39 protein-coding genes (2 of these 39 cut by a window edge) are annotated in these 57,671 nt (G+C 37.4%); 9 read left to right on the plus strand and 30 right to left on the minus strand.

Annotated features, from left to right (window positions below):
* Window positions 1-1,385, minus strand: the 5' portion of a protein-coding gene (locus G8761_RS17675; RefSeq protein ID WP_166029062.1) for a methyl-accepting chemotaxis protein. 94 nt of this gene lie to the left of the window's left edge; the window shows 1,385 of its 1,479 coding nt (coding positions 1-1,385); it begins with the start codon at window positions 1,383-1,385; the stop codon falls past the left edge of the window.
* Window positions 1,386-1,509: 124 nt separating this feature from the next.
* Window positions 1,510-2,763: a methyl-accepting chemotaxis protein gene (locus G8761_RS17680; RefSeq protein ID WP_166029064.1), complete on the minus strand. Its 1,254-nt coding sequence runs from the start codon at window positions 2,761-2,763 to the stop codon at window positions 1,510-1,512.
* A gap of 264 nt (window positions 2,764-3,027) precedes the next feature.
* Here G8761_RS17680 and G8761_RS17685 point away from each other — a divergent pair, with 264 nt between their 5' ends.
* A complete protein-coding gene (locus G8761_RS17685) occupies window positions 3,028-3,570 on the plus strand; it encodes a TVP38/TMEM64 family protein (RefSeq protein WP_166029066.1) in 543 nt (180 codons plus the stop codon).
* Window positions 3,571-4,121: 551 nt separating this feature from the next.
* Here the strand turns inward: G8761_RS17685 and G8761_RS17690 are convergent.
* The 3 genes from G8761_RS17690 to G8761_RS17700 form a co-directional block, all read right to left on the minus strand.
* On the minus strand, window positions 4,122-6,260 hold the full coding sequence (locus G8761_RS17690; RefSeq protein WP_166029068.1) for a sensor domain-containing protein: 2,139 nt from the start codon (window positions 6,258-6,260) through the stop codon (window positions 4,122-4,124).
* 81 nt (window positions 6,261-6,341) lie between these two features.
* A complete protein-coding gene (locus G8761_RS17695; protein WP_166029070.1) occupies window positions 6,342-7,433 on the minus strand; it encodes a diguanylate cyclase in 1,092 nt (363 codons plus the stop codon).
* Window positions 7,434-7,981: 548 nt separating this feature from the next.
* Window positions 7,982-8,773, minus strand: a complete 792-nt coding sequence (locus G8761_RS17700) for a PAS domain-containing transcriptional regulator (protein ID WP_166029073.1) — start codon at window positions 8,771-8,773, stop codon at window positions 7,982-7,984.
* Window positions 8,774-9,317: 544 nt separating this feature from the next.
* Between G8761_RS17700 and G8761_RS17705 the strand changes: the two genes are divergently transcribed.
* Complete coding sequence (locus G8761_RS17705) at window positions 9,318-10,673, plus strand: helix-turn-helix domain-containing protein (protein WP_166029075.1); 1,356 nt, start codon at window positions 9,318-9,320, stop codon at window positions 10,671-10,673.
* Window positions 10,674-10,925: 252 nt separating this feature from the next.
* On the opposite strand, the gene G8761_RS17710 is transcribed toward G8761_RS17705, so the two are convergent.
* From G8761_RS17710 to G8761_RS17765, 12 genes are all read right to left on the minus strand, one after another.
* Window positions 10,926-11,663: an urease accessory protein UreH domain-containing protein gene (locus tag G8761_RS17710; protein WP_166029077.1), complete on the minus strand. Its 738-nt coding sequence runs from the start codon at window positions 11,661-11,663 to the stop codon at window positions 10,926-10,928.
* A 427-nt stretch (window positions 11,664-12,090) separates the two neighbouring features.
* Window positions 12,091-12,510 carry a VOC family protein gene (locus tag G8761_RS17715; protein WP_166029079.1) on the minus strand — a complete coding sequence of 140 codons (420 nt, stop codon included), beginning with the start codon at window positions 12,508-12,510 and terminating at the stop codon, window positions 12,091-12,093.
* A 105-nt stretch (window positions 12,511-12,615) separates the two neighbouring features.
* Window positions 12,616-12,831 carry a phosphorylase family protein gene (locus G8761_RS17720; RefSeq protein WP_338000988.1) on the minus strand — a complete coding sequence of 72 codons (216 nt, stop codon included), beginning with the start codon at window positions 12,829-12,831 and terminating at the stop codon, window positions 12,616-12,618.
* Window positions 12,832-12,941: 110 nt separating this feature from the next.
* Window positions 12,942-13,610, minus strand: a complete 669-nt coding sequence (pgmB, locus tag G8761_RS17725; protein ID WP_166029081.1) for a beta-phosphoglucomutase — start codon at window positions 13,608-13,610, stop codon at window positions 12,942-12,944.
* A 34-nt stretch (window positions 13,611-13,644) separates the two neighbouring features.
* On the minus strand, window positions 13,645-15,864 hold the full coding sequence (locus tag G8761_RS17730; protein WP_166029083.1) for a glycoside hydrolase family 65 protein: 2,220 nt from the start codon (window positions 15,862-15,864) through the stop codon (window positions 13,645-13,647).
* Window positions 15,861-16,904, minus strand: coding sequence for a Gfo/Idh/MocA family oxidoreductase (locus G8761_RS17735; protein ID WP_166029085.1), 1,044 nt, complete (start codon window positions 16,902-16,904; stop codon window positions 15,861-15,863). Before G8761_RS17735 ends, G8761_RS17730 begins: the two co-directional genes overlap by 4 nt.
* A 13-nt stretch (window positions 16,905-16,917) precedes the next feature.
* A complete protein-coding gene (locus G8761_RS17740) occupies window positions 16,918-17,712 on the minus strand; it encodes a sugar phosphate isomerase/epimerase family protein (RefSeq protein WP_166029087.1) in 795 nt (264 codons plus the stop codon).
* An 80-nt stretch (window positions 17,713-17,792) separates the two neighbouring features.
* Window positions 17,793-18,848, minus strand: a complete 1,056-nt coding sequence (locus tag G8761_RS17745; protein WP_166029089.1) for a zinc-dependent alcohol dehydrogenase — start codon at window positions 18,846-18,848, stop codon at window positions 17,793-17,795.
* A 60-nt stretch (window positions 18,849-18,908) separates the two neighbouring features.
* Window positions 18,909-19,757, minus strand: coding sequence for a carbohydrate ABC transporter permease (locus G8761_RS17750; protein WP_420800264.1), 849 nt, complete (start codon window positions 19,755-19,757; stop codon window positions 18,909-18,911).
* Window positions 19,750-20,631 (minus strand): carbohydrate ABC transporter permease, encoded by an 882-nt coding sequence (locus G8761_RS17755; RefSeq protein ID WP_166029093.1) that lies wholly within the window; start codon window positions 20,629-20,631, stop codon window positions 19,750-19,752. Before G8761_RS17755 ends, G8761_RS17750 begins: the two co-directional genes overlap by 8 nt.
* Window positions 20,632-20,819: 188 nt before the next feature.
* On the minus strand, window positions 20,820-22,121 hold the full coding sequence (locus G8761_RS17760) for an ABC transporter substrate-binding protein (protein WP_166029094.1): 1,302 nt from the start codon (window positions 22,119-22,121) through the stop codon (window positions 20,820-20,822).
* Window positions 22,122-22,133: 12 nt separating this feature from the next.
* Window positions 22,134-23,810 (minus strand): alpha-amylase family glycosyl hydrolase, encoded by a 1,677-nt coding sequence (locus G8761_RS17765; protein WP_166029096.1) that lies wholly within the window; start codon window positions 23,808-23,810, stop codon window positions 22,134-22,136.
* A 545-nt stretch (window positions 23,811-24,355) separates the two neighbouring features.
* On the opposite strand from G8761_RS17765, the gene G8761_RS17770 reads away from it, so the two are divergent.
* From G8761_RS17770 to G8761_RS17780, 3 genes are all read left to right on the plus strand, one after another.
* On the plus strand, window positions 24,356-25,375 hold the full coding sequence (locus tag G8761_RS17770) for a LacI family DNA-binding transcriptional regulator (protein ID WP_166029098.1): 1,020 nt from the start codon (window positions 24,356-24,358) through the stop codon (window positions 25,373-25,375).
* A 167-nt stretch (window positions 25,376-25,542) separates the two neighbouring features.
* Window positions 25,543-26,415, plus strand: coding sequence for a LysM peptidoglycan-binding domain-containing protein (locus tag G8761_RS27885; RefSeq protein ID WP_166029100.1), 873 nt, complete (start codon window positions 25,543-25,545; stop codon window positions 26,413-26,415).
* A 75-nt stretch (window positions 26,416-26,490) separates the two neighbouring features.
* Window positions 26,491-27,081: a hypothetical protein gene (locus tag G8761_RS17780; protein ID WP_166029103.1), complete on the plus strand. Its 591-nt coding sequence runs from the start codon at window positions 26,491-26,493 to the stop codon at window positions 27,079-27,081.
* Window positions 27,082-27,190: 109 nt separating this feature from the next.
* On the opposite strand, the gene G8761_RS17785 is transcribed toward G8761_RS17780, so the two are convergent.
* The 7 genes from G8761_RS17785 to bglX form a co-directional block, all read right to left on the minus strand.
* Window positions 27,191-29,542: a carboxypeptidase-like regulatory domain-containing protein gene (locus G8761_RS17785; protein WP_166029105.1), complete on the minus strand. Its 2,352-nt coding sequence runs from the start codon at window positions 29,540-29,542 to the stop codon at window positions 27,191-27,193.
* A gap of 273 nt (window positions 29,543-29,815) precedes the next feature.
* Window positions 29,816-31,465, minus strand: coding sequence for a methyl-accepting chemotaxis protein (locus tag G8761_RS17790; protein ID WP_166029107.1), 1,650 nt, complete (start codon window positions 31,463-31,465; stop codon window positions 29,816-29,818).
* A gap of 20 nt (window positions 31,466-31,485) precedes the next feature.
* Window positions 31,486-32,463, minus strand: coding sequence for a BMP family lipoprotein (locus G8761_RS17795; RefSeq protein ID WP_166029109.1), 978 nt, complete (start codon window positions 32,461-32,463; stop codon window positions 31,486-31,488).
* Between the two features lie 532 nt (window positions 32,464-32,995).
* On the minus strand, window positions 32,996-33,961 hold the full coding sequence (locus tag G8761_RS17800) for a substrate-binding domain-containing protein (protein WP_166029112.1): 966 nt from the start codon (window positions 33,959-33,961) through the stop codon (window positions 32,996-32,998).
* Between the two features lie 64 nt (window positions 33,962-34,025).
* Window positions 34,026-35,651, minus strand: coding sequence for an alpha-glucosidase (locus tag G8761_RS17805; RefSeq protein WP_166029114.1), 1,626 nt, complete (start codon window positions 35,649-35,651; stop codon window positions 34,026-34,028).
* A 60-nt stretch (window positions 35,652-35,711) separates the two neighbouring features.
* A complete protein-coding gene (locus G8761_RS17810) occupies window positions 35,712-39,026 on the minus strand; it encodes a GH36-type glycosyl hydrolase domain-containing protein (RefSeq protein WP_166029116.1) in 3,315 nt (1,104 codons plus the stop codon).
* Between the two features lie 18 nt (window positions 39,027-39,044).
* Window positions 39,045-41,204 (minus strand): beta-glucosidase BglX, encoded by a 2,160-nt coding sequence (gene bglX, locus G8761_RS17815; RefSeq protein ID WP_166029118.1) that lies wholly within the window; start codon window positions 41,202-41,204, stop codon window positions 39,045-39,047.
* Between the two features lie 506 nt (window positions 41,205-41,710).
* Here bglX and G8761_RS17820 point away from each other — a divergent pair.
* The 3 genes from G8761_RS17820 to G8761_RS17830 all read left to right on the plus strand — a co-directional run bounded on the left by G8761_RS17820 (window position 41,711) and on the right by G8761_RS17830 (window position 44,790).
* Window positions 41,711-42,970: a sugar ABC transporter substrate-binding protein gene (locus G8761_RS17820; protein WP_166029120.1), complete on the plus strand. Its 1,260-nt coding sequence runs from the start codon at window positions 41,711-41,713 to the stop codon at window positions 42,968-42,970.
* Window positions 42,971-43,066: 96 nt separating this feature from the next.
* Entirely contained in the window at window positions 43,067-43,945 is an 879-nt protein-coding gene (locus tag G8761_RS17825; RefSeq protein WP_166029122.1) for a carbohydrate ABC transporter permease, read from the plus strand.
* 11 nt (window positions 43,946-43,956) lie between these two features.
* A complete protein-coding gene (locus G8761_RS17830; RefSeq protein ID WP_420800265.1) occupies window positions 43,957-44,790 on the plus strand; it encodes a carbohydrate ABC transporter permease in 834 nt (277 codons plus the stop codon).
* 289 nt (window positions 44,791-45,079) lie between these two features.
* On the opposite strand, the gene G8761_RS17835 is transcribed toward G8761_RS17830, so the two are convergent.
* From G8761_RS17835 to G8761_RS17850, 4 genes are all read right to left on the minus strand, one after another.
* Complete coding sequence (locus G8761_RS17835) at window positions 45,080-46,429, minus strand: glucoamylase family protein (RefSeq protein WP_166029124.1); 1,350 nt, start codon at window positions 46,427-46,429, stop codon at window positions 45,080-45,082.
* Window positions 46,430-47,176: 747 nt separating this feature from the next.
* The gene (locus tag G8761_RS17840) at window positions 47,177-48,181 is read right to left on the minus strand and encodes a TniB family NTP-binding protein (RefSeq protein WP_243450072.1); all 1,005 of its coding nucleotides are present in this window, start codon (window positions 48,179-48,181) and stop codon (window positions 47,177-47,179) included.
* Window positions 48,182-48,183: 2 nt separating this feature from the next.
* Window positions 48,184-50,247, minus strand: coding sequence for a Mu transposase C-terminal domain-containing protein (locus G8761_RS17845; RefSeq protein WP_166029126.1), 2,064 nt, complete (start codon window positions 50,245-50,247; stop codon window positions 48,184-48,186).
* A 45-nt stretch (window positions 50,248-50,292) separates the two neighbouring features.
* A complete protein-coding gene (locus G8761_RS17850) occupies window positions 50,293-50,931 on the minus strand; it encodes a TnsA endonuclease N-terminal domain-containing protein (RefSeq protein WP_166029129.1) in 639 nt (212 codons plus the stop codon).
* Between the two features lie 115 nt (window positions 50,932-51,046).
* Between G8761_RS17850 and G8761_RS17855 the strand changes: the two genes are divergently transcribed.
* Window positions 51,047-52,885: a TniQ family protein gene (locus G8761_RS17855; RefSeq protein ID WP_166029130.1), complete on the plus strand. Its 1,839-nt coding sequence runs from the start codon at window positions 51,047-51,049 to the stop codon at window positions 52,883-52,885.
* Between the two features lie 1,234 nt (window positions 52,886-54,119).
* Here G8761_RS17855 and G8761_RS17860 read toward each other — a convergent pair.
* Both G8761_RS17860 and G8761_RS17865 read right to left on the minus strand, forming a co-directional pair.
* Window positions 54,120-57,566, minus strand: a complete 3,447-nt coding sequence (locus G8761_RS17860; protein ID WP_166029132.1) for a DEAD/DEAH box helicase — start codon at window positions 57,564-57,566, stop codon at window positions 54,120-54,122.
* A protein-coding gene (locus G8761_RS17865; RefSeq protein WP_166029134.1) for a Hachiman antiphage defense system protein HamA crosses the window boundary here: on the minus strand, window positions 57,553-57,671 show its 3' end. The gene runs 694 nt beyond the window's last position; 119 of the gene's 813 nt are visible here — the last part of the coding sequence; the start codon falls outside the window, past its right edge; its stop codon occupies window positions 57,553-57,555. Before G8761_RS17865 ends, G8761_RS17860 begins: the two co-directional genes overlap by 14 nt.

A 57,671-nucleotide genomic window follows, 5' to 3' on the forward strand; every position in this document is an offset into this window, starting at 1 on the left:
TCAATAGTAGCACTCATTTCCTCAAGACCTGCAGAGGATTGTTCAACAATCGCAGCCAATTCATTAGTGGAAATTTCAACATCGGAAGCTTTTGTTTTTACATCCTTAACAAGACTTTCGAAGCTTTGGAACTTGCTGTTCAGCTCGAGAACTGTCTCATTTAGCTGGTCAAAAAATGCCGCCACATCATTGGTGGTGCCAAGGCTTTCATTAAACTTCTTCTCACTCTGGGACATTTTTTCAAGTGCAGTGATATTTGTCTGATTGACCTCCGCTAAATTGCGGGTGATATTTTCTGTAGTTAAATTAGTTGTTTCAGCTAGTTTACGGATTTCCTCCGCCACTACCGAGAACCCTCTTCCCGCCTCGCCTGCTCTTGCAGCCTCTATACTTGCATTTAAGGCAAGGAGATTAGTTTGGGACGTAATATCTTTAATCGTATCGGCAAATCCGTTTGTCTCCTGGATCTTGCTTGTCAAGCTTTCAAATGTAGCATTAAGCTCTGTAATGATTTGCTTTAAATCATCCATTACAGTCTGAAGTACATTCATTTTCTCTTCGCCATTTTGAGCAATAGCACGGGCAGTCGCCGTTTCCTGGAAAAGCTGGTCTGTAACGATTTCCATTTCGTTCATGGCAACTACAGCCGAACGGGAATTTCCTGCGATTGCCGAAACCTGTTCACTTTGGGACATGCTTCCAGAGGCTACTTCATTTACAGCCGTTTTCATTTCAAGCTGTGCCCCGGTATTATGCTGGATTTGCTTATTAATACTGTCAATTCGCTCAGCCATTTGAGCAACTTCCTGCTCGAGCAGTACCTTTTGGGCCTGCTTCTCATCTCTGCTTTTTTCTGATTCTATTAGGAGGCCGCCAACCTGGACATTCTGCTCCTTATTAAATTTCACCAGCATAAACAAAGAGAGTCCGGTTAGAAGGTAAGTCAGCAGACCGCTTGGAAAAGCCAATCTAGTGGCCTCGTCAATAGCAAATATAAAGTTCACAATTAAAGTGACCAGTCCAAGGCTGGAACCCAGAACAAAAGTGGATGTGGTCAGCTGAATAACGGAATAAACCTGCAGGAACGCAATAATCTGGTAGTTGGGTACGTTTCCTCCTCCCACAACAATTGTCAATATTGTACAGATATAAATGACGATGATGCTCAAATGTGGAAAGAGCTGATCTTTTTTCAAAATCTTTCCAAGGATAAAATAAAGACCTGCAAAGACAGCCATTTCTACACCATAAACCACTAGTTGAAAGGTTAAATGATTCATAATGTTATATCCCTCTCCAACAGCAAGGGATATTAAAAAGGTAACTAGCATTACCAGATTCCGAGCCTTAAGGCTCTTAAATTTCATTTGTTTAATTTCATCCATTGACAGCAGCCCCTTATATTTCTTTAACTAAATATCTCAATATATATATCGGCAGAAAATGTCGAAATTTTATTTGAAAATAAATATATTAAAAAGGGCCCTCACACTGAAGGACCCTTTTTTGCTAGAGTTTGAATGTATTGATTAATTTTTGCATGCTTTCAGCTCGTTCAGCCATCGAGGCGGCAGATGACGATATTTCCTGCATGGAAGCAACCTGCTCCTCTGTTGCTGCAAGCACACTTTGAGTTGCGTTACTAGAATCTGCTGCAACCTGGGAAATGCCGCTTATAGATTCCACTACTTGTGCTGTACCCTGGGAAATCTGCTGAAGTGCTGATGAAACCTGGCTGATCTGTTCATTTACTCCATTCACTGATTCCTGAATCTCCGCAAAGGATTCACCAGCTTCACTCATTACACCCATACCTTCAGCTACTTCATGCTGTACAGCACCCATATTTTGGACAACAGCTTCCGTTTCATTTTGAATTTGAGTCACAAGTTCGCTAATTTGCAGGGTTGCTTTCGCAGATTGCTCGGCGAGAGTACGAACTTCATTAGCAACTACCGCAAAACCTTTGCCCTGTTCTCCCGCTCTGGCAGCTTCAATCGCGGCATTCAAAGCAAGGAGATTTGTCTGGGCAGCGATTCCAGTAATGACTTCAATAATTTTTCCGATCTCCAGGGAACGCTGTCCAAGACCCTTAACAACATCGGATAATTGGTTAACATTTTGATGAATGGAACTCATTTGCTGACCGGCAGTCTGGATGGAAGACGAACCATAATTTGCTTTTTCAAGAGAGCTTCCAATACTGTCGGTTACCTGCTCGGCACTTGCCGCAGCCTGTTTGAGCATGACGGACATTTCTGAAATAACATCAGATGTTCTGTAAACCCCGTTTACCTGGTTTTCTGTACCTGCTGCCACTTCTTCAACCGTATTGGAAATATACTCAGTTGCTTTAGTAGTTTGCTGTGCACCCTCTGATAGCTGCTGTGAGTGAAGGGTCATCTCGACTGATGCATCCTGGATTTCCTTTAAAACATTCGTCCAGGCCGAAGTTGCATTACTAAGGCTTTCAGCTACAGGCTTTAGCTCGCCAACCTTTTTACCTGCCAGGGATTGAGTCAGGTCTCCCTGCTCGAGGCTCTTGATAAAAGAACTAATGGTACTTATTGGCGCCACAAACCTTTTGTAGTTCATAACAGAAGACAGTACACCTACCAATGCACCCAGCACCAATGTACTAGAAATGGTGTACCAAAAGGCAGCTCCCTCAAGTCCATTTCCGTAGGAGATTCCCAGGCCAATCAACAAAACAGCTGGTACGACTACTAATAGCGTTCGGACCATATAGCTCATTAAGGTCATATTTTTCCCCTCTTATTCTGTCGGTTCTTCCCGATATATGTAAGAAAATTGTAACCAAAATATACCTAATTTTCAATATATTTTTATTTGAGATATAATTTTTATTGGACTGTTTATCCAGGACTATTTTGTTATAACACCTGAAAATAGAACGAGTACATCGACAAGGTCTAGCGTTTATATAATTCACCCTTTACATTCAAAGTGTAGGAAAAAACGTTAGTGAAAGTTAAAATGGTATAAATAAATCAAATTGAGGTTAATATGGAACAACATTTGCTCTCGTGGTTTGAGGCCAGCGGTCCATGGGCTTTTTTCACTAGTCTTTTATTTAATACAGTATTTAGTATTTTTGCATTTATCCCGAGTGTTTTTCTTACGGCAGCAAATATGGCCTTTTTTGGATTTTCAAAGGGACTGCTGATTTCTTTTCTTGGGGAGATTAGCGGTGCGATGACAAGCTTTCTTCTGTACAGATGGGGAATAAACTCGCTTGGAGAACGGGAACTCTTCAAAAATAAATACATTAAAAAATTATCGAACACTAGTCGCGGTGAGGCATTTATTTTAATTGTCATGCTAAGGACATTTCCGTTTGTTCCGTCCGGCGCAGTAAATATTGCTGCTGCATTTAGTAAAACAGGGTTTTTTACCTTTGCTCTGGCTAGTTCAGTGGGAAAAATCCCATCCATCCTTATTGAAGGATACTCTGTGAAACAGGTAATGGATTGGTCCTGGGAAGGAAAATTAATACTCGGTTTTTTTTCTTTCTGTATCTTGATATTTTATTTAAAAAGAAAAAAATAGAGTAAAAGGTTGCCGCTTAAAAAAAATGCCTGAATTAATTCTATTCATCACCTAAGCAGCTTTTGGACAAAAATATATCTGAAATTGTCACATTGTGTTTAGTTGATTTTATAGTTTTCAGGAGATCATATCCCATTGAAACCCTCGTAAATAACTGAATTGTTATACTTGCTGAACCTAATTTTATGCCCTTAAGTTCATATAATCGAGACAATTTTTACAAATGTTGGTTGATAGTATCTAAATCATCCTATTTTTAAATTCATGAGTGTTGCCGTTACGAACAAAAGGCGCAAGCGCCCTGGTCAGATGATGAAAGGCTAAAATCGCCACGTCCTGTGGCAACGCCTTCCTGACCCACATCCTGTGGGCCCCCAACAGGCATAAGACGAATCACGTAGGAAATCCTGATTTCTGAAGTGATTTGGCTTATGACCCCGAGGGGCTGGGTGCTGGAGCTGGATTACAATAATCTAGTTCGAAGTTATCCACAAGGTGAAAATCTATAATTTCCTAAACGACAAGAAAAAGAAGCCGCATTCAGCAGCTTCTTATTTTTTCGATAAATTAAGCTTAAGTGAATGAACCGGCATTGGTCTGCTGAAGAAATAGCCTTGCCCTCCATCACATTTTTCTTCCTTTAGATATACAAGTTGGGTTTCATTTTCAATTCCTTCCGCTACTACGTCCATATTAAGACTATGGGCCAGGGATATAATAGCGGACGTGATTCGTTTCCCATTTAGGTTCCGACTAATGTCATCAATAAAGATTTTATCAATTTTCACCTTATCAAACGGGTATTGGCGGAGATAGCTCAATGATGTATAACCTGTACCAAAATCATCAATAGATATCGATACTCCTATTTCTTTCAGTTTTGTTAAGCTGTCTTTTATAAGTTCAACATCATCCAAAAGAATGCTTTCCGTAACCTCCAATTCCAGCCATCTCGGGTCTAGCTTTGTGTCTTCCAATATTTGGACTACTGTATCGATAAAGTTATACTGCTGAAGCTGTTTAGTGGACATATTTACAGCTATTTTAAAGGAAGGGATTCCTGCGTCCTGCCATGATTTATTTTGGCGGCATGCTGTTTCAAGGACCCATGTACCAATCGCTATGATCTGCCCGCTTTCTTCCGCAATAGGTATAAAATCGTTTGGTGGAACTAGGCCTATTTCAGGATGATGCCAACGAATCAGGGCCTCCATCGCGGAAATCCTTTCACTTTTTAAATCCATAATAGGCTGATAATATAGTTCGAATTCATTATTTTGAACAGCAAACGCTAAATCGCGTTCAAGAGTTAATTTATAAGATGCGTTTAAGTCCAATTCTTCCGAATAAATTGTAAAATGATTGCGTTTAAATTTCTTCGTATGATACATGGCAGTGTCCGCATGACGAATTAGTTCGTGCACATCATCATTAACCCCTGTGCTGAATGCAACACCTATGCTTGCTGTGACGGTCACCGAGTTTCCTGACACATGGAAGGGGTCAGACAGTATTTTATGGATGCTTTCTGCCAAACGGCTGACTTCTTCCTGAGTGGTATCAGTTACCAGAATCGTGAACTCATCTCCGGCCAGCCTGCTCAGTGTATCTGTTTTACGGATGGTTTGCTTCAGCCTCTCGGCTACCAGTTTTAAAAATTCATCCCCGACCTGATGCCCTAGAGAATCGTTTATAAACTTAAACCGGTCCAGATCAAGAAAAAGAATAGCTAAAGGATTCTGGTCTCTTCTTGAAAGATTAATCATCTGCCCCAGGCGGTCTTCAAATAACTTCCGATTCGGCAATCTGGTTAGCGGATCATAAAAAGCAAGTTCCTTCATTTGCTGATCATAAAGGATTTTTTGTGTAATGTCCCTAGCCGTCCCATACGTCCCAACAATTTTTCCGTTTACCCGCATAGGAAAATGGGTTGCGTTTATAAAAATTCTTTTTCCATCCTTTTGTAAAAGCTGAAGCTCAGCACTACTCGGTATTCCTGCTTTCGCATCATCAAAATGCTTGATCGCCTCCGGCAGATCTTCAGAAGCAATAAGAGGCATGAAAGGCATTCCGATGACTTCCTGAACGGAATAACCTGTAAGCAATTCACTCGATGGATTGGCATTAATGAAATTTCCATCATTATCGATAGAGTAAATCGCATCTGGACTGCTGTCAAAAAGAGACTTATATTGTGCATTACTTTCTTCCAGCTGCTGTTCTGCGGCTACTTGTTCTGTGATATCAATAACACTTCCGAATAAAACCTTTTTCCCGTATATGACCGCCATCGACGTGCAGATTTCAGTATAAATCAGGTTCCCGTCTTTATTAAGCTTTCGCACACGATACCGGTCATCTTTTATATCTCCTTGCTGTCTTTTCTCAATATTTCGCTGAAGGATTGGATAATCATCAGGATGGATGGTTTCAAAAATAGATACATGTCCTTTTGTTAATTCCTCTTTCGTATACCCAAGAAGAGCAGCGAAATAATGATTTACATAGGAGTAGCTGCCTTCTTCAATGATGTAAATGCCGATTGGGGCCTTTTCAATCAGGTTATGGAATATTGTCCGGTAAAATGGCAATTCAGCTTCACTGCTAACATTCCCGGTTGTTAATCGGCTGATTATTTGATGTAAAATGCGGTTATTTTCCCTCGAAGTGTCATCTTTAGGGGATTTCATTGACATATCTCCTCATTACTCTTTATTCTGTGATGAAAACTTTCGTAAAAATCATAGACCACCAATGGCCCGTCTGGTTGTTTAGCGTGATACACTCATATATTGATAATTTTCAAAATAACAAACCCGGTTTCTTCCAGTTCTCTTAGCCAAATAAAGACCTTCATCCGCTTCCTTTATAAGCTGGGTACTAACCTGACTGTTCACCTGCTTTGCTGTAGCGTGTCCAATGGAAACGGTAATTCTTAATTCTGCTTCCTTATTTATCACAAATACGGTTTGTTCAATAGACTGCCGAATCCTTTCCGCTACAATTCTGGCAGATTCGAAGCCGCAAGCAGGCATAATAACGCTAAATTCCTCCCCGCCATTACGGGAAACAATATCAACAGAGCGGCAGGACCTAGTTAGAATTTTGGAAACCTGCTGAAGCACTTTGTCGCCAGCAGGATGTCCATACGTATCATTTATTTTCTTGAAGTAGTCAATATCTATATAAAGCAAAGATAAATCCTCCTGGCGCTCGTGTGCATGTAAAAACGCAGAATCAAGAGAGTGGGTGAAGGAACGAACATTATTCAGACCGGTAAGATGGTCTTTTTGAGCAATCTGTTTTAGCCGCTCATTTTCCTGATCATTGCGCCAAAGATAAGATCCAAGCATGTATGTACCATAGGTAGCAGATAAAATAGAAAAAGAATATTGAATGAAAATAAGGAATGCCTGTCTTATATCAGGTATGACAATGTGAATTGTAACGCTGAGTACAATCACATATGATACCGCCATAAAAGACCATTTTTTCCCGACCCCCATGTTCGTTTGTGTAATGATAGAAAACGTGATGGTCGATGCTGTCAATACAAGTACATTTATGAGAGCTGAAAAGGAGACTGGATACAAAGTCAACCTGCAAATGATCAGTATAAATGCCGCCACCAGAGCGGATACCCACCCGCCAAGATATGCAGCTATCATGATAGCAACTGTTCTCAAGTCAATAAGTACATCGCCATCCACGTGTATTCCGAATTGCATTAAAACGACACCAAATCCCCCCAGAAAACTCCCAGCAAGAAGTCTCCATTTAAATAGAGATAATGATAAGAATTTTTCTCTGTTAAGATTTTGATGGATGATGAATATCCCAGTAGACAAAATACAAAAATTCACAAAAAAATCTTTTAAAACAATCAATTTTTAATATATTCCTCTCTAAAACACTTGTTAAGGATTTGTCTAAAGTCAGTGTGATCCGCCTATCCAGGGCAAATAAGGAAAGAATGCCCTTTTCATACTAATATAAAATCACAAAGAGAGATAAGTGTCCAATCCCGATTAAACATGAAATCCTTCCTTTAATGTTCCTTTTTTATGTTGTGAAGCAGATTTTTCATTCTTTCAAACAATAATTCGCAATTTTAAAAATTACTGTGTAAATAACAGCTAGAGTCTATCGAAAATTACTTCGCAATGTGTGTCCTAATTACCAAGCTGCATAACAATCCATTTTTGTATAAAGTTTTTTCACCATAAGTTTTCACTTTTAATAAGGGTTTCTTCCAAAAAGAAAAACACCTCGCTTTTCTATTAGAAAAACTTGGCATCCGCCAAGTCCATTTTTGGCGGTTGCTCTAGTTTTTCTTATGCTTTCAGAATTTATGGATATAAATTCTGATTAACTAAAAAAGGGGCGTTTTAGTGTTTTATTCCATTCAATTTTAAGATATATACTTTAGTAAGCCTCCTATTTTGTTTTTAGATATTTTGGCTGTCTTTGTATAATTCTTAAAATGCATCGTATAACTCTGATTACTGGGCTCGATAACTTCTAAATAATCCAAATTTATAATGTAGGATCTGTGGCATCCAACAAACCTTTCATCAAGCTGCTGAATCAAACTGTTAAGAGCTTCAGAGGTTTCAATCTGTTTATTAATTGTATGTATAACAGATTTTCGGCCTATTCTCTCAATAAAGATGACATCCTTAAGCGGGATAAAAATAATTTTATTATACTGTTTAATTATTAAACTCGATTTAAAAGGAGCATCAGCTTTATCTCTATCTTGACTCTTGATTCGGGCCTCTCTTTGTAACTCGCATGCCTCAGAAATTATAGTCTGGCGTAAGCTATCTTTTTGGCTGACTTCACTTGACTTTATTCTTTTTTCCGTTACGTCAATACTGATCCCTGCAACTTCAACAACCTGTCCATCTTTTATAACGGGCCTTAAAGATGCAACCATTAGAATCCCCTGAATTTCAGTTTCATATTGAATAGCATTTCCAGACCAAGCTTCAAGGTAACATTGGTTTTTAATATCCGCATAATCCTTTGGGAAAAAATCATGCAGTGTTTTTCCATTAATATCCTCAGATGAAAATCCTAAATCTTTAAGCAATTCTCCTTCACATGTTGTGTGAATAAAGACATCACCTTTTTTTACAAATCTGAAAACCATACCAGTTTGTTTAGCGTTTATTTGTTTAACATATCCAAAATAACTCATAGCATCGCTCCACTGATGATCTTAAAGGGGATCATAAAAGTCATATTTTAAAGATTCAAAACAAAACATTACAAATATTAAAAAACTATTACAAATTATATCACTGACCATATTAAAAATTATATATACAAAATCTGGAAAATCCGCTTACTATTTGCTTTTTCGAAAAAGGCACCGTTAAACCAGGTGGTTTTCCCCGCAATTTCCTTCTTGCAGTGTTTTTTCGAACATAAAGATTGATTTCTCTATTTGAAAGATTGCGAAATTTTCTCACCTGTCTTTGCTCTCCTTCATTTAAGGCCTTGACCTGAGCAAAAACTTTGCTCTAAAGTTTTATGATTCTTTTTACCCACGAAAAGCCCGTGCCTTTCGAACCGTTTTCAGTAACATAACACTGATTATAAAAAACCATAGTGAAATTTTCAATATTTTTTTTAAAATTATTGGAAAAAATTTCATTATCTTTAAAAATACCATAGTTTTTTGTTCTATTTTTATAGTAAAATATACCTACAAATTCTTTATAAATAGGTGATGTGAGGATATGAAAACCAAAATACCCAGGCATAATTCGATCGGACTAAAAATAAGACAGGCAAGAAAGTTAAGAGGTTTCACGTTAGAAGAATTAGCCGAAGGCATTTGTTCTCTTGGCAAAATGAGTAATATAGAAAATGGGCATACCACAGCATCAGACGAAGAGTTAAAGAAATTTAGTCAAAAACTAAATTTTCCGGTAAGCTATTTTGCCGATCCGGATATAAATGAGAAGATAAAAGAACTTGATTATATAAAACACAAAATTGCAGATTTAATAGGATTGCAGCATTGGAAATATATAAAAGAGGAATTAAAGGTATTTAAAAACAAACTAGAGGCTTATCAAATTCCAAGAATGAAGGTTGATTACGATTTCCTTTCGGGTATTTTTTACTTAAGAACAGAACAGTACCAAATAGCACAGGAGTTCTTAACGTGCGTGACTGAGACAGAAGATAGCAGTAAATATATTGCCAGATTAAAAATCAAAGCCTATAACGCTCTTTCAAGCATCCTGTTTATACAAAAGAAAACTTCAATGGCAATTGAAATGTTGAATACAGCTTTAGAAATATCTAAAGAAAACCCAACTGTCTTCAAAGAAGAAATAGACAATATCTATTATAATCTTTCTATCTTATACCTATATATAGGCTCGACATACCAGTCTTTAAATTTCATTAACAAAGTACATCAACATACTATTAATAATATAGGAACGGATTATATAAAACTCCTAATTAGGTATTTAGAAGATGATGTTCCACAGAATATAAAAGACAGCTTATTATCATTAAGACATAAATTTCAAGAAACAAATGACCAGGAAGGTATTCTGCATGGATGGGCCCTGGCAGTCTACACAATCGCAATCTCCCAGCCTAATAGAACTATTCGGAAAGAATTGCAAGAAATCTTTTTAACGGATATTGGCAGACTTTCGGAAATCGAACGGTTCAGAGGTAAAGCTTTGGCTATCTATCAATTGGGAATCTATGTTCTTTTATCCCGCTTTGAAGAACAAGCATTTGTCCAAAAATTATTCAACGAAACTAAACGACTTTTATCAAAAGTGACTGACCCGATTCTCCTGGCAAGAAATCATTATTTAGAGGGTAGATTCCATAGGGAATTTCTTAAAGATACTTCTTCTTCATTAATCCTCTTTGAAAAAGCTCTTGAAGCATTGGATATTCATTATGAAGGATTATTAAAAGCAGAAATCCTTTATGAAATAAGCCAAATTAAAGACCCTATGAACAGTGCAAAACAATCAAATGAAATTTATCATATCCACTTAAAAAGAAAGATTCTTTTTACACATTTTCATGAATTGATTTTACCTAACTTTAAATACTAAAAGAAATGAGTCTGCCAATTTTTTTGCCTGCCAATTTTATTTAGTGGCTCCGGAAAAACGCTAAAAGGATATTAAAGCTCAGCTGCTGCGCCCATCCATATAGGCAATGGAAAACAATAATTTTTCATATATCTTATTTAGCGACCTAAGATGTGACTGTGATGCCATGTGTAATTTTGGAGAGGATGGAAGTGTGTTAAAAAAGATTTCTAAAACCGTTTAAAAGCGCCCTTTTGTTGGCGCCTTTATTTTCTATAAACTCCAATATGTAATTGTGTCCAGGATACCTAGGATCAGGATAAACACACCTGCTATTCTCTGGATTTTGGCCCCCAGCTTCCGGCCCTTCTTTTTCATTAATTTCCCGCTCAGTTCAAAATAACCGATTAAAAAAACTGCAATGATCACGGGTAATGAGGTACCAAGAGCGAAAATAGCAGGAAGAACCGACCCATAGGGAACGGATAAAGCCATTGGCATTAATGTAAGGAAAAACAGGACAAACATGGTTGGACAGAATCCAAGTGTAAAACTGACACCCATTAAAAAAGCCCCCAGATTTCCTTTCTTTGTAAACCGCTCAGATATATGACCAAGTGTAATCGTTTTATGGAATTTTAGAAGACCAACCATGAACAACCCGATAATAATCAATAAAGGACCTACCATTTTTCTCATCCATGGAAACAGTAAGATAAGCTGATCCTTTACCTCACTTCCAATAATCCAGAAAAGGAGCCCAATACCGCTAAACACTACGATTTTTCCAAGAACAAAATAAACAACCTCGAGCCAGGCGAGCTTTGTTTGAACAGACTTATTTACATAAATCGTAATGGCACCTAGATTGCCTGTAAATTGGCATGGTGCTATCGCCCCGACGATTCCCAGAATAAAAGCAGATAACAGAGGAATGCTCTCAGTGCTTTGGCCCATTGATAAAAAAGGGTGACTCAAAAAATTGCTTGTTTGGCTGAAAATCTCATACATGCCAGAATCAACTCCTTAAATCTCTTACAATATAAAAATCATACTAAGGCATGCCTATTTCTGAATGTTAAATATACAACAAATTTAAGGAGAAAATGTGCAGATTAGTAACAAAAGCTTAAGTTCTGGATTAACGTTGAAGTTAGCAGCGTGATTTGGCTGAATTCCGCAGTAGTTTCGCGGAATTATTGTTCAGCTTGGCGGAATAGCAGCGAGGTTTGGCGGAATCCCAAAGCAGTTTCGTGGATTTATGGTTGTGAATATAGGCTAGTTCGACAAGATCCCATATAGACGATGGTGTTGCAAGCATGGATATGAACTACCAAACTCCCCTTTTGTAGAAAAAAGGCGTTCATCACATTTCACTGGTCGCTTGAGCAATGGTAAAGAAAAAACACCACTTTTTAAAATGGTGTTTAAACAATTCTTATTTAGCTGTGTCTGTTGAAAGCTGCCAGGTGACCCCGAATTTGTCGGTTAGCTGACCATAGGATGGGCTCCAAAAAGTTGGCTGGAGTTCCATTATTACCTTTCCGCCCTCTTTCAACTTCTCATAAACTTCCTTTGTCGTTTCCGGATTATCAAACAAAACAGCTATTGATACTTGGTCACCAACCTGATAAGGATTGCCAGGGAAGGTATCTGAAAGCATGAGGTTAAAATCCCCAGCCTTCAATTGAGCATTTAATACAAGATTTTTTACACTTTCCGGCTTGTCACTATTGCCTGGCATATCACCAAAGGTTTGGAGACTAACAACATTAGCTCCTAGCGCATTTTCATAAAATTTAACCGCTTCTTGTCCATTTCCGTTCATAACCAGGTAAGGATAAATATTAGTAATCATTAAGAAACACCTCTCCATTCAAATTCCACTATATAGTTTCTATTATTGTTAAGCATATTCCTTCATAAACTTAAAAAAGAAAAAACCTGCAGAACTTCTGCAGGCTTACTTTAAGGAAGCAAGTGCGTTTAAAGCAATGATCGTTTCCGCTTTAATTGCTTTTTGAACCTTGTCGGTGTGAGGATTATAGTTTTCTAGCAAATCTGAATCGGCAAAGCCATCTATCGCCAAAATAGAACCTGCCCTGACTCCCCGCAGCGAGGCAATGATAAATAGAGCAGATTTCTCCATCTCCACAGCCTTTACCCCGGCAATTGCGATTCTCGCCTAACCGAACAGGAGCACAAAACAGGTAAGCTATTTCTCCGGTGGATGTCCACACACAATAACCCGCTTCGGCAATTGATCAGAATTTACTACTAAATTACTAATTATCTTTCAGTGGTAAAAGCTGCTTTTATCTCATCCCAGAGGAGTTCCTTTGTAGCAGTTACCTGCAAATCACTTCCTTCAAGGTTTCCTACTCCTACCGCAAACATCCCGCTGGCTTTAATGGCCTTTATTCCGGCTGCGGCATCCTCGACGCCGATTGAATATAAAGGATTTGCACCAAGCCCAGCACAAGCAGTAAGAAAGATCTCCGGATCTGGCTTTGATTTTTTAATTTTTGCCGCATCAGCAATATAGTCAAATTCATTTTGGAGCTGTAATGCATTTAAAACAGTTTCTGCATTTTTAGAAACAGACGCCAGTCCAATCGGAATTCCATCAGCTTTAATATCCGCAATTAATTCCAAAATTCCTGGCAGTACATCAGAGGGTGTTAATTCCTTTAAAAAATCACAGTAATGAAGGTTCTTCCTGCCAGCCATTTCCTCTTTTTCTGCAAGTGTGAAATCATCCTGACGGTTTCCCTCTTGTAAAATCAGTTCCAAGGAATCCATCCGGCTGACTCCTTTTAACCGTTCATTAAACTTTTCATCTATTTTTATGCCAAGTTCTTCAGCAAGCTGTTTCCAGGCCAAATAATGATAATGGGCTGTATCTGTGATGACACCATCAAGGTCAAATACGACTGCCTCTATCCCATTTTTATTCATTTCCCATTCCCCCTTGATTAAACACTGATTCTTTTTATAGATTCACTTCTATTTCCTCATTAACCAAATATTCATTTCCATTGATTTCAACTGTTAGGGCTGGACCGGAAATTAAAGTTACTGCCACTTGATTAGGAGTAAGCAAAATTTCTAGACGTGATCCCCTGCAATAGAATGGAAATGACATTTTTGACCAATCAGCTGGCAGTTTTGGATTAATTGATAGAGTATTATTTTTTAAGATAACGTTTGCAAACCCAAATACACCTGCAAGCCAGACGGAACCCAGAGATGCTGCATGGATTCCTTCATCTGAGGAATGCGGATTTGGACCTAAATCTATTAAACAGGCTTCCTGGAAGAAGCGGTAGGCTGCTTCCATATCTCCACAGCGTGCTGCAACAATCGCATGTATGGCCTTGCTGAGTGATGAATCGTGAATAGTATGCTTTTCATAATAATGAAGGTTCTTTGCCACAATATCAGCAGGGAACAGATCAGGGAATAAATACAGAAGCATAACGGTATCCGCTTGCTTTAATATTTGCATTTCATTTACTTCCTGGCGGGAATAGTCCAATAGAATAGCCTGGCTTCCCTGTTTTTCTTTATATTTTGCTAGATCAATTTCCGGTTTATTTAAAAACGTATCATCCTGAGGAATAATTCCCTCTTTATTTGGAACCGGCAAATATAAACGGTTTAAAAAGTCATTGCCCCGTTCGATGAGTTCTCCGTCTTGATCCCCGTATTTCCCCATAAAGAAAAGAGTCTGTTTGACATTAAAATAAGCCATATAGTTGGTATAGGCATTGTTGTCAATATGCTCGGTGTATTCATCCGGACCAATAACATCTTTAATCGAGAACTGTCCGTCTTCTTCAACAGCACGGCTAAGCCAAAAACGGCTTGTCTCTTTTAAAAGGGAAAGTCCTTCTTTTTTCATAAAATCTTCATCTTTTGTATTTTCAAAGTACTGAACAACTGCAAAAGCAATATCAGCGACAATATGATGTTCCGCTATAGCTGATGCTACCTTTTGGCGTATACCTGTCCTAATGTTAATCGCGGCAAATTCAGGTGTCTCTTCTTCTCCGGAAAATGCACTTTCCCATGGAAACAGGGCCCCTTCATATCCATTCAGCTGTGCCTTTTCCTTTGCCTGCTGCAGATGCAAATATCTATAGGTTAATAGCTTCTTAGCTGTTTTTGGTTCAGTAAAAAGGTGAAAGGGTGCAATAAAGATTTCCGTGTCCCAAAAAACATGCCCTTTATAGCCTTCACCGGTCAATCCTTTCGCTCCCACACTAAAGCGTTGATCATGGGCAGGAGTCATAATCTCCATGTGATAAAGGGCAAAATCCATGGCTGTCTGATCAAATTCATTTTCGGATACAATAGATACCCGCTTCTTATGCCAAAACTCCTGCCATTTGAAGGCTGACTTTTCAAGCAGTGTATCATAACCATCCAGTAAGGTCTCTTCTATTAATTGGAACGCATCCTTCTCCGGATCGTTTACACCTTGATCAAGCGAAGTGAACAATGCACCTGCTTTTTCTATGATAAATGGTTGGTTTTTTTTGATTTCGTGTTTAATCGATGTTAAAAGCTGACGATTTTTTGCAGAGAAATTGACATCAGTCTCACCCTGAAAAGTACAAGCCGCTGCCAGTGAAATCCTATGGGAAGACTCAGTTGTCTGATAAACCCCCTGCATGATTTTCTCATTATAAATACGGACTTTCTCCTCAATAAGATGCTGCTTTCCAAAGTTAGTCTGCTGTGCGTCGATACCTGTGACAATTTTTAAGACAGCGTCATTATCCAGGCTGGTAATCGTCACTTTGGAGGCCAACAAGTGCAGATTTTCCTTCGATACGAATCGCTGAAAAACAATCTGAAAACGCAATCCTTTAATTTCCCATAAAATTTCTCTCTTTACTTCTCCAGTTGCGAGAATTAATTCACGTGTGTAAGAATGGATCTTACCGTTTAACAAGGAAAAAGTGTCTCCGTTTATTTCGATTTTAAAGCCTGATATATCAGGAAGATTCACTAACTCCGAGGTCTCATTTACGGTTGCTTTATTATAAATTCCTGCAATATAAAGACCGCGGGTTTGCCCCGCGTAATCTTCTTCATGGGCAGCCCGGAGCCCAAGATATCCATTTCCCATTGCCATTAAGCTTGCAAACTTATTAAGTGAATGTAAATCAAATTTATCTTCCACTATTTTTCGGCCTTTTTTCATAAGGATATACTCACACCCTTCTCTGCAGATAGATAGAGTGCTTCGACTAGCTGCTGGATGATGTACCCCTGTTTCCCGTCTGCTACCATGACGTTCTTGCCTAAACATTTATCCACAAAGGCTGCCATACTTTTCTGATGGCGGTTTGAACTCGGGTCTGCCTCCGGCCTATTTTCAAGAAGGACCAATTCGCCTTCGTGATCTGTATAAATTTGCGCCGGGAAAAGCGAGGCGCCTGCCCGTTCTCCGCAGAACTCTACATTCATGATGGAGGATTCCTTTATATTTAAAGCAAATGAAGTTTCGATTTGTAATAGTCCGCCATCTTTAAACTCAATGAACCCAAAAAAGGAGTCCTCAACCTCGTATTTTGATGGATCCCATTCCCCAAATGTTCCCTTCGACTTTTTGTTCCCTATTTTTTGAAACATTTTTGCTGTGACCTTCTCTACTTCAGGGTAACCAAGAACATATAAAGCAGCATCCAGCATGTGAACTCCTATATCAATTAAAGGGCCGCCGCCTTGCGCTTCTTTATTGGTAAAGCTGCCCCAGCCTGGAACTCCGCTGCGTCGCAATGCCTGTGCTTTTACCACATAAATATCCCCAAACACACCCTCGTTTACTTTTTCTCTTAAAAGTGTCGCATCATCTGAAAACCGATGATGAAAATTATAGGCAAGTACCCGATTATTCTTTTCAGCCGTCTCCATCATCATTCTTGCTTCTTCTGATTTAATGGCAGGAGGTTTCTCACACATTACATCACAGCCAGCCTCTAATGCCTGCATAACATGTTCGAAATGAAAACGGTTTGGCGAGCAGATACTCACGATATCCGGATTTTCCCTGGCATACATTTCAGCAGCATCGGTATAGTATCGAGGGATTCCATTTCTTTCAGCGAAATTTCTCGCACTATCGGCATGGCGGCTTACAACGGCTACAATCTCAACTTCTTCCCGCGTTTTATAGTAGGCTGCATGAACATTTTCAGCGATCTGCCCACCGCCAATTATGGCAACTTTCTTTTTAACCACGACGAAACTCCTCTCAAGTTAATGAAGCTCTAAGATGGTGCAATGCAGCAAGATATTCGGATTCAGGATCATTACCGCGAATACGGCATTCAAGAGTTAAGAAACCATCATAACCGTCTTCCTTTAATTGATTAAAGTGCTTTCTGAAATCCAATGATCCGCTTCCAGGCTGAAAGCGATGATTATCGGCAAGGTGAATGTGTCCAATTAAATCACGATTCTTGTGTAATGCCTCTGAAATATCGTCCTCTTCAATGTTCATATGATAAAAATCAGCAATAATTTTTACATTTTTAAAATTGTTTTCTTCTATATAACGGCGTGCATCTGCTAAAGTATTAATCATATGATCCTGATAACGGTTTAGCGGTTCAAGGAAAATGGTTGTACCTGTTTCCTCCGCCACTTTATCAAGATATACAAGTGATTGCATTACCGCTTTTCGGTCTCCTGCAAGGCTTCTAGGTGAAACCATAGGAGGAAGACGGAAGGTAAACATTCCCCATGCTGCAGGTACCACGATCCCTTTTCCGCCTACTTCTTTTAATGCTTCAAGGATTTTTTTGATTTCTGCCAATCCATTAAGCCTGCGTTCTTCAATAAAGTCTCCGATCCAGCCATTATAGCCGCCGCAAGCGGTTGTAACTGGCAAACCTGTTTCCTGAATCGCTTCTTTTACCTCTTCTATATGGTCCACTAGTAGTTTTCCATCAATTTCAAAGCCTTCAAAGCCAGCTTCCTTTAAATATATAAATTTTTCTTTGATGTTTTCCGGAAAAAATGCCTGGTTCTGTGTACCAATTCTCATTGATTTTTCCTCCTTTTTCCCTAAAGCAGTCTTAATTAGCCTACAATAAACAAGGGGCCGGACAATGCCGGCCAGTTGTTTTACTTTTTATATTCAATACCCATCTTAATGCTCAGCTCTGGATGCTGGTCTACATATTCCATATAAGCCTCGGCACTTTCCTTGAATGGTACAACTGGATCAATAATATCCTCGCAATCAAGGTAACCATTCATAAGCAATTCCCAGCAGGTATCTTCAATACGCTTACGGTTCCAGCGCGGATAGTCCGGATTTGGCTCACTTGCAGCACGTGAGAAGACAATTTTAGCATTATTAAAATGAGCTTCCCGCCCAAAGTTTATTTCTGTTAATGGTTTTGCGAAAGCAACATATGAAATCGTACCGCCATAAGCGATTCCTCTTAATGCATCCTGAAGAGCCGCTGCGTTTCCACTCGTTTCTATAATTGAATCTGCTCCCAATTTATTGGTCAGCTTTTTCACTTCATAACCTACGTCACAGGATGTTGGATCGAAACAAACATCTGCTCCGTGCCGAAGCGCGATATCACGACGGTGGCTAAGAGGATCTACACCTACAACAATACTTGCACCCGCTTTTTTAGCCAGCTGAATAGCAATCTGCCCAATTGCTCCAAGTCCCACAACAACAACGTAATCACCAGCACGAACATGCGCATCACGAACGCCGCTCATAGCAAACTGTGCAGGGTCATAGCAAACTGCGTTTTGCCATTTAGCACCTTCAGGCATTTTACGAAGTCTGTGATTATCAACAGCATTAACAATAACGGTTTCCATGATAGGACCATATGTGCAGACTGTTTCGCCAATCTGATAATCCTTTACCTCACTGCCTGCTTCCACAATTTTGCCGACTACCATATTACCAAGCTGAAACTCCCCGAAGACAATCCCTGGTGCAGAACCTTCTTCACGGGGAAGGAACATGCGCCATTCTTCATCAAAATTTTCATTCATAAAAGGAGTCAGGCCGCGGAAGTCCACTACCTCAGTACCGTGTTTAGGAGAGGCAAATTCCACCTCTATTTTTACTTCGTTCGGCTGCACCTGACGATCTTCATATTCTAAAAATCCAGCTTCTCTTGGTGCTACAGCAACTAACTTTTTCATGACTTCATTACTTCCTCTCAAATTATATAATGTTGACATTTTTATTTATGGAAGATTCTATTAACCTTTTACCCCGCCCTCGGTGAGGTTGCCTTTAATAAAGTGCTCAGAAATGGCATACATAATAACAACCGGTAATGCTGTTACAAGTGATGCCGCCATCATTCTGCCCCATACATAATCTGGTGTACTGAATAATGAATTTAGACCGATTGGCAATGTAAAGTTTGCTGAGTCCGATAAAAAAATGGATGCAAACAAGTAATCGTTCCAAGCAATCATAAAGGAATAGACAAACACTGATATGATTCCTGAAATAGATAAAGGAATGATGATATAGAAAATAATCTGGATCCGGTTAAGCCCGTCAATCATCGCCGCTTCTTCTAAATCATCCGGAATCGTGTCAAAGTAGCTTTTCAGCATAAAAATCGCTGTTGGCAATGTTTGAACAATCATCGTGATAATGAGGGATGTTTTTGTATCGTACAATCCCAAACCGGAAATGATTTTAAATAATGGAACGACAAGCAGGATTCCTGAGAACATATAAACTGTATAAAAGCTTGCATTAATGGTAACGCGGCCTTTAAATTTTAATTTTGATAAGGCATAGGCACCAAATATCCCAATTGCCACGGATAAGATAGATGCCGTAAGTGATACGAACAAGCTGTTTTTAAAATAAGCAAGATATGGGAAGATATCCGGATTGAAAATATCTATATAATGCTGGAATGTCCACTTCTCCGGAAAGAACGTCGGAGTTGTCGATACGGCCTCCCTGGACGTTTTAAAGGAAGTCATCAGCATGATAAAAAACGGGAATAACGAAACAGCCAATAGGGCGATAAGTCCAATATAGAAGGATACTTTTTTTACAGCTCTATTCTTTTTCGTACTAGCCATTGCCATTTAAATTCACCCGCTTTCTGGAAAGCATAATTACAATAAAGAGAATGATGAAGAGAATCACAGATATAGATGATGCCTTGCCTAAATCGTTGAAAGCAAAAGCAGTTTTGTATAGATAAATACCTAAAATATCAACTTTATTTGTTAGCAGATATACATCTGTAAACATGTAGAACATCCAGATGGCCCTTAGTGTTATAACCGTTAATAATACAGGCATAATAGCCGGCAATGTTACAATTTTAAACTTTTCCCAGGCACTCGCTCCATCGATCTCCGCTGCTTCATATAATGTGTTATCAATGGTCTGAAGGATTGCCAGGAACGAAATAAACGCGTAAGGAAAATACCTCCAGATTGCAAATAATACAACTAAAAGAAAACTGCTTACTGGGTTATCAAACCAAAGAGGTGCTTCTTTAAATAGGTGAAGAACGTCTCCGCCCAAATAATTGATTACACCATAACCATTATTAAACATGTACTTCCATGCGAAAATAAGGGAAATAGATGGCGTTACATAAGACAAAATGATAATCGAACGTGCTGTCTTTCTAAATTTGAAGGGACGGTTAAAGAAGATGGCCACTGCTAAACCAAAAATCGTACTCCCCGCCACAGTAAGAACCGTATACAAAAGGGTAATCCCTAAGGATTTAAAAAACTCAGCGTCTGTCAGAATATCAATAAAATTTTTCAATCCTACAAATTTAGCACTTAATCGAGGATTTATTGGCTGGTCAAAGAAACTTATCTGTATGTTTGAAATCATTGGATACGCTACAAGTAAAAGCAGCAGGGCGAAACTTGGAAAAAGCAAAGCTAATGCCAATTTCGCATCCGATTTCTGTTTCAATTTTGTTTTCATGGTAACCTCCCGTGAAGTCTAATATGGCTCCATTTCAAGGATCTGCTCCCTAAAAATAATAAAGTTGTTTAAAAGGAACCATTGTATTTAAAAAGTTTTAAACAACTTTACGCCTTTAGGGAACTGGCTGCTTTTTGCTCTATAAGTTACAGCGGGGGAACGGCGATAAGGCATTCCCCCGAATTGGCTTACTTCTTCAATACATCTTCCAGCGATTTTTCAGCTGTCTTTAATTCACTCTTAACATCTTTTCCGCCAACAGTGATTCCATTAACTAATTTAGGAATGGCACCTGAGCTTGTCACATCACCCATTTTCAAGAAGTTCTTACCGTCTACCAGACCGAACACCTGAATGTCATTGTAGGATGCAGCAATCTCATTGGAAAGATTACCAAATGCTTTTACTACTTTGTTTGCCTGATAGTCCGGATTTTCGGTAACCTTCTTGTTAACAGGCTGCGCTCCGCCTGGAGACATTAGTACCCAAGCTGTCATGTTTTCAGGTTTCGAAAGAAATTCAACAAATTCCTGTGCAGCTTTCTTTTGATTATCCTCAAGACCAGAGGAAATGGTTAGTGCAGATACAGTTCCAAATACTGCTTTTGACTTTTGTTTCGGAATAGCAAAACCAATATTGCTGGCTTTTCCTTCTTCAAATACAGAAGGAAGGATATAAGTTGAATAAAGTGCCATTGGTACTGTTCCGTTCATAAATGCATCTTTTACTTCTGTAGTATCATTGGAGCCTGGCATTGTGTATTTAGCTAGATTTTGATAATAAGTTAAAGCTTCTTTCATTTCTGGTGTATCGATGTTTAATTTGCCTTTGCTGTTCAGTATATTGGCATTGTTTGAGAGGGCAAATTGCGAGAATGCCTGTTCAGAGAAGCCGCCTTCTACTGTAGGTAAAGCGATACCGTATTTCTTGTTTCCTTTATCTGTAAAAACTTTAGCAATCGCTAAAATATCATCCCAGCTTTTTGGCTCTTTTAACCCTTTAGATGCAAGCATTTCTTTGTTGTACCAAATCCCTTGCACCCAGCCGCTTATTGGTGCGCCGGTGAAGCTTTTACCGTCTTCAGTCTTCATTAGTTTTAATGCGCCTTCGTAATAGTTGTCCTTGCCGACTTTATCAATAATCTTGCTTACAGCGGATTTGTCTATCAATTCATCCTTATCCATTACTTTCGCATAATCCTGACCTACTTCAAGGACAGCTGGCAATTTGCCTGAGTTTGCAAGAGTTACAATTTTGGTGTTATAAGAATCTTCTTCTACTGGCACTTGTTTAATTTTTATATCCTTGTGCTCTTTTTCAAATTGTGCCACCAATTTGTTGATTACAGCTAAACGTTCTTGTTCTACTGAAGAGTGCATAAATTCAATTGTTGTTTTTCCGTCGCTGCTGCTTTGTTTGCTGCCGTTACAAGCGGTTAATGCCACAGCCAGAACTAAAATTAATACTAAACTTAATCCTTTTTTTATCATTCTCTTATCCTCCTAATTTGTTGGTTTTAGCCAAAGGAATTGATATGGATTTAATTCAATTTCACCATTAAAAACTTCGCCTGTCAGAACATCCTGGAACCTGCCATTTAATTCACAACCAGCTTGTCCATTTGTAAGATTGTGAAGTACATATAAACTTTCATTTTGACTAATTCTTTTAAAAGCAAAGATGCTTTTGCCAAAATCAAGGACTTCCATTGCAGCATTTGGATGGAATGCTTCCTGTGCTTTCCTGGCTGATATGATCTTACTAATCCCGGAAAACACCTTGAAACGTAATGACTCTTCATTCGCTAATTCCTGTTCAATTCCCAGCAGTGTGTATTTTTGCCTGTTTATCGATCTGTTCATTCCGGTTTTCTTTACACCTTCGTAATCATTTCGGGAACCAAGCATGCTTTGGATATAAATAGCAGGCACTCCCGGAAGGGTTAATAGAATGGAATGTGCTGCCATAAATCTCTTCACCCGAACTTCATCAGTGTCTGCTTGCTTATTTAAAGCATCAAGGAAAGTTACATTGATTTCATAAGGGCTTTCTGAACCATCAGGGTTTTTCTTGTAATTAACAAGGGCCCCCTCCTGCTTTAACTCCTCTACCATTGACAGGATTTCTTCCTCAGGTATGATGCCGCGAATAGGATTCAAGCCAATTCCATCGTGAGACGCAAGAAAATTAAAGAAGGTTGTATCCTTTCCTGTTGGAGACAGCTGACTTGCCCAGTTCGTTAATGCGCTTCCATTTCCGTTGTGAATGGCATTCAGAACGAGCGGCGGCAGCGGGAACTGATAGACCATATGAGCCTCGTCGTGCCCATTCCCAAAGTAAGCCACATTATCTTTATGAGGGACATTTGTTTCAGTAATAATGACAGTCCCTTTCGCCGCTTCATCAACTACATCTCGGAAAAGCTTTACAATTTCATGTGTCTTTTCATGATGGATACAGGTAGTGCCAACTTCCTTCCATGCAAATCCAATTGCATCAAGCCTGATGTATTCGGCTCCTTGCTCCAGATAAAACAGCAATACGTCAATCATCTTTAACAGGGCCTGAGGATTTCTAAAATTTAAATCAATCTGGTCGTCACTAAATGTTGTCCATATATGCTTTTCTTCACCATTGGCCAGAGTAAACTTTGTGAGCAGCGGATGTGCTCTTGGCCTTGTTACCATACTCAAATCGACGGCAGGATTCATTTCAATAAAAAAATTATCGTATTCCAGATTTCCTTTTAAGTATTCCTGGAACCACTCGCTTTTGGAGGAGATATGATTACAAACATCATCGAACATAATTCTCGCCGAGTTTGTTAACCTCTCAACATCCTCCCAATCTCCTAATAGCGGGTTAATTTTCTTGTAATCCACTACTGAAAACCCGTCATCTGATGTATATGGAAAAAAAGGAAGAAAGTGGACAATTGGAAACTTATCTGCCAGGTATCGATCAAACATTTTCTTAAAGGTTTCCAAAGTTGGACGGTCATTTTCCTGAAATTGATCTCCATAAGTTATCAAGACAAGATCTTTTTCGTCCCAGCTTTGTTTTCTTGGCTTTAAAAGCTTATCCTTTGTTTCACTAATTCGTTTACAAATGCTTTTTTCGATTTCTTCTATACTTTGGTCTTCATAAATAAAAGCTAGTCTTTCTTTTATGTTTTTCATAGTTTCCTCCTATGTGGTACCGCTCCCATAAACACATAAAAAAATTTACTTCTTCTTTGGCACCGCTTCCATAACACATAAAAAAAAAGTTAATAATTTATTTTTGGTACCGCTCCCATAAAAGTCTAAAAAAACGACTTTTAGATGACAACCAATCTATCAATCTTGTGGTACCGCTCCCATACGTGTAATATAATATAGAAAAAGCTTACTGTCAATGAAAGCCGTTTCATTTTTTTCATTAGATTTATGCCGGCTTGGAAGTACGATTTATCTCTTCCACAAATTTGAAAAAACAATAATTTTTATTGCTACTTTTGTTTTCCCTACCTATAATAAATACGTATATCGCTCCTACCTCCTATAACTTAGTGGATTCCAAATTATAGGCATATTAAATGACAGCATGCCAGTTTTAATAGATAGTGTGCTACAGTCAATAAATGAAAACGCATCCAACTCCCTATTGGTAACTAAACCGCTTTTATAAAATGCATGACGGATGAGCTGCCTTCTTAAAGCAGCAAGATGAAGGGGGAAGTCTTTTGGTCCACACGATTTACGATATTGCTCGTGTTGCCAATGTTTCAAAGTCTACTGTTTCACGAGTATTAAATAATCAAACTAATATATCAGAAGAGGCCAGAAATCGTGTATTAAAAGCCATTGAAGAGCTGAACTATCAGCCAAGCAAGCTTGCAAGAGGTCTTTCTGCCGGTTTTGATGCCATTATGGTTGTTTCACGTTCAGCAAAGACAACCGCGAATAATCCATTTTTCTCGGAGATTATTCATACCATCTCAACTAAAGCTGAGGAAGAAAATTTTGATGTCATCCTACAGACTTCGAAAAACAGTGATGATGAAAGAAATAAATGTATCGCAAAAATAAAAGATAAAATGGTAAAAGGAATTATTATGCTGAGCTCCCCGGCAAATGAATCCTTTTTTGAGGAATTAGATGTCTATAATATCCCTATCGTCGTTATTGGAAAGGTTGATGGAAACTATAAAAATATCTATTCTGTGGATACAAATAACTATCAGGATACCTATGATCTAACGAATTTATTAATTGAATATGGCCACCGGAATATTGCTTGTATGCATTCACCGCTGGAATATCACGTTTCCGTTGACCGTTTAGAAGGCTATAAGGCATGTTTATCGGAACACAGCTTTCCAATTAGACAGGAATGGGTAATAGACAGCGGGTACACAGTGGAAAGTTCTTATGAAGCTGCAAAAAGATTCTTTCTTTCCGGTAAATGGCCAACTGCAGTTTTGGCAACGGATGACCTAAAAGTTATGGGTTTATATAAAGCCGCTGCTGAATTGGGAATTTCAATACCAGGAGAGATTTCCATTGCGGGCTATAGCAACACCAGCTTTACTCCATTTTTGTCTCCATCCTTAACGAGCATAGAAATTCCGGTTACAAATTTAGGGGAAGCAGGAACCAATATTCTTTTTAGAAAAATAAAAGAGAACGTCGCATCCGAATCAAAGATCCTCATTCCAACTGCAAAAATCATCCAAAATTCGGTCCTAAAGATTCCTTCTTGACCTGCATGAAAGACTGCAGGTCTTTTTTATATTTCTAACTTTGCATACTGCCTTTTTTTGGAAATTAATGTTTTGAGTATAAAAGTCCTATTTTTCCACCTTTCCTGCCATGTTAATATGTCATTGGAAGAAGATTTCCAAATAATAAAATGACAAGGGGACTTTACGTGATCACAAAAAAATCCATAGCTGCATCTGTTCTTGCCACTTCCTTCATTTTTTCAGGCGGTTTACTATCTGTACCTTCTATTACACATGTTTCCGCTGCCCAGACAACAAATTATCAAACACAATTGAATACGTTCTCATCTTATTATGCAGGAATTTTACGAACTCTGGACAACTATTCAAATAAACTGGACAAGGCAAAAACCGAAAAAGAAGCCATGGATATTTATGACCAGTACCTCACATACTTTGAAAAAGTATTAGATACAGAAGCCCCAATCAAAGGTTATACCTCCGAAATCCAGCAGATGGATGAATATATTTATAACAGTTTAATAGAAATGTATAATTTTGAGGTTGACACAATCGATTATGAAAATGGCGACCTTTCTGCAGCAGATTATAAAAAAGCTTATCAAAATATGACCAGCTATGTGGCTACACAGGACACCCTTTTCAAAAAGGCCGCTGCATCCTATAAAGCCAAGTACAAAGTTACTTTTGGCAAAGACATGCTCTATCTCCTTGACCAAAGTGCAGATTCAGAAGTACCACCGATCCAAGGGAACACATATACAGTGAAAAAAGGCGATACACTTTACAGCATTTCCAAAAGAAATAAAACCACTGTCAGCACGTTGAAAAAGCTAAACAATCTTAAGAGCGATTTTATAAGAGTGGGACAGGTAATCAAACTGCCTTCAGCGCCTGTTAACACTCCAGCTCCTTCTGCTGCTTATACTGTTAAGAAAGGCGATACACTTTACAGCATTGGCAAAAAGGTAAAGTTATCTGTTGCTGAACTTAAGAAATTTAACAACCTGAAAAGTGACCGGATTTATCCTGGGCAAGTGCTTAAACTGAAAAAGTAAACTATTAAAAACTGCCGAATCTAATCGGCTGTTTTTTTTGTATAATCTAGTTACATTAAACAAAGGTCGTGTGGTATGAAATCACGTAAACTGCTTATCTTATCAATCATCAGCAGTATTTTTACTATTCTATATGAGGTTTACCAATGGAAACTCGTAGATCTTTTATCTCCGTTCATCGCACCCTTTCTGTGGCTTTTTCTATTCGGCTTTTTTGCTTTTGTTACTTTTAAATCCTTTAAACATCTTTTTAAACGCAAAGATTGGATACCATCTATAATCCAGACTGTCACCCTCCTTGTCATTATTTTCTTTCCATTTACTAAGATGACTCTTGATATGGATTTTAAAATGAATAAGCATGAGAGGGAGAAAGTAGTTGAGATGGTCCAAAATAACAAACTTAAGCAGGAGGACCCCGAATCAACTCTTATCCAATTGCCACGGCAATATAAACATCTTTCTAAAGGGGAAGGAGAAATAGTAGTTGAAAAAGCAAAGAACGCTAACTACATACTATTCTTTACATACAGAGGAATTCTGGATAATTTTTCTGGCTTTGTCTACTCATCAACAGGACAAAAACCCTCCCGTAATGCTTTTAATGGTGATTTTAAAGAGGTTGAAAAGCTAGATAAGCATTGGTACTTTGTTGGCTCATATTAGCAAGGGGGCACACTATAAACTCTGGGCGGAGGATTTAGCTGCTGGCTGACCAAAATCCGGCATATTAAAAAGGGCTTGGAAAATTCCGAGCCCTTTCTAATTCTATTTTCTATTGCCATCCATCCTGCAGGTTAAGGTCGAGGGTACTAACTTCCTCGCCGCTTACAAAAAGCTTACCGCCTTCAATGGTAAATTCTTTATCAAAATTATATATAGCGTCATTTTTATACTCTTGAACAAATGCAATTTTATATTGTCCATCCGCGAGGCGTCCTTGATAGAAGCCGTTTTGTATCCAACTAGAAGCAATCGGCGTTCCGTCGTAGGAACTAATAGATATATAGCCCTCTGTTACAAGTTCTTGACCATTTTTAACAGTACCCGAAACCGTTACAGCGGGTACCTGAATATCAAGCTTCTCTGTCTGCACACCATTAACATATAACTGGCCTGACTTTATACTAAATTCAGTACCCGAATTAAATGTTGTATCATCATAGAGATATACGTCGTTTACCTTGTAAGCCCCATCTGGCAAACGAAATTGGAATCTGCCTTCCTCATTTGACTGGCCCCACAGCCAAATAGGATTATCAGCATCATTCATTTCCGAAATAGAAAGCCCACCCATTACAGGACTTCCCGATTCTGTAAGTGTCCCCGTCAATGTGATCGGAGGAACTGAAATTTCCAGTTCACTTTGCAATTGGCCATTTTCATAGGTTTTTCCATCAACAATAGAGAATGATTGATTTATATAGCCCATAGTTCCATCCTCAAGGTCAACCTCATTTACTGTATAATCCCCGTCACCCAGGCGCATAGTAAAGGTGCCGTCACTATTAATACTCTTATAGGAGTAAAAACTGTTGTCAGCAGTACTAACAGCGATAAAGCCACCCGTTACAATTGCGTCTCCATCTTTAACTAAAGCATGTAAACTAACAGGCGGAATCTGAAGCTCCAAAAGGGACTGCTCTTTTCCGTTAACAATCAATTTGCCATTGATAATATCAAAAGTGGCTGAGAATGCAACTTCCTGGTCTTCCTCAAATAAATAAGCACCTGTAACTTTATAGTTTCCGTCTGTTAAACGTAAGGAGTAAATCCCTTGCTCATTTGTTTGAGCAGAATACCATTCATAATTTCCATCCTCAGAAGACTTTTCAATATCCACAGCACCCTGAAAGGAAGTCCCCGAGTCTACCAGTTTTCCGCTAAAGGTAACAGGTGGCAGCTTAATGGTTAATGCTGATACCACATGCCCATTCTGCACAAGTTTTCCATTATGAACTTCAAAAGAAATATTTACAGGCGTACCGCGATATTGTTCATCAACATAGGTGGCAGCATAAAAGCCATCCTGAAATCTATATTGAAATGCTCCCTTGGAGTCAACAGGCGTTCCTATCCAAATATCCTCACCAGCGGCTGTCCTACCCTCAAAATTTACATAAGCATTCGTTACTGGTCTCTTCCCATCAGAAAGAGTACCTTTGACGTTTAGATCTGGAACCTTTATTTGAAGCGAGGAAACCTTTACTCCATTAATATAGACCTTGCCTTCTTTTACTTCAAAGGTTGTAGCTGGCCATGCCGAATAGGTTTGGTGATCAATACCTATGGTATATTTCCCGTCAGGGAGCTTTCTTAAAGCAAATTCTCCTTGATTGTTACTTACAACATACTGAATGAACTCTGTATCATATTCATTTTCGGAAAGAAGCCTTTCTAAAACTATACCTGCTTCCGTTAATGGTTTGGAGGAATCTCCGACCATTCCTTTAATTGAATTAACAGGAATGTTAATAGATAGGCTTGTTTGTGGCTCGCCGTCTACTAACACTTTTCCAGCTTCCACTGTGAATCCCAACTGATAACGATAGAATCCATTATCAATCTGAATTCCAAACAAATAGTAATTTCCGTCCGGAAGGGAAGCAGAAAAACTTCCATTGCTTTTTGAAGATACAGTATAAATTTCTTCCTCTTCTTCACTATATTTTGAAATAATTAAATCTGCTTTTAAACCATTGCTGCCTTCCTTTAATACACCATTGAAATTACTTGCTTCTGCTGAAGGCTTCTTCGACTGTTCCTTTTTGGAAAGGGGGATCTCGCCTTCTTTTAACCCTTTAATCTTACCTTCTTTTACAACAAAATTTTTATTAGTACTATACCAGGCGGTCGTTTTACCTTTTACACCTTTAACAGTATATGTTCCATCCTTCAAATTTGTCTTAAAGGACCCGCTGCCATCAGTCATAATAGGAATCCATTTTCGGCTTCCCTGTTCGCTTACCATAACTAAGGTGTTTTTTAAGGGAGCTGCCTTCTCTTTAATTGTCCCCTTTACCAACTTTGAAGGTACGTCCTTTATTGCTGCTGCATTTGCATTACCAATTGCAACGCTCAATACCATGAACATTAACAAAAACAAGTGAATTGCCTTTTTACCCATTCCTTTTCCCCCGATTCATAAAAGTAAAAAATAATAGCCTTCTACTAGAAAACTATTATTTCCTCCAAGTAAATATATTCATTTTACATTAATTAACATCCTTTTAACTTTTTACCAAAAATACTTTTTCCTTCTACAATATTCCCCTTGACTTCGCCCATCCTTCTTTACTTACAACAAAAAAGCAGCGAAACATAATATCGCTACTTTAAAAAAACTATATAGGTCTTTAAAAATTGTTGTCGCGAATTCTCTTTAGAAATGGCCCACTGATCAAAGTTTAAATTTCGCGATAGTTGTTTGTAATTCTTCCGCTAAGTGAGCTAAAGATTGAGATGCAGCATTTACTTCCTGCATAGTGGCTAATTGCTGTTCTGATGCAGAAGCTACTTCGAGTGTGTTTTTCGATGTGTGACTGGCAACCGTGGCCATTTCATTAACAATCACTGCAACTTCTTCTGAACCAGAACTGATTTCTTGTGACACAGCAGAAATACTATTAATTTGTTCACCGATTTCATCCATTGAATTAAGTATTTCCGTAAAAGCTGTTTCTGTATTATGAGCAATACCCAGACCATCTGAAACTTTTTCTTTAACATCATTAATCGATTTTACCGTTCCATCTGTGTCTACTTGGATTTCCTTAACAAGATTTGAGATTTGGCCTGAGAACCTGCGAGTCTGTTCGGCTAATTTCCGTACTTCATCTGCAACCACTGCGAAGCCTTTACCAGACTCCCCTGCTCTTGCAGCCTCAATTGCTGCATTCAAAGCAAGCAAGTTAGTTTGGTCTGATATCTCCATGATTAACATGACAATTTTTCCTATATCGGATGAGTGAGAATGTAATTTTTTCACTTTCTCATCTGTTACAATTACTGAATCATGAATAAAGGTCATTTGCGATAATGTTTCCTTTACAAGACTTGCTCCATTAGTCGCCATTTGATTAGTGGAATGGGATAAGTCGGAAACTGACTCGACGCTTTCTGCTATCCTCGCAATTCCAAGCACAGTTTCTTCAACAGCCCTGGCAGATTCCTTAGATTTGGAGGTCTGTTGTTCCGCTCCTATTGACACCTGCTGAATAGCCGTTGTAATTTGTTCCGTACCTATCATGGTTTCATCAGCACTGGCCATTAATTCTTCTGCGGAAGCAGCAACTTGAGTAGCACTTATCCCAACCTGCTGAATTACTTCCCGGAGATTATTACTCATTTTTTGAAAGGCAAGGTTAAGACTATATATTTCATCCCTGCCTTTTACTTCGATTTCATTTACCGCCAGATTCCCCTGAGCAATTTCCTCGGCATTTTCCTTCAATCGGGTAATAGAGTTCACAATATTTCTTGTCAGTAAAACAGAAAATGTTCCACTCCCAATAACAAGTATTACTACTGCAATAATCGAAAACATGATGATTGAACTAATTTTACTCTGCAAATCATTTTGCATTTGCTCATATTGAATATTAATCATTCTCTTTAACTCATAAACGTCGTTAATAATTCCTTTTGTCCGAAGGGATTGGCGTTTCACCTCTGCCTCATTAGATTCAACAACCGCCTTTTTGGCTTCTTTATAAAGCTCCACATATTTTAAATCGATTCTATCAACTAATTTTCTTTGGTCAGGATCTTTGATGTTTTTATTTAAATTCCCCTGACTAACTTTTGTATTATCCAAATCTTTATTTACATCTACACTATTACTTGCAGACATATTCAAAGAATAGGAGCTTAAAGATTTCTGTAAACTATTTATTTGACCATTTAATGTTTCGACCATTACTAATCTATTTACTATTTCATTCGTTGAAGAGTTTAATGATTTCAATTGAACGATGTTATAAGCAATAATGACAACAGATAACATCAAAGGGATAATAGACATTAATAAAATTTTCTGTTTTAAGCGCATTACTCAATTACCTCTCAATCTTACGGTTCAATGGTAAGTGAACCAGATTCTAATTTTTCCTGCTGTGTTTTTAAAATGCTTTTTTCTTCCGCTGAAAGAGAAATAATACGAATAGGTGCTAGCCCAACGCCATTCTCTTTTATACCAAGTACCATATGCTTTCTCGTTAATGTATGGTTTGTTTTTAATTCTTTAGCCACATTGTATACGGCCACATCTATTTTCTTGAGCATTGAGGTGGTAACTGCTTTTTCTGCTATATAAAATTGATCACTATCTACACCAAAACCAAATACTCCTGACCGCTGGGCCTCTAATAACGCTCCTACTCCAGTAAATCCCGCCGCAGGATATATATAATCCGCCTTTTTTTGAATCATACCTTTTGCAATCTGAGCTCCTAATTTATCATCACCAAAACTGCCAGCATAATTTGAAATAACAACAGCATTAGGGTTCGTTTGTTTTACCCCTGCTATAAATCCCTTTTCAAATTTCCTTATTAAAGGAACATCCATACCGCCCAAAAATCCCACCACATTACTCTTTGTTTTCATACCTGCAATTAATCCAAGTAAGTAGGAACCTTCCTCTTCCTTAAAGGTTAATGAGTAAATATTAGGTAAATCCGAAACTCCATCTATTAATAAAAACTTTTGTTTTGGATATTTTTTTGCTGTTTTCTCTAAAGCTTCTTGCATAGCAAAGCCCAAACCTATTATCAAATCATTTTTACTTTTAACTAAATCCTCCAGGCCCTTCTCGTATGTTTTTGTCTCTTTAATTTCCCGATAGTCAAAGGAGATATTAAGTTCATCCCTCGCTTTTTCCAATCCGGTAAATCCAGCATCTGAAAATGATTGGTCACCAAGTCCAACATCAGATAACATGATGCCAATCTTTACTCTTGGCTTACCCTCTGCCTTATCTTTATTAGAGTTTGAACAACCCGTCATAATTAACAAAACTGATAATAAAATGAACACTATTTTTCTCAACTTACTCTCTCCATTCAGCCTATAACCTCTACACATTTACAGAGATATACTTTTACTTTCACGCATTATATCGGTATAACATTAATGAAGTTGAGTAATTAGGAATTATTCTATCTTTTAAATTAATTCAAAACATTCTTTTTCTGTTTTCTTCATAATTATTGCTACTATCATTAGAAATAAATGTCTATCATTTGAGTCACTTCCATGCGATCATTGAATTCAAAAAAATGGATTAATCCTATTAGGACCAATCCATCAGTAATTTAATTACAATATCTCGAATGTATAATCTACGAAATAAATCTCTATATATAGAATAAAAAAAAACTGAGTACAGACGATTGAATAAGTCCTTTTAATCTTTGATTAGGAGCATTGGAAACCTCCAGAGGCTCGCGAACTAGAACAGTCCAATCTACTTCTTGATAGCCATTTCACTGTATGTAACACTTGATTTTCCATTTTGCCAATTTTAAATAAAAGTGGTTATAAAAAGCTTGTTGAATGACATTCAAGCAGAAGTTGGATATTAATTTGAATTTACTGAGTCTCCATCGATCAATGTGACATAAATACGTTCATGTTCTACAGGTTCATCAGCTAGTAGTTTAAGTAGGTGTTCAGCTGCTAAAGCTCCCCACTTTTGTTCAGAATAATCAATAGTTGCGAGCCGTGGTCGAATATATTGTGCAACCTCTATATTGTCAAATCCAATAATATGAATATGTTCTCCTACACACAAACCTGTTTTAGCTAAATAATTATACATACCAATAGCCATTTCATCATTAAGGCAAAATACAGCCACTGGCTCCGAATACTCTTTTACAATTTGTTCTGCAGCCCGTTCACCAGCTTGTTTATTAAAGTTTCCTTCAATTTGGACAAATTGAACATGCTCGTATCGCTTTACCGCTTGCCTTGCAGCTTGAAGGCGCTGATTGGAATCATAAGTGAAGCTCGGTCCAGTAACAGCGTAAATTTTACGGTGACCTTTCTCAATCAAGTAGTCAATTGCTAACGTAGCCCCCGCTTTATTATCCAGAAGCACTTGATTTATGTTAGGGTGCTTCAATTCACGATCCAAAACAACTAATTTATGCCCTCGGTTTGCGTAGTTAATTAATTCTTCACTTGAGAAAGTAGCATCTAGTATAATTGCACCGTCAATCATACGTTCCGGAAGAAAGCGATGAGATTCCCTTCCGGTGCAAACGATAAGTTCATATCCTTTCAGGCTTAAGGCTTCCTGCATTCCCTGTAATAGCTGTCCGTAAAAAGCACCGCCGTAATTGGTAAGAAAGACTCCAATAATTCTGGTTTCTTGTTTTTTTAGGGATCGTGCAGCTGCGTTTGGAATATAATTCAATTCATTGGCAATGGCAATAATTTTGGCTGCTGTTTCTTCTGTTACTTTTGGGTTGCCATTTAAGGCATATGAAACAGTTGAGATAGAAACGCCAGCCTTTTTAGCGATATCTTTTATACTTACCACTTTGTTCTCTCCTATCAGCTTATCGTAATAATTATTATACATTGTTCCAAGTTTAATAATTATATTAATTATTTATATTTGACTTAAAAACGATAGCCTCGTACGGGCGCAATTTCCCAATTAACGGGCTGGTTTCATAATTCTTTAGAAGTATTTCACCAGTTAGCAGAGTCTTTGTTAAGTCACAATCAATAATTTTATCGGTAAAATTACAAAAAACTGATACGCAATCGTTTTCCCATATTCTTTTGTATGCAAATAACTCCGGTTCAGTCTCTAATAAATTATAATCACCATAAACAATCAAATTCATATTTTTTCTCAGGAATATTAACTTTTGATAATATCGAAAAATAGATTGAGATGACAGACGGTCATTCTTTGCATTAATATCAACATAATTAGGGTTTAAGGAAATCCATGGGGTTCCTTCAGTAAAACCTGCCATAGGTGAGGAATTCCATTGCATAGGCGTCCGGGCATTATCCCTGCCTTTGGCATGAATTGAAGCAAAAATTTGTTCTTCTGTATATCCTTTTTGAAGCCGTTCCCTATACATTTGATAGGTTTCAATATCTCGATAAAAGGACAGGTCAGTAAAATGAACGTTGGTCATTCCAATCTCCTCTCCTTGATAGATAAAAGGGGTTCCGCGCATTAAATGTAGAAGTGTTCCTAGCATTGTTGCACTTTCATAACGATAAACAGAATCATTTCCCCACCTTGAAATAATCCTTGGCTGATCATGATTACTCCAAAATAGACTGTTCCATCCTTTAGCCTCTAACCCATTTTGCCAGTGGGATAAAACTCGTTTTAAGTCATTTAGATCTAATGGCTTTAAATCCCATTTTTGTTTGCCAGGTTCTTCATCAAGGGCTATATGCTCAAATGAAAAAATCATACTTAGTTCCTTTTGGTCTGGATCAGTATACAAAAGAGCCTGTGATAAATCAGCTCCCCCGGTTTCACCAACTGTAACGACCTCCTGTCCCTGCAGAACTTTTTTGTTCATCTCTTGTAGATATTTATGAAGGAGGGGGCCATTTGCAATTATATTAGAGTCAATTTCTTTTCCAATTAAATCAATCACATCAAAGCGAAATCCCTTTATTCCTTTATTAATCCAAAACTTCATCACTTCATACATAGCCCTGCGGACGGGCGGGTAGTGCCAGTTTAAGTCAGGCTGTTTCTTACTAAACATGTGTAAAAAATATTGATTGGTCTCGCTGCTATATTCCCAAGCACTTCCACCAAAAATAGACCGCAATTCACTTGGAGGCTGTTCCCCTTTTCCATCCCGCCACACATAATAGTTTCGGTAAGGACTTTTTATATCTCGGCTGGCCTCGATAAACCATGGATGTTCGTCGGAGGTATGGTTGGCCACTATATCCATCATAATTCCAATTCCTCGTTGGGAAGCTTCAAAAATCAGCTGGTCCATGTCTTTCATGGTTCCATATTCGGGATTAATAGAGTAGTAATCACTGATATCATACCCGTTATCATCATTTGGCGAGGCATAGACAGGACAAAGCCAAATGATATCCACACCTAGTTCTTGAATGTAATCAAGTCTCGAAATAATCCCTTGAAGATCCCCTATTCCATCTCCATTTGAATCTTGAAAACTTCTAGGATAAATTTGATAGACAACACTTTTATGCCACCATTCAGGCTTCATATGGACACTCCCTTTTTAAAAATAAGAAAAGCCGCGGTCAACCTCTGACCGCTGGCCTCTCTACATATAAATTTCAATTGTATGTTCACTATCAGCCAACAGCTGTTGAAGCTCCTGCTTTGCAATTCTAACTCCCGTTTGGCGGTATCGGTTACCGATTGTTTCAACGGAAGCCTCATTACCATTGATGACAACACGTCTCACGGCATTACCTTCAACGTGATAGATAAAGGTCACCGGTTGATTTTTCACCGTAAATTGGAATTCAAGTCCATCGAGGTCCTGAGAGAGAACTGGGTCAATAATCAAATCCTCCCCGTCCAAACGAATCCCAAGACTGTTTGAAATCAACTGGTTCATATAAATTCCAGGGCCGCTTGAGTAAATGCGCCAGCCGCCTTTTACCGGTACAGTGCCTTGACGAAGCTGTTCAAACTGCTCTCCGGCATCATAACGGGTATTAAATTTGCCATCAGAGCTGCTAAAATAAGCGTTGCTTTGTCTCCGCTCTGCATTTGGAACTACCTCTTGAATGCCGATAGGATTAATAACCTCTAATCCCTTCCAAACTTCCCCGGCCTTTCCAAGCTTCGCCATTGCTTCAATAAAGCGAATATGGGCGTGCACATATTGAAGACCGACTTCACGGCCAAAATTGGATGCTTGTTCAGCCCGTTTAAAGTGAGTGCTGACACCGCCAGCATAGTTAGCAGGACGGTCCATTAAGCGGACACCATCTGGATGGTAAAGCTTCTCTTTAATTATTTGATAATGAGATTCCGCACTTTCTGGTGTTAAAAGCTCGGAAATAATGCCGCGATTCATCGGAAGAAGACGATAATGAACGCCTGTTTTCTCATCAGTTGGATGAAGCATCAATTCGGCTTCACCTGGCTTTTCCATATAGACAAATCCAGGAAGGACGTCTGTTTGCAGCATATATTTATTAAAATCAGCTTCAATTCCTTTAGCTAACGCTTGAAGCTCCTTCGCTTCTTCCTCGTCTATATCCACCATTATCTGTGAGAGCTGGTTTAGAACCTGGTATGCCAGTGCAACTGTCCAGCCGCTCACCATATATTTTTTCAAGTTGGCATTGGCCGGTTGCAGGGTATCATCCCAATCCCCATCTCCATAAGAGGATAAATAGGTATCATGAATGAAATGACTTGTAATATAAGAAATTTCTTTTTTCGCATGTTCAAAAATCGTAGCATGTTCTTCGGTAAACTCGAAGCTTCCCTTCTTTGTAAAAGGAACCTTTTCTTTCAAAATCCCAAAATCCTTGGTAATTGCTAGATAATCACTCAATACCTTTAACGGCCAAACAATGATATCGCCGTGGCTATCCTCTTGTTGGATTCGATAATATTGATCGAACATGAACCATTGTGGCCAGTTGCCATCATCCTCATATTGATGGGAATAAACGGTCTTAATGATTTCACGTACGGAATCATATTTTTGTGTCGCAAGGAAGTATTCAGACGGTCCTTGGCAGACATCACGCGTACCCCATGCAGCTCCGCCATATTGTTCCAGTCCATGAGGAACGGAGTAATGAACGAGCATATTATGCGTATACCACCATGCTAAGTCATTGAATTTCTCCATTTTTTCATTCAAGCTTAAATGGAACCCATTCATTAAAGAACGGTAAAATTCACGGTATTTAGCGATTTCTTCTTCCATTTCGATCGGAGCAAATGGCAATTTTTCACCGCGGAGAAGGCCTTGAATGGTCATCGTCCATTCAGAAGTTCCGCCTACTTCAACCACTAACAGAGATGCTTCAGCTAAAGGCTGCTCATCCTTAACCTCAATCTTGGCACCTGTTACTTGCATGCGATAACGAAGATTTGGATAAACTTTTGCACTGTCGGAATTCTCATCAGCAAACACAGAAATCACTTGGTCGTCCAATTTGAATTCGAATCCTGTCTCATACTCGTTATTGTTCATTGAAACCTGATTCGTAACGAGGTAACGATAAGACTTCCCGCTTATAGAACGCACAGTCAATTGCAATTCAGGTGTATCCAGTGTTGTAAAGTTGGTAATAACGAACATTTCATCTGCAGTCTTGTAAAACCAACGGGCATAGTTAAAACCAAGCTCAAACATAGACGGCATGGTCAATAGGCGGAAAGCTCCATCGATTTCAACATAAATCCGCTGGCCGGAAGTTTTCATCACGTTCAGTGCATTTCTAGCATTGGTCAACATTTTATTAAAAGAAGTATTACCAACAACCACCTGTGAGTTAAAAATACCGTACATATAAGAGGTAGTTGTTAGTACATCCTCTCTCATTTTTGCATTATTGCCGGTCATAAGAATGTGACCATGCGGACGTTCAACAATAAGTTCTTTTTCCTTTAAAATCACATGTTCATGTGTGTCTGTGAAGAAGGATAATAGCGAATCTCCTTCCCGTTCCTCTTGATGACGTTCTGGATATAATTGGTTAATTTCCTCAAGAGTCATTGAAACGGTCTGTAACGGGGCTTCAATAGGAGTCACCAACTTTACTTGTTCCACCCTATGAGCTGCTTGTTGATTGTGCGCCTTAACTTTCATCCAAGCCTCTGTAACTTCTATTTCAAACTCTAATTCGGTAATAGCCGCATCATGGTTTTCTTTAAAAAGACTATAGAAAACAAATTGGGCTTCCCCTGCTAAATGAATCCGTTCAGACTGTAAGGCAGTATAAGCAAATTCATATTGATATACATCATTAGAAAGCTGTTCCTTTGCTAACACCTCAGGCTCATTCGTTTCTTTATACGACAGCCCAAAAAATTGAAATCCATCAGTGGAAAAACCAGTTGCATTTGTTAATGCGCCTTGCTGCATATACGGGAACATTCCGTGCTGCGGCTGGTTCTGACGGGAACAAACGATGTACCCTTTATGAGCATGATCAAAAACCTTATGGTCAATATATTGGGATAAAAAGGCCTCATTGGAGCGAACCGCCCCTTTTTCCGCTAAGCCTAAGTCCTGCCCGTAAATAACGTCAACTACTGCATCCTCACCTTTTAATGTCACATCCCAGAACCAAACCCCTTGGTCCGTCAAAGAAAAGACAACTTTATACTCGATTCCCTTCACATTTCCCTGTGAGATCACACTTGTTTCGGTATAACTGACTTTACTGTTAGAATGGACCCCCAACAAAGGAAAGGCTTGAACCTTTCCTACATCATGAATACGTAAATAGAGATTATTTAATGAACCATCAATCGGATTGGCTATCCATTGATTTAGCATAATGTTTTTATATGCAGCTTCAAAAATATCCCCAGTGTTTATAAAGGTAAACTGATAATTCCCTTTTTTTATATGAAACTTTGAATCTGTCGTCGCTGTCATATTGTTCTCCTCACTTACTTACTTGACTAATTTGAACGAAAAAGTGGTTACATGTTGACTATCAGGACCAATGTAAGCTTCAAAGCTACCCTGGTCACTTGTATATTGAAGGTCTGAATGATAATACCTTAACTGCTCTTCAGTTATTGTAAAGGTGATTTCTTTTGATTCCCCTGGCTTTAGACTTACTTTTTCAAACGCTTTTAGTTCCTTAACTGGGCGTACCACTTCACCAGAAAGATCACGAATGTATAATTGAACGATTTCATCCCCTGTGAAATCCCCAGTATTCGTAATTTTTACCGATAAGGTGAGCGGGGTTTCAGGTGTGACCGTCTCAGAAGAAACTTTATAATCACTGTAAGTAAAGGTTGTATAGCTCAATCCAAACCCAAATGGCAAGAGCGGCTCGTTAGGAATGTCTAAATACTGAGATAAATACCGTTCTTTTACATCCGGGTCAAGCTTAGGCCGTCCAGTATTATAATGGTTATAATAAACTGGCACCTGTCCGACAGAGTACGGGAAGGACATTGTCAGTTTTCCGGAAGGATTAACGTCACCATAAAGGAGATCCGCAACGGCTGCTCCCCCTGCTGTACCTGGGTACCATGCTTCTAGCACGGCATCAGCCTGGTCAATTAGACCATGTAAATCCAATGGACGACCATTAAACAATACCGCAACTATCGGCTTGTCTAACTGTTTAAGCTTGGATACAAGGACAAGCTGGCTTTCCGGTAATCGAATGTCTGCACGGCAGCCTGCCTCGCCGCTCATGTCTGAATCTTCTCCTAGAGCCAAAACAATCACATCAGCATCCTCAGCAGCATTAACTGCTTCCTCCAGCTGTTCATCTGTTACCGTTTCAATATCAGACCCTTTTGCAATGTTAATAGTTGAAGTCTTATCCGAAAGCCCATCAGCTAATTGAATAGTCTTTTCCTTAGAACCCATCCAAGACCAGGGTCCTAAAATATCTCCGCTTTGTGCAAACGGACCAATCAAGGCGACTTTCTGTTCTTTTTTTAATGGAAGGATGTTTTCATTTTTTAAAAGTACAACTGATTTAGCTGCTAATTCTCTTGAAGCATTAAGATGCTCATCGCTCATGACCACCTCTTGTTCAAGCTTCACATCTGCTCCACGATACGGGTTATCAAAGAGGCCTAATTTATGCTTAAGCTGCAGGATACGAAGAACAGCTTCATCAATGATTGCTTCGTTCACTTCTTTTGTTTCTACGAGGTGTTTTAAGTTCTTCACATAGCAGGCTGTCATCATTTCAATATCGACGCCAGCAAGGATTGCTTTGGCCGCAGCCTCTCTTTCATCCTCTGCAACACCATGTGGAATTAACTCTTTTACCGCACCCCAGTCGGAAATGACCACACCATCAAATTGCCATTCGCCTCTAAGTAAATGGCGCATTAACCATTTGTTTCCGCTTGATGGAATGCCGTCTACCGTATTAAACGAGGTCATAACCATTTCGCAGCCTTCATCTAATGCAGCCTTATAAGCCGGTAAATAGGATTCACGTAATTGCCGTTCTGACATGTTCACGGTATTGTAATCACGGCCTCCTTCTGGGGCACCATAGGCAGCAAAGTGTTTAACACAAGCTGCTACCCGATTCGTATCCTCTTGCAGATTTTCACCTTGAAAACCTCTTACAAATGCCCGTGCAAATTCACTATTTAAATATGGATCCTCACCAGTGGTTTCCATTACCCTTCCCCAGCGTGGGTCGCGAACTAAATCAACCATTGGAGCAAAGGTTACATGGACACCGGAAACAGAAGCTTCTTTTGCTGCAATTTCCGCGCTTTTTTCAGCCAAATCTAAATCCCAGGAGCATCCTATCGCTAGCGGAACAGGAAAAATGGTTTTATAACCATGAACAACGTCAGCCATAAATAATAATGGAATCCCTAGACGATTGGTTTTCAAATATTCCTCCTGAATTCTCATTACATCTTGGGCTCCGGAAACTCCAAGTACTGATCCGCTTTTTTCAATTTCTTCAGCTGTAATCCCCATCTCTGCCATTGGTCCTGTAATTTCGCCATTGTCTTTTGAACCTTTATAAAAGGGACCAGCTAATTGAAGGAGCTGGGCAATTTTTTCATCTAACGTCATCTGTTCCAACAGGGACTTTAATTGATGTTCAGTCATTAGTAGGATTCCTCCAAATTGTATTGTTAATAGAAACGTTTCGATTGCTTTTTAATTTGGATTATAAGCGCTTTCTTTTAGTTCGTCAACATCTGATAGAAACGTTTCTATTAATCTTATTCACAATATAATGCTAGAAATACATGAATTAGAAAAAAATTAAAAAAAATAGGTTGAAAACGATTTCATCCTAACTTATAATGGCTATATCGAAACGTTTCACAATTTTTACCACTGAAAGTTTAATATTTTTTTAGTATTGTTCGAAACGTTTCTCCATTATAAGTTCTATATTTTTTTACGGAAAATCGAAACGTTTCTATAGAAGGAGGTATCCTACTTAACCAGGATAAAAACACTATTTTTATATATCACTTTAGGTTTCCGAAAAGCAGTTCTTGTTCAATAGACATTTTATCAATACAATTAACAAGTAATGCATATGTAAATTTTCTATTAAAAAGATGAAACTACTAAAATCCCAATGAATTATGGAGGATACTAAAATGAAATTATTAAGTAAAAAGGTTGCAACCGTAGCTTTATTAGGTTCACTAGTTGTTTCTGGCGCATTAGCTGGATGTTCATCCAATAGTACTTCTTCATCCAGCAAAGATGGACAAACAACTATTACCGTTTGGGGAATGGGTGAAGAAGCTAAATCCTTACCAAAAATCGCAAAAGATTTTGAAAAAGAAAATCCAAAGATTCACGTTCAAGTTCAAGCCCTTCCATGGGATAAGGCACATGACAAGCTATTAACTGCTGTTGCTTCTAAACAAGGACCTGACGTTGTACAAATGGGAACTACTTGGATTCCGGAATTCGCTTCTGCTGGAGCACTTATGGACTTATCAAAATCTTCGGATAAGTACCCTGAACTTGCAGCTGATAACTTCTTTGATGGTTCTGTTGAAACTACCAAATACGATAATAAAGTAGTTGGTGTACCTTGGTATATCGACACACGCGTTCTTTATTACCGTACAGATTTATTGAAAAAAGTAGGATATGATAAAGCACCTCAAACCTGGGATGAGTTAAGTGATGCGGCTAAAAAACTGAAGGCTCGCGGCGGTAATAACTACGGAATTAGCATTGATGCTAATGAACAAAGCTTATCATTCATGTTAGCTCGTCAAAATGGTTCAAAATTACTTGATGGAAACAAACCTTTATTTAATCAAAAAGAATTCGTTGATGCTGTTAAATACATGGATAGTTTCTTTAAAAACGGTTCTGCTCCTAAAAATGATATCGGTTTAGATGCGATTGCAGCATTTAAAGGTGACGGAATTGTTCCAATGTTCATCAGCGGACCTTGGATGGTTAAACTAATTAATGACCAAGCACCAGAATTAAAAGGTAAATGGGCAACTGCGGTACTGCCTGCAAAAGAAAATAACATTTCTGCACTTGGCGGATCAGACCTTTCTGTTTTCCAATATACAAAACATAAAGATGCAGCTCTTAAATTTGCTGCTTATATGAGTAAACCAGAAACACAAATTGAATGGTTAAAACTAGTAAATGCTATGCCTGCAAACAAAAAAGCATGGGAAGATTCTTCATTACAAAACGATCCAAATCTTAAAGTATTTGGCGAACAAATGAAAAATTCCCAGCCCGTACCGGTTATTAAACAATGGGAACCAATTGCACAAGCATTCTTAAAGAGCAACGAACAAATTTTCCGCGGTGGTGCAGATGTCCAAAAAACAATGGATGACTTTAACAAAAAGGCTGAGGAAATTTTAAGTAAATAAATAATACTGTCAAAACGATGGCATTCACTCATTGATTTCGGTGAATGCCATTATCTACTATGTCCTATTTTGGGGTTTGTAAAGGAAGGGACTGTTATGAAGAAAAGTAAGACACCATATTTTTTTATTGCTCCAACGATTATTTTATTATCGGTCTTTTCTATTTTACCTATCGTTGTTGCGCTTATTATCAGTTTTACAGATATCAATCTAACCGGATTAGCGGATTATTCACAGATCAATTTTATTGGATTTGACAATTATAAAGAAGTTATAAAAGATCCAATTTTTTTAAAGTCAATTTTAAATACCTTGTTTTATGTAATTTTCGGTGTTCCGTTCGTAATTATTCTGTCATTGGCTGTTGCCCTTCTGATTAACTTTGGTAATGCACGTATTTTCAAAGCATTCCGAGTAATTTTTTATATGCCTTCCATTACTAATGTGGTTGCCGTTGCGGTGGTATGGAGCTATCTTTATAATCCCCAATTAGGCTTGTTTAACTATTTATTAAAACTCGTTCATTTGCCGTCTGTTCCTTGGCTGCAAGATCCAATTATGGCGAAAATCTCATTGATCGCTTTAGCATTATGGAGAGCCATCGGTGTTAATATGATTATTTTTTTAGCTGCTATTCAAGGTATTCCAAAGACGTACTATGAGGCAGCACAGCTTGATGGTGCAAACGGATGGAAACAGCTAACAAAAATCACCATTCCATTATTGCGATATGCAATATTCTTTGTATCGATAACCACAATGATTGGATGGCTGCAATTTTTTGAAGAGCCGTTCGTCATGACCAATGGTGGGCCGCTTGATAGTACGACGTCAGTAGCACTCTTTATTTACCATAATGGTTTCCAACTCAGTAATTTTGGCTACGCTGCAGCAGGTTCATTCATTTTATTCATTGCCATTATTATCATTACATTGGTTCAATTTAAATTCCAAAATAAGAATGTTGATTATTGAGTATTGATGAGGTGATACCATTGAAAGAAAGCACAGACCGTTATCAACAATGGATTGTCGGAATTATTTTAACCGTAGCTGGCATTTTGGTTGCACTCCCCTTTATTTGGATGGTTTTTTCGTCTTTTAAGCCGGAGAGTGAAATAAGTTCTTTAGTACCAACCTTATTCCCAAAACAGTTTACATTGGAAAATTTCCAAAATCTTTTTGAAAATATGAACTTCGGACTTTATTTGAAAAACACCATTATCATTGTTCTATGCTCTTTTGTAGGTCTATTTTTAAACGCGATGGCAGGTTACGCTTTTGCCAAATATCAATTTAAAGGCAAAGATAAGTTGTTTTATCTTATCCTGGCTACAATGATGATTCCCGGACAAGTAACCATGATTCCGGTTTATCTAATCTTAAATAAGATGCACCTTACCAATACAATGGCGGGTATCGTGCTTCCAGGACTTGTTGGTGCTTTCAGTATCTTCTTATTCCGACAGTTCATGACGACCATCCCTGATGAATTGCTAGAGGCAGCCCGGCTTGATGGGGCAAGTGAATTGAGGTTATTTATGCAGGTGGTTCTTCCCATTTCAAGACCAATCTTAGCAGTACAGGGAATATTAACATTCATTGCTGGATGGAATAGCTTCCTCTGGCCATTAATTATCGCAAATGATGAGAATTTATATACGCTATCGGTTGGACTCTCTTTATTAAAAGGCCAATATGGGGGTAATTACGCTCTGCAAATGGCTGGTTCCACCTTTATGGTTGTGCCTATCGTTATTATTTTCATTATCTTCCAAAAGCATATTATCGATGGATATACAATTTCAGGAATGAAATAATAACTTTATATAAACCCTACTTGATTAATTTTGGTAGGGCTTTTTTTTTGATATAACACTTAATGGAGGCATATTTATAACTTCAGGGCCCATTATAGGGGCTTCCTTAATAACTTGTTACCCATCAGAATATTCTGAAAAATGTTAGAACAAGATTTGATCTTGTATTACAGTTTTCTGAAAGTAAATAAAAACGCTATCATTCTGTAAACAGAAGAATAGCGTTTTTGATAGTAGACATATAATTATTAATAAACTGCAAAAATTCTCCTTAAATTCTTTTATTGTATTAATTACCGATTGAGAAGACTTCTTCGCTCAAAAGATGTTGTGGTTGTTCAGCTATCTTATCTTTATTAAAATAATTACGAATGACTCCGTTATCAACAAAGTTAGCAATTGAAGCCATAATCATCCCTTGGTCTAAAGAAAGGTATGCCTTGGTAACTTCTCCTGTATTTACATTAACAGAATCATAAAATCCATACTTTCCATATACATTTAAGTCTTTTAATGCATGAATGTTCGTCATAACATCTTTTGGTGCATATTCTAACGCAAGGAAAGAAGCGTGTGGTGTAACTATACCTGTATCATGGTAGCCGGAAGTTCCAAGAGGTGTTACGCCCAATGCGTCATAGCCGTTTGGTATCGCTGAAGGGGATATCCCCCAGACTGGGTAGCCTTTCTGTTTCGCATATGAGATCTGAATGCTGACATAATTTTTATTATTCAAGCCAAGACCGTTAACACCGAGTTCTCTTTCTTTTAGTACTAAACTTGGCATTAATGCTTCAAACATACTTCCACCCCAACTTGGAACATACTTTATCCCATTGTAGCTATAATGCCCTTCGAAAACAGAAACTCCGTCATACCATTTATTCTCTCCCTCAGGAACCTGGCTTTGCCAATCCCAATCTGCTGGTAACGTTCTGTACATTTTCCACCAGTGGTCTTCCGGTACATCTCTTTTTCCAATGGCTATGTAACTGGCCACACGAGGTTCAGTATAAAACATTCCGAAATGATATTCTGTTAAAGACCCTTGAGCAACATCAAAACCACCATGAAACTGGCCAATGGCAGGATCATAAAGGGTAGAATAGTTCATGCTATCTACTAACTTGCTCGTTTGATTATAAAGTTCGGGATATGCTTGTCCAACAGTTATTAGCCCTGAAGACAACCATCCATTATCAACTGTAGAGATAAATTGGCCCCAATCTGTCTTTAATGCTGCATTCGAAGTATAGTACCAATTATAGAATAATCCATTCCATTTTTTCATTTCCGTTAGTGTATCTAGGGTTCTTTGTATTCTTTGAGTAGCTTCGCTTTTTGTAATAATCCCTAATTTATTTGCGGAAATAGTACTGAACAAATACATTGCAATATTTGTGGGAGAAGTGTATTCATGTTTCTCTTCTTTTCCTGTATCATACCTAACTTCATCAGCTGTTAAGCCCGTTTTAGGATCTGTAAAGTCCTCATAAAACTTATATGTCTTCTTTGCTATAGATAATAATTGTGCATTTGTCGACTTTTCATTAATATTATTTTCAGCGTAGACTGATTGGGATACAGTGAAACTTAAAAGAAGTATAAAAGCAACCAAAAACCGAATAAGACTCAACATTTTATGTCCCCTTCCAAAGTTATAATATTATCGAAACGTTTCGATAATATTATAACTTATCAGAAAATTAGTGTAAACGCTTTAATTGGAAATTGAGCTGATATACCTAAAAGATAGCTGTCTCAACTTTGTACCCTACAGTTAAGAGAATTCTTCACAAATCTTGTTTCCACAAATTAAAAAGAGTTTCCATAGTAATTTTCGGCTCTGTAGTTTTAAAATATAAGTTCACAATCACTAAGTTTTCAGGTTAATACCCGATCATTCCTTACAAAAAGATAACCACTTAGATTTATGAACTAAGTGGTTATTAAAGGATTATTTTCTTTCAGCTTTATTTCGGTTATTCTTGAAAGCAGTCCGATAAATTATGAACTTACGTCCAGATAATGTGTTTCCAACGTTTTAATTTGGTGGGAATCAAGTGATATTTGTAGTGAATCATATTTTATTTGGTGGCTTACATTACTGTGATTTTTCATAAAAACTTAGAACGCAACACTGTAAAATTAAGTATTGGTTAAGATATTTATTTCATAATTAATTAGAATGCGTAGATGTTCTAGTGTAAAATTTTACTTTACTTCATAATTTTTTAGAAAAAATCATTTCTGCTCTAAGCTCAATAAAAAAAATAATGTCACGTAACCAGCCAACATGTCAGCTGCACGTGACATTTCATTTATACTCAGTTCAAACGAACATACCATGTTAGTTTTTCATAGGCAAGTCAGACATTGTAATTTATTATTTATTTATTTTATTTTTGCCATGCCTATTATTTGCTCTTTTCTCCTCATCAATCGCATCGAATAAATTGAATGATGGATTTTTGAAAGGATTTTTAGCATTAGGTCTTTGCGAAATAGTTACTGCCTTATATGCCAGAAATAGTTCAGATTCAGATATTTTATCTAAGCCATGTTTAGCCGCAATAATAGTTGCCTGTTCTATAATTCTCATTATATAAAATGGTACTCCATTCGTTGCGTAATAAAACTTTTCCGATAAGCCTGGATCCGCTAAAAATGATTGTTCCGCTACTGGGAGTTGCTTATCTACTGTATTAAGAAAAGCTCTGAACTCAATTTGTTCCTCTTTTGTACTATAGTTAAAGGATTCCAGGGTAAGACGAGTACAAAAACGTCGGTCTAGTTGATTATTTACTTCAAATATTGATTTGGACTCTGGCATTCCGCAAATTAAGACCGGAATTTTAGCATCCTCAATAAATGTTTTAATCCAATCAGAAGCATTTTTTAATACATTTGAGGAATCTTTGTCTATTAGGTGTTGAAATTCGTCAATTACCATCATCTCTACATTACATGCCTTTACTAGTTTTAATAACCGAGCTGTCATTTGTACCAATGTTCCTCTTTCAAAATTGGGATCCCCTAAATGATACAAGGCCTGTGAAGCAAATGACTTTGGGGTAGCGCCAACAGGAACTTTAAAATAAAAAATAGGAACTATGGTTTTACCATTAATTCTTTTTCTTGGATGAGTACTCTCATAATCTTTCAGGAGTGTAGTTTTACCTACACCGGTTAAGCCAGCTAAAAAAACCCCATCAGGTTGCCCTGCAGCGACAGATAGCAAATGTGTCTCTTGTATTCTGTCATATATATCCTTATATTTAGGATGGTTAACAATTATCTTTTTTACATGCTCCTTTCTATTTTTTATGTCCTGCAATGAAGCTGGTTGGCCATTTAATTTTGGGAAAGTATTCATGCTTACCGTAGTCATGTTTACACTCCTTTGTATTTAACATCCATTTCTGGTAAATCTTCTAAATCTATGTCGAAACTACTACTAATGTTAAAAAGCTTTGATTCCTCATTCCTTTCTTCTGATTTACCTTTCTTCTTTTTCTTCGATTGTTTCTTTGGTTGCTGTTTCTTTGAGTCTTGCAATTCATCTTTTATAATCGCAATGGTCTCAGCTGCTTCAGGAGTATTCAATTGAATGTGTGATAACCCTTCTGTAGAAATACCATGATACGAGGACTTTCCCCCTTCGGATTTGTCAGTTATACCCACCTCTTCATCTTTCATCCTCCTATATTTAAAGTACTTCCTTCGATCTCTCACCTGAATCAGGCGAATTTTCCTTTTAGCTCTTCCCAATAATCTTCTATCACGTTTTTCTTTTGCTTTATTAAACATCGTAGAATCCCATTGCAAGTCATCGTAAGGAACAGGATATTCCAGTAAAAACCCCTTTTCATCAAGATCTTTATTAAAAGCTTCAATATATCTTCTTTCTTCTTCGTTATATACAAATATACTTCTCATATCCGCCAAATCGTACCGAACTCTTACCTTCTCTTTCTCCTTACCTTTAGTCCTCATAGCATGCCTTAATGTCATCAATTCAGGGGAAGTATAATTTTCATTTTTTATCGCTATTCCTTTATTAGTAATAGTTCTATACTCTAATCCACTCATTAAAATTAACTTAAGTTCAGCTTTCGTACGGGACAGCGTCGGTCTAATTTCTGGATTCCCTTCTAACCCTTGTATCCATAATTCTTTCGGTGTAGCTCTTTTTTTGATATTTATATCGTTTGCTACCAAGTCAACCATTGCAATATGGCATATATAAATAAAGCTTTGCATAGTTAAATACGCTTTACCTTCAGAATCATATCTACCTCTTTGAAAGGTATTTGAAAAAGTAGTTCCCATTAGACCGTGGAATACTTTTGTGTTTAACGTTCTAAATGCTCGCTCTATACTTCCCTTAACGTTTCCAGAGTCCACAGGACAAAATAAAATTTCAATCCCCAACTGCTGACATGCATCTTTTACATCCCAAGACTCGTTAACTTTCGAATTATCTAATACTAACAATTCTGGTTTACCGCTAGCTAACCATTTATTTTCCACAAAAGGATAAATATCTTCTATGTAGGTTTTTGGCATTAAACAGTGTAAAAGACATTGTTTTAATGCCTTAGCATTGATGTCATTAAACGTAACAAAAAATCCAAGTGGATGACCGGAATATTTATCGAGCGCATAGACTAGCCATGGCCTTCTTGGCTTCAGCGTTTTTGGATCTACAAGCAATACATCAACGGGGGTCCAGTCAATTTCAACTCTTTCGAGTGGCCGATGTACAACTACTTTGGAAACAGATCCATTTCTATTCAAAGCTGCCTGGACTCGTCCATATTGGTTTTTATCAGTTTTTTCAAGATCCAAAACATCTTGTTTAATGCGCCAAAACGTTGTATCGGAAACAGGTTTTATTTTTTCTATTCTAAATTCATTCATTTCATCCATTCTAATTAAATACTCACTATAAAGACTATCCATGGTTTCATACTCCGGGTCATGAAGAAATTCACCTAATACTTCTTCCGCTTTTTTTAAAGCAAATTCATTTGACCATCGCTCTCTTGGTCCTTTAAGGTCGTTTCGAGAAATTAAACTTCTTATGTCATTGTTTGATCGGTTGTATCTTTTTTTCCAATTATAAAAAGTGGCTACACAAATTTTTTCCGATTCAGGCAAAGAGGCTACGTAAGACTTTATTTCAGTTTGTAGGACTTCACCAGTTAATACAGGTTGGAGTATTTTAAGCCTTCGTTCGGCCTCACTTCTTAAATTTTCCGGTATTAATGCGTAATCAGGCAGTTCAGATTCGTATTCATTTCCCTTTATTACTTTGAATATTAATTTATTGTTTTCCCATAATTTTAATAATTCCTGAATACTCCATGTTTCTATTTTTTTATATGATAAATTTTCAACTTCTATCTCTGTGATTTTGTCTTTTCTCACTACGTATTCTGTATCATTTATCATAAACTTTGTACCGTGTGTGAATCCGTAATTGGGCATGTTCATCACCTATTCAAGAATTTTTATCAGCGAAGCTCCACTTATCTTGGACTTAACAAGATCCGTGTACACCATATGTTTATAAATAAGAAAGAAAACATGTGAGTATATTTCTTGTTTGTTAAATTGATGTAATTCTCGGACCATTGTATCTATCGTTATTTCTCTCCTTTCACGAACAAGTTCCAAAACAGCCATTCTTGTTACAGAACGCAAAGAATGATAATCAATATTTTTTATTTTTTTTAAATTGTACTGAAGAAATCCAATTCTGATATTAGGTTCCGATACTACAATAAACTCCCATTTATTTTCTTCACAAAACTGTTTGCCCACCATAAATTTTACCAAGTTTTTTTCTGTTGTTAAAAAACGTTCTGGCTTAACCTCAACGATTTTGATTTTATTGTCATCAGTTATCACTTTAAAGTCTGGGAAATAACTGTGTTTAGCCCCTTTGTACATATAGGGGATTTTAATAGGTTGTGATTCATAAAACACAATCCCAGGATCAAATTCAAGAAGAGTGATATAATCCCTTTCAAGTAGACTTTCATAGTTTATTAGAGTTCCACACTTTTCGCTGGGTATACTGCCCCTAAAGTTACCCATCTTACTCGGCTTTATTGGCCTTGCACCGTGCTTCATCCTTTCCCTCCCTCAAACAAAATCTTTATTAATATTCCCAATATTCAGATTAATTAACCCGTATAACTAAATAATAATAGGAAATACTGTTATCAAAAAAATGGGTGATGGCTCTATGTTATTGTTTTTCAATCAAAATTATCCTGATGAGTCTTTATGCAGTCTGCTTTATAGGACAGCAAAGGAAAACTTCATGGATCAATTAAACTGGATTTTTATCAATTTTAAGGATTTTTCTGGGGAAAATGTTATTCCTAATGAAGTGAACTGGTTAACAGGAATAAAACTAAAGGCAATAGCAAACTTCCTTGGAATCTCAATGAACGAGGCAGAAAGCCTAACATATCACCCTGTATTAGAACACCTGGGACTAGAAGTTAAAAGCGTAGAGAAAAACCCCTGGTTTCTATACTCACGGATAAAATGCTGTCCTCTTTGCTTACAAGAAACCGTCTATCATCGGAAGCGATGGGCATGTTCTTATACATTAATCTGCTCAAAGCACAAAGTTCTTCTAATGGATAGGTGCCCATTTTGCAATTGCCTTTTTGATATGTTATCGATTATTAAAAACCAGTGCAAAGGTTGTAATAGCAATATATCTGACTATATCCCTACAAGGGTAGATGCTGACTCGATTCTTGTTGATTTTCAGTTAACCATTGATCATTTACTAAATGAGAGTTATTTTCAATTTGACCATAATTGGATAAAAGATAAGAAAGGGCTAATAAACGCATTAGAGTTCTTAGGATGTTGGAGTGCCCGATTTTTAAACAAAGAAGAGTTATTTTGTGAAGAATTGTGTATTGGATACAATGGTAGAGCACTAGAAAGAAATCATTTAAAAAATGCCAAACAAATAGAACATGCAATTTGTATTTATATCTTTGCTTTCAAGATTTTGCAACATTGGCCAAGAAAGTTTCATGATCTATTAAGACAATCCGAAAAAAAAAATAAAAAAGAATACCGATACTTTATACAAAACACAGTGCCCACCCTTTACGGATCCAACTTATCTCCTATTTCTTCAGAATTAAACAACTATATTGCCTACACTCATCTTAATTTAGATAAGCAAAAAAACTATTTAAGATCTGACCAAATACGGTTAATTACCAATAAGTTTGATGCCGGAGTTATTGAAAGTAATTTAATACCTATCTATCGAACAAAATATCTCCAACAACCTGTTTCATTAGTTTGCACTAATGACTTATTTTATTTTATGAACATGTATGAAAATAGTATTTCAAAAGAGCAGTTGAGGATGAGATGGAATACGAGTGCTAAGTCGACATTTTCTTTATTACAAAACAATTTATTAGAAAATGTGTTTAATTTTAAAGTAGGCCCTTTAACAACTTGGGTCATTCCACTCATATCAGTAGAATCGTTTGAAAGTAAACTGCGATCCCTATCTAGTAATTCCATGGATTCACCAATAACAATTAGGAACGCAATGGAATGGATTAGTCCTAGCAACTCAATTATTTTAATGAAGGGAATCCTAAATCGAAGAATAACAATCTGTATTAGTAATATAAAACTAGCCGATTCAACTGTAAGTAAATCCAAGGTATATCATTACGTAACAGAAGCTTTCATCAGTGGGGGTACCACAGACGGTTTTATTTCTATTAGAGAATTAATTTTTATATTAGGTGTTAAAAAGTCCGATATCATCCATTGGATAAAAACCGGTAGATTTGGCTCCTTTTCATATTCAGGCGAAGATAACATACCAATATCAACTTTCCAATACTTTAATGACCAATTTATTACTACATTACAAATATCGATGGAAAATAATATTCCCATAAAGAAGATTCTAAAAAAACACCAAATCGGAAAAATTTCTTCTGTTTCAGGTCCCAAACACCGTGATGGTAATCGGCTACTTTTTTATCGCCAACAAATTATAAGAACTTTCATGGGAAAATCTTCATAGCCATCCTTTCTTCAACTCACGGCATAATCCTTCTTTTATTTTCCCGAATCGACATAAGTGGAAAATCATAGGCCCCAATCAGATGATGGTAACGAATATTATCCATGTTCCTGATGGGAAGGAATTTTATTATTTATCCGTTACTAAGGATTTTTTCAATAATGAAATTGTCAGTTGGGAGCTAGCTAGGAAAATAATCTGGAAGTTGCGCTAAACAAAGTAGAATAGTGGCCAAAGAAAAAGAACTTAGTTGGAGCCGTTCTCCATTTATTAGGGCTTCAGTTTATGCCCAAACTATACAACATCTGATTTAAGTCTAACGGCATCACAGCAGCCACTCTCGAAAAGGAAACCGCCTAGACAATGCCTGCGAAGAATCACTTTTCTCACACCCGGAAACAGAGAACTTCTATATGAAACAGTGAATTCAGATGAAGATCTAAGGCAAGCAATCGAAAATTATTTCTATCACCATAATTTTAAACGAAGAAAGAAAAAACTAAAGAAACGCGCGCCGTTTAAATTATCGACACGCGCTTTCAGCATAACTTTTTTATGTTTTCTACTTGACTGGGCAAGACCACTTCTGCAGATGTTTATTCGTTTATAATCAAATACCAAGTTACAATCATTTGTATATTCACAATTACTTCATGCATCTACTTTATTTTATTTTTAAATTAAGTAGGTAAGATAAATAGTAAGTAAAGTGAGGGAAATAATCTCCAATATCCACAATCTTGAAAATCGGTCCATAGTCTGTTCAACATTACTGATGTTATATTGAAGATGTCTTTTATCAAACCTGATATTTACAAGATGACCTTTGAAGATAATCCACTGGTAAGTGTGCAGCGTTTATGGAAAGAAAAAACACCTCTTAGCTAACAGCTGAGGGGTGCTTTGGAGTGCGATAATGGCTGTTTTCTCACTCTGAACTTCTTCACAATATGCTAGAAAACCTCTAAAAATTTTTGCTATAACTTCGGTAAAAACTTGCATGAAATCTAAGTGAAAGTACGAAAAGCAGTTACAGCTCAAAACAAACATTATATCGCGGTTATACCTTAATACTCACTTCTTGCTGGCAAAAATGATGTAGAACTTGATAATCTTGATATCCTAGTAGACCTGTTGATTAATAAAATTATGAATAAGTTTTTTACTTTGAACTAAAATAAACCACCCAACGGAATTGTTGATATCGAAATTTTTTGGGTCGTTATTATAATTATTAAATATAACTAGTTACAACTTGTATATTGCTTCCAAATTTCCTACTTACCCTGCATTCAATTTCCGTTCCCATAATATCCATATGAAATGAAAATATTTTAGCTAGCCTTCTTGGAACAAAACCAAGTTGCTTATCTTGGTATAAAATTTGTATTGCAAACGAATCAAATTCATTCTCCTGCTGTCTCTTAAATAATAATTTATCCCCAACTTTAATGAGTTTCGCTACTTCAATTCTCTCAGCTACATATGGTATTCCTTTTATATTGAAGGAATGGTTGGTCTTTTTAAAATTACTCGTGTTGTTGTCTTTTATATTAATTTTGGATATTAAATTGAAAATATTACGTAATCCATATGTTGAATTTACCCCAAACTTATTAATATCATCGACTTGAAGATTCACAAACCAATTTATAAAAGAACGTAAATCTGAAGAACCATCATAAGACTTTGATAACAGCAAGCAATCTTTTCTAGATATCAAACCCATATCTTTCAACCATAAAGCATAAGTATCGTTCAATCCATTTTTTATTTTTGATGGTAGGCTTAATATACTTTTACTAAGACTATTCCAATCGCGCCCCAAAATATAAGATGCAATGAAGATTACCGATGTGATTCCCCAAGGATATCTATAAGCTAGACAATCTTCTATGTAAACATTCATTAAATCTACGTTTTCTTCTCCAACAGAATCTGACCACAATTTTCTAAGCTGATCTAAATCATCCCCATTTATCCACGAAAGTATAAAAGGTTCAAGCTTGGTGTTACCCACGATTGAAACGCTTTTTAATGTGTCTTTTGGTTGCATTTCTTCACATGTTATTAAGCATTTTAATGCAAGCTTTAAAAATTCCACTTCATTTTCTTCATCAATGGCCATACTAAGACTTTGAGAACTTAGTAAGGCTTCTTCAATTTTCAGACATGAATTAAGAGTTAAACCAGTTCTCGCAAATACAACTTTTTTTTCTCTTGGTTCAATACTCCAAAAACGATTAGCAGTTTCGAGCAAGATGCTATTAACATATTGTGAATCTTCTTCTATTGATTGTATTTTAAATAAGGTATCTCCAACAAAGGACTCCATTAGTTGTTGATCTGGAGTATCAACAACTTCTTCAACAAGAAAATTCATAAGCGCAGGTTCAGAGTATTCTGCGATAACGTCTTGTAAAGCTTGTTGAGAGATCCGTCCTTCACGGTGTAATTCCATTGCAACAGTAAATATACTTCTAACTCTCTCAGAATTTAATGGATTGGAGTATTCAGTATATAAAGCTCTATCACGTGCAGAATTTATAACAAAAACAACCTGTCCTTCTGTCTCTCGCCCTGCTCTACCAGATCTACCAACTATATTCCAAAAATCCCTAACTTTAACTGATAAACGTTCAGAAGGGTTTGGAATAATATCTAAGGAGTAGACCAGTAAAGTTTTTATTGGCAAATTTACTCCTTGTCCAAGCGTATGTGTTGCAACAAGTATCTTTAACTTTTTTTGCGCGTATTCTCTTTCGACAGCTTTTCTTACTTCATCTGCTAAATCTCCAAAATGAGGTGCTACTCCCCTGCTTATACATTGAGTTATTATGCTATCTTCTCCATACCACCTAATTGCAGCTTCCAATGCTTCACTATCATCTATCTTCGGAAAATGTGTTTCAACATCATAGTAATTATCTAAAATATCGATTAACTTTAAGAATGCTTTTAATACGCTATAGACACCTCCCCCACCACCTCGGCCTACTGTAGCACAATAAATAAGTACTGATCCCTCCCGGAGATACCTGTACGCCAAAATTGCTGTAGTTTCTGACTTATTAGTAAAATTAGGAAAAACTTTTTCAATAACCTTTTTTTTCTTCTTTCCGGTTGTGATTTCCCAATGTAAAGGGTTTATAAAATTCGGAATAAAAATCTTTGTAGTTCTTCTACCTATATTTTGAACATAATTTTCAAATTCAACTTGGCCATTAGTTCCGTTCCATGAAAAGGAACCTATTAATCTTCTTGTAGGCTGCCATGCTTGACCATCGTATTGCTTAGGTGAATCTATCTTTGCTTGGTCATTATTTATTAGCCATTTTGCGAACTCATCACTATCAACATCAGGCATAACTGCTGATATAAATAAGAATCGGCTATGTTTTGGTGTGAACCATCTTTTAAGCCGTGTGAGAAGTAATTCAAATTGTGCTGATCTACTATCTAAATTACCTAAGACATGTCCTTCATCGAATACAAAAAGGGAAATATCAACAAATAACTCAGGCTTTACTCTAATTAAGAAGTCAACCTTTTCAGGCGTAGCAACTAATACATCAGCTTCTCTTAACCAAAACTGATCAAGTTCGTCCAACTCATAACTTCCGGATAGGCTAGAAACTACATAGCCTAATTTCGATAACCGACTACTTAAACTATTTTCCACCTCATTGACAAGTGAACGAAAAGGAGCAATATAAAGGCACTTTTTATTACCTCCAACCTGTTGCAAGATGGATAGTTCAGCAATTAAGGTCTTTCCCGCGCTAGTCGGCATTTGAATAATAAAACCTCTGTTATCTTCTAAGACACCTTTATTAATTGCATTGATTTGTGATTTCCAGAACTCTGATTGAGATAATCTCTCTTCAGGAGGTATCAGTTTATTATCTGAATAAGGACTTGCAGCGAGCAACCTTAAATATGGTTCCCAAACCTCAGATGATTCTTTAATTAAGTCCGATAATACTGTCCAAGTTGTACGTTGATAAGAAATACTCATTTTAAATTCTAATAATGTTAATATAGTTGTGAGAGTTGCATCTCTTAGATTCAGGGCTAACTCCCTTGCTTCCGCTAAATCTTTATTAAAATCGCCATTAACTCCAGTTAACTGAAATTTGCTAAATTCACTAATCGCTTTTCCCCAAAGATATTCCATTTCATTACTTTCAGAATCCCCTATATATTGCATGCCGGCTGGTTTAATAGCCTGCAGCTGCTTCCTTAATAGCAAAGTCACTAATAAAAATAAATTATTTACACTCCTGTCCAATAATTCATTTTCTTCAATCTTATATTCAAGTGATTTTAATATACACGAAGAATTAGCTTGAAAACCTGATAAGTCATAGCAAAGTGCAGATAAAATCTTAGCATACTCTTTGTCATATTCTTCTGACATTAAAGAGAAAGTTTCAAATAGTTCGGCAGCAACCTTAAGTCCTTGCATACATACTGGGCTTTCTTTATGAGTCAAAACTTTGGCACTTGCTGAACTTAGAAATAATGCATAACCCCATATTGTCGATTCATTATAGGTTGCTTTAAAGTTTGCACCCATTTTTTTAGCAAAAATCTGACCATACTGGTTTCTAAAAAACGAAGAATTAATCATTTCTTCTACTTGTTTTTCTTTTTTATTAATATATTCAAGGAGTTCCATAAACAATTTCCTCCCCTACATCAGGTACTAATGAAAAACAATGATTTGCAAATTTGTCTAGTTCATCAATGAGTAAAACATTAAAATTTAGTCCTTGGTTTAGTC

The sequence above is a fragment of the Neobacillus terrae genome (assembly GCF_011393025.1).
Classification (GTDB): Bacteria; Bacillota; Bacilli; order Bacillales; family Cytobacillaceae; genus Neobacillus_A; species Neobacillus_A terrae.

Coding starts and splice junctions, on each gene's coding strand:
- G8761_RS17680 (WP_166029064.1), bottom strand. CDS start 2,763: ATGACCTTAATGAGCTATATGGTCCGAACGCTATTAGTAGTCGTACCA.
- G8761_RS17685 (WP_166029066.1), top strand. CDS start 3,028: ATGGAACAACATTTGCTCTCGTGGTTTGAGGCCAGCGGTCCATGGGCT.
- G8761_RS17690 (WP_166029068.1), bottom strand. CDS start 6,260: ATGAAATCCCCTAAAGATGACACTTCGAGGGAAAATAACCGCATTTTA.
- G8761_RS17700 (WP_166029073.1), bottom strand. CDS start 8,773: ATGAGTTATTTTGGATATGTTAAACAAATAAACGCTAAACAAACTGGT.
- G8761_RS17705 (WP_166029075.1), top strand. CDS start 9,318: ATGAAAACCAAAATACCCAGGCATAATTCGATCGGACTAAAAATAAGA.
- G8761_RS17710 (WP_166029077.1), bottom strand. CDS start 11,663: ATGTATGAGATTTTCAGCCAAACAAGCAATTTTTTGAGTCACCCTTTT.
- G8761_RS17715 (WP_166029079.1), bottom strand. CDS start 12,510: ATGATTACTAATATTTATCCTTACCTGGTTATGAACGGAAATGGACAA.
- pgmB (WP_166029081.1), bottom strand. CDS start 13,610: ATGAATAAAAATGGGATAGAGGCAGTCGTATTTGACCTTGATGGTGTC.
- G8761_RS17730 (WP_166029083.1), bottom strand. CDS start 15,864: ATGAAAAAAGGCCGAAAAATAGTGGAAGATAAATTTGATTTACATTCA.
- G8761_RS17740 (WP_166029087.1), bottom strand. CDS start 17,712: ATGAGAATTGGTACACAGAACCAGGCATTTTTTCCGGAAAACATCAAA.
- G8761_RS17745 (WP_166029089.1), bottom strand. CDS start 18,848: ATGAAAAAGTTAGTTGCTGTAGCACCAAGAGAAGCTGGATTTTTAGAA.
- G8761_RS17750 (WP_420800264.1), bottom strand. CDS start 19,757: ATGGCTAGTACGAAAAAGAATAGAGCTGTAAAAAAAGTATCCTTCTAT.
- G8761_RS17755 (WP_166029093.1), bottom strand. CDS start 20,631: ATGAAAACAAAATTGAAACAGAAATCGGATGCGAAATTGGCATTAGCT.
- G8761_RS17760 (WP_166029094.1), bottom strand. CDS start 22,121: ATGATAAAAAAAGGATTAAGTTTAGTATTAATTTTAGTTCTGGCTGTG.
- G8761_RS17765 (WP_166029096.1), bottom strand. CDS start 23,810: ATGAAAAACATAAAAGAAAGACTAGCTTTTATTTATGAAGACCAAAGT.
- G8761_RS17780 (WP_166029103.1), top strand. CDS start 26,491: ATGAAATCACGTAAACTGCTTATCTTATCAATCATCAGCAGTATTTTT.
- G8761_RS17785 (WP_166029105.1), bottom strand. CDS start 29,542: ATGGGTAAAAAGGCAATTCACTTGTTTTTGTTAATGTTCATGGTATTG.
- G8761_RS17790 (WP_166029107.1), bottom strand. CDS start 31,465: ATGCGCTTAAAACAGAAAATTTTATTAATGTCTATTATCCCTTTGATG.
- G8761_RS17805 (WP_166029114.1), bottom strand. CDS start 35,651: ATGAAGCCTGAATGGTGGCATAAAAGTGTTGTCTATCAAATTTATCCT.
- G8761_RS17810 (WP_166029116.1), bottom strand. CDS start 39,026: ATGACAGCGACGACAGATTCAAAGTTTCATATAAAAAAAGGGAATTAT.
- bglX (WP_166029118.1), bottom strand. CDS start 41,204: ATGACTGAACATCAATTAAAGTCCCTGTTGGAACAGATGACGTTAGAT.
- G8761_RS17820 (WP_166029120.1), top strand. CDS start 41,711: ATGAAATTATTAAGTAAAAAGGTTGCAACCGTAGCTTTATTAGGTTCA.
- G8761_RS17825 (WP_166029122.1), top strand. CDS start 43,067: ATGAAGAAAAGTAAGACACCATATTTTTTTATTGCTCCAACGATTATT.
- G8761_RS17835 (WP_166029124.1), bottom strand. CDS start 46,429: ATGTTGAGTCTTATTCGGTTTTTGGTTGCTTTTATACTTCTTTTAAGT.
- G8761_RS17840 (WP_243450072.1), bottom strand. CDS start 48,181: ATGACTACGGTAAGCATGAATACTTTCCCAAAATTAAATGGCCAACCA.
- G8761_RS17845 (WP_166029126.1), bottom strand. CDS start 50,247: ATGATAAATGATACAGAATACGTAGTGAGAAAAGACAAAATCACAGAG.
- G8761_RS17850 (WP_166029129.1), bottom strand. CDS start 50,931: ATGAAGCACGGTGCAAGGCCAATAAAGCCGAGTAAGATGGGTAACTTT.
- G8761_RS17855 (WP_166029130.1), top strand. CDS start 51,047: ATGTTATTGTTTTTCAATCAAAATTATCCTGATGAGTCTTTATGCAGT.
- G8761_RS17860 (WP_166029132.1), bottom strand. CDS start 57,566: ATGGAACTCCTTGAATATATTAATAAAAAAGAAAAACAAGTAGAAGAA.